Annotated in this window: 47 protein-coding genes (2 of these 47 cut by a window edge); 16 read left to right on the top strand and 31 right to left on the bottom strand. The window is 53.7% G+C overall.

The window, feature by feature from the left end; genetic code table 11:
- Positions 1 to 718, bottom strand: partial view of a bifunctional 23S rRNA (guanine(2069)-N(7))-methyltransferase RlmK/23S rRNA (guanine(2445)-N(2))-methyltransferase RlmL gene (gene rlmKL, locus AAHF05_RS07445; protein ID WP_028019220.1) — the 5' portion only. 1,391 nt of this gene lie to the left of the window's left edge; the window shows 718 of its 2,109 coding nt (coding positions 1-718); it begins with the start codon at positions 716 to 718; its stop codon lies off the left edge, out of view.
- Positions 719 to 816: 98 nt separating this feature from the next.
- Between rlmKL and AAHF05_RS07440 the strand changes: the two genes are divergently transcribed.
- Positions 817 to 1,926: a YcbX family protein gene (locus AAHF05_RS07440; protein ID WP_129324410.1), complete on the top strand. Its 1,110-nt coding sequence runs from the start codon at positions 817 to 819 to the stop codon at positions 1,924 to 1,926.
- Here AAHF05_RS07440 and zapC read toward each other — a convergent pair.
- Both zapC and pyrD read right to left on the bottom strand, forming a co-directional pair.
- Positions 1,923 to 2,465: a cell division protein ZapC gene (gene zapC / locus AAHF05_RS07435; protein ID WP_028019222.1), complete on the bottom strand. Its 543-nt coding sequence runs from the start codon at positions 2,463 to 2,465 to the stop codon at positions 1,923 to 1,925. The two genes, AAHF05_RS07440 and zapC, sit on opposite strands and share 4 nt — an antisense overlap.
- A 165-nt stretch (positions 2,466 to 2,630) precedes the next feature.
- Positions 2,631 to 3,641 carry a quinone-dependent dihydroorotate dehydrogenase gene (pyrD, locus tag AAHF05_RS07430; protein ID WP_129324409.1) on the bottom strand — a complete coding sequence of 337 codons (1,011 nt, stop codon included), beginning with the start codon at positions 3,639 to 3,641 and terminating at the stop codon, positions 2,631 to 2,633.
- 248 nt (positions 3,642 to 3,889) lie between these two features.
- Here pyrD and ssuE point away from each other — a divergent pair, with 248 nt between their 5' ends.
- The 5 genes from ssuE to ssuB are packed head-to-tail and all read left to right on the top strand — an operon-like array spanning position 3,890 to position 8,130.
- A complete protein-coding gene (gene ssuE, locus AAHF05_RS07425; RefSeq protein ID WP_108090335.1) occupies positions 3,890 to 4,465 on the top strand; it encodes an NADPH-dependent FMN reductase in 576 nt (191 codons plus the stop codon).
- 31 nt (positions 4,466 to 4,496) lie between these two features.
- Positions 4,497 to 5,420, top strand: coding sequence for a sulfonate ABC transporter substrate-binding protein (locus tag AAHF05_RS07420; RefSeq protein ID WP_374936467.1), 924 nt, complete (start codon positions 4,497 to 4,499; stop codon positions 5,418 to 5,420).
- Positions 5,417 to 6,562 (top strand): FMNH2-dependent alkanesulfonate monooxygenase, encoded by a 1,146-nt coding sequence (gene ssuD / locus AAHF05_RS07415; RefSeq protein WP_129324407.1) that lies wholly within the window; start codon positions 5,417 to 5,419, stop codon positions 6,560 to 6,562. The genes AAHF05_RS07420 and ssuD overlap by 4 nt, the downstream gene beginning before the upstream one ends.
- Positions 6,563 to 6,571: 9 nt before the next feature.
- Positions 6,572 to 7,363: an aliphatic sulfonate ABC transporter permease SsuC gene (ssuC, locus tag AAHF05_RS07410; protein WP_129324406.1), complete on the top strand. Its 792-nt coding sequence runs from the start codon at positions 6,572 to 6,574 to the stop codon at positions 7,361 to 7,363.
- Positions 7,360 to 8,130, top strand: a complete 771-nt coding sequence (ssuB, locus tag AAHF05_RS07405) for an aliphatic sulfonates ABC transporter ATP-binding protein (RefSeq protein WP_128348094.1) — start codon at positions 7,360 to 7,362, stop codon at positions 8,128 to 8,130. The genes ssuC and ssuB overlap by 4 nt, the downstream gene beginning before the upstream one ends.
- Before the next feature lie 49 nt (positions 8,131 to 8,179).
- On the opposite strand, the gene pepN is transcribed toward ssuB, so the two are convergent.
- Positions 8,180 to 10,792 carry an aminopeptidase N gene (gene pepN / locus AAHF05_RS07400; protein WP_129324405.1) on the bottom strand — a complete coding sequence of 871 codons (2,613 nt, stop codon included), beginning with the start codon at positions 10,790 to 10,792 and terminating at the stop codon, positions 8,180 to 8,182.
- A 254-nt stretch (positions 10,793 to 11,046) separates the two neighbouring features.
- Between pepN and pncB the strand changes: the two genes are divergently transcribed.
- The 4 genes from pncB (at position 11,047) to aspC (ending at position 16,888) form a co-directional block, all read left to right on the top strand.
- On the top strand, positions 11,047 to 12,249 hold the full coding sequence (gene pncB, locus AAHF05_RS07395; RefSeq protein ID WP_049005483.1) for a nicotinate phosphoribosyltransferase: 1,203 nt from the start codon (positions 11,047 to 11,049) through the stop codon (positions 12,247 to 12,249).
- Between the two features lie 166 nt (positions 12,250 to 12,415).
- Positions 12,416 to 13,816: an asparagine--tRNA ligase gene (gene asnS, locus AAHF05_RS07390; RefSeq protein ID WP_028019231.1), complete on the top strand. Its 1,401-nt coding sequence runs from the start codon at positions 12,416 to 12,418 to the stop codon at positions 13,814 to 13,816.
- Positions 13,817 to 14,421: 605 nt separating this feature from the next.
- Entirely contained in the window at positions 14,422 to 15,513 is a 1,092-nt protein-coding gene (locus AAHF05_RS07385) for a porin (RefSeq protein WP_049005481.1), read from the top strand.
- A gap of 184 nt (positions 15,514 to 15,697) precedes the next feature.
- Positions 15,698 to 16,888, top strand: a complete 1,191-nt coding sequence (gene aspC / locus AAHF05_RS07380) for an aspartate transaminase (RefSeq protein ID WP_047346900.1) — start codon at positions 15,698 to 15,700, stop codon at positions 16,886 to 16,888.
- A gap of 48 nt (positions 16,889 to 16,936) precedes the next feature.
- Here the strand turns inward: aspC and AAHF05_RS07375 are convergent, their stop codons facing one another.
- From AAHF05_RS07375 to cmoM, 7 genes are all read right to left on the bottom strand, one after another.
- Complete coding sequence (locus tag AAHF05_RS07375; protein WP_128348090.1) at positions 16,937 to 17,584, bottom strand: MBL fold metallo-hydrolase; 648 nt, start codon at positions 17,582 to 17,584, stop codon at positions 16,937 to 16,939.
- A gap of 20 nt (positions 17,585 to 17,604) precedes the next feature.
- Positions 17,605 to 18,156, bottom strand: coding sequence for a YcbK family protein (locus tag AAHF05_RS07370; protein ID WP_028019233.1), 552 nt, complete (start codon positions 18,154 to 18,156; stop codon positions 17,605 to 17,607).
- 175 nt (positions 18,157 to 18,331) lie between these two features.
- On the bottom strand, positions 18,332 to 20,155 hold the full coding sequence (ldtD, locus tag AAHF05_RS07365) for a L,D-transpeptidase (RefSeq protein WP_129324404.1): 1,824 nt from the start codon (positions 20,153 to 20,155) through the stop codon (positions 18,332 to 18,334).
- Between the two features lie 178 nt (positions 20,156 to 20,333).
- Entirely contained in the window at positions 20,334 to 24,785 is a 4,452-nt protein-coding gene (gene mukB, locus AAHF05_RS07360) for a chromosome partition protein MukB (protein WP_374936448.1), read from the bottom strand.
- Entirely contained in the window at positions 24,785 to 25,489 is a 705-nt protein-coding gene (gene mukE / locus AAHF05_RS07355) for a chromosome partition protein MukE (RefSeq protein WP_028019236.1), read from the bottom strand. The genes mukB and mukE overlap by 1 nt, the downstream gene beginning before the upstream one ends.
- Positions 25,470 to 26,792 (bottom strand): chromosome partition protein MukF, encoded by a 1,323-nt coding sequence (mukF, locus tag AAHF05_RS07350; RefSeq protein WP_028019237.1) that lies wholly within the window; start codon positions 26,790 to 26,792, stop codon positions 25,470 to 25,472. Before mukF ends, mukE begins: the two co-directional genes overlap by 20 nt.
- Positions 26,793 to 26,795: 3 nt before the next feature.
- Complete coding sequence (gene cmoM, locus AAHF05_RS07345; RefSeq protein ID WP_028019238.1) at positions 26,796 to 27,575, bottom strand: tRNA uridine 5-oxyacetic acid(34) methyltransferase CmoM; 780 nt, start codon at positions 27,573 to 27,575, stop codon at positions 26,796 to 26,798.
- 124 nt (positions 27,576 to 27,699) lie between these two features.
- Between cmoM and elyC the strand changes: the two genes are divergently transcribed.
- Complete coding sequence (gene elyC / locus AAHF05_RS07340; protein ID WP_129324402.1) at positions 27,700 to 28,479, top strand: envelope biogenesis factor ElyC; 780 nt, start codon at positions 27,700 to 27,702, stop codon at positions 28,477 to 28,479.
- Here elyC and AAHF05_RS07335 read toward each other — a convergent pair.
- The 7 genes from AAHF05_RS07335 to AAHF05_RS07305 all read right to left on the bottom strand — a co-directional run bounded on the left by AAHF05_RS07335 (position 28,456) and on the right by AAHF05_RS07305 (position 36,761).
- On the bottom strand, positions 28,456 to 29,349 hold the full coding sequence (locus AAHF05_RS07335; RefSeq protein WP_049005477.1) for a YcbJ family phosphotransferase: 894 nt from the start codon (positions 29,347 to 29,349) through the stop codon (positions 28,456 to 28,458). The two genes, elyC and AAHF05_RS07335, sit on opposite strands and share 24 nt — an antisense overlap.
- Positions 29,350 to 29,492: 143 nt before the next feature.
- On the bottom strand, positions 29,493 to 30,239 hold the full coding sequence (gene kdsB / locus AAHF05_RS07330; protein WP_049005476.1) for a 3-deoxy-manno-octulosonate cytidylyltransferase: 747 nt from the start codon (positions 30,237 to 30,239) through the stop codon (positions 29,493 to 29,495).
- The gene (gene ycaR / locus AAHF05_RS07325) at positions 30,236 to 30,418 is read right to left on the bottom strand and encodes a protein YcaR (RefSeq protein ID WP_006174474.1); all 183 of its coding nucleotides are present in this window, start codon (positions 30,416 to 30,418) and stop codon (positions 30,236 to 30,238) included. Before ycaR ends, kdsB begins: the two co-directional genes overlap by 4 nt.
- A 45-nt stretch (positions 30,419 to 30,463) precedes the next feature.
- Positions 30,464 to 31,693 carry a winged helix-turn-helix domain-containing protein gene (locus tag AAHF05_RS07320; RefSeq protein ID WP_129324401.1) on the bottom strand — a complete coding sequence of 410 codons (1,230 nt, stop codon included), beginning with the start codon at positions 31,691 to 31,693 and terminating at the stop codon, positions 30,464 to 30,466.
- Positions 31,694 to 31,737: 44 nt separating this feature from the next.
- The gene (lpxK, locus tag AAHF05_RS07315) at positions 31,738 to 32,715 is read right to left on the bottom strand and encodes a tetraacyldisaccharide 4'-kinase (RefSeq protein WP_028019243.1); all 978 of its coding nucleotides are present in this window, start codon (positions 32,713 to 32,715) and stop codon (positions 31,738 to 31,740) included.
- Positions 32,712 to 34,460 (bottom strand): lipid A ABC transporter ATP-binding protein/permease MsbA, encoded by a 1,749-nt coding sequence (gene msbA, locus AAHF05_RS07310; protein ID WP_028019244.1) that lies wholly within the window; start codon positions 34,458 to 34,460, stop codon positions 32,712 to 32,714. Before msbA ends, lpxK begins: the two co-directional genes overlap by 4 nt.
- Before the next feature lie 36 nt (positions 34,461 to 34,496).
- Positions 34,497 to 36,761 carry a ComEC family protein gene (locus AAHF05_RS07305; protein ID WP_129324400.1) on the bottom strand — a complete coding sequence of 755 codons (2,265 nt, stop codon included), beginning with the start codon at positions 36,759 to 36,761 and terminating at the stop codon, positions 34,497 to 34,499.
- Between AAHF05_RS07305 and AAHF05_RS07300 the strand changes: the two genes are divergently transcribed.
- Positions 36,760 to 37,026 (top strand): hypothetical protein, encoded by a 267-nt coding sequence (locus AAHF05_RS07300; RefSeq protein WP_129324399.1) that lies wholly within the window; start codon positions 36,760 to 36,762, stop codon positions 37,024 to 37,026. The two genes, AAHF05_RS07305 and AAHF05_RS07300, sit on opposite strands and share 2 nt — an antisense overlap.
- On the opposite strand, the gene ihfB is transcribed toward AAHF05_RS07300, so the two are convergent.
- The 6 genes from ihfB to AAHF05_RS07270 form a co-directional block, all read right to left on the bottom strand.
- The gene (gene ihfB, locus AAHF05_RS07295) at positions 36,977 to 37,264 is read right to left on the bottom strand and encodes an integration host factor subunit beta (protein ID WP_008499965.1); all 288 of its coding nucleotides are present in this window, start codon (positions 37,262 to 37,264) and stop codon (positions 36,977 to 36,979) included. The genes AAHF05_RS07300 and ihfB overlap by 50 nt on opposite strands.
- Before the next feature lie 170 nt (positions 37,265 to 37,434).
- Complete coding sequence (gene rpsA, locus AAHF05_RS07290; protein WP_008499966.1) at positions 37,435 to 39,108, bottom strand: 30S ribosomal protein S1; 1,674 nt, start codon at positions 39,106 to 39,108, stop codon at positions 37,435 to 37,437.
- A 111-nt stretch (positions 39,109 to 39,219) separates the two neighbouring features.
- Complete coding sequence (gene cmk / locus AAHF05_RS07285) at positions 39,220 to 39,903, bottom strand: (d)CMP kinase (RefSeq protein WP_013097305.1); 684 nt, start codon at positions 39,901 to 39,903, stop codon at positions 39,220 to 39,222.
- A gap of 185 nt (positions 39,904 to 40,088) precedes the next feature.
- Positions 40,089 to 41,372 carry a 3-phosphoshikimate 1-carboxyvinyltransferase gene (aroA, locus tag AAHF05_RS07280; protein WP_129324398.1) on the bottom strand — a complete coding sequence of 428 codons (1,284 nt, stop codon included), beginning with the start codon at positions 41,370 to 41,372 and terminating at the stop codon, positions 40,089 to 40,091.
- 69 nt (positions 41,373 to 41,441) lie between these two features.
- A complete protein-coding gene (gene serC / locus AAHF05_RS07275) occupies positions 41,442 to 42,530 on the bottom strand; it encodes a 3-phosphoserine/phosphohydroxythreonine transaminase (RefSeq protein WP_129324397.1) in 1,089 nt (362 codons plus the stop codon).
- Positions 42,531 to 42,692: 162 nt separating this feature from the next.
- Entirely contained in the window at positions 42,693 to 43,385 is a 693-nt protein-coding gene (locus AAHF05_RS07270) for a DUF421 domain-containing protein (RefSeq protein ID WP_374936447.1), read from the bottom strand.
- Between the two features lie 126 nt (positions 43,386 to 43,511).
- Between AAHF05_RS07270 and ycaO the strand changes: the two genes are divergently transcribed.
- From ycaO to pflA, 4 genes are all read left to right on the top strand, one after another.
- Positions 43,512 to 45,272, top strand: a complete 1,761-nt coding sequence (gene ycaO / locus AAHF05_RS07265; RefSeq protein ID WP_129324395.1) for a 30S ribosomal protein S12 methylthiotransferase accessory factor YcaO — start codon at positions 43,512 to 43,514, stop codon at positions 45,270 to 45,272.
- A gap of 406 nt (positions 45,273 to 45,678) precedes the next feature.
- Positions 45,679 to 46,536 carry a formate transporter FocA gene (gene focA, locus AAHF05_RS07260; RefSeq protein WP_008499974.1) on the top strand — a complete coding sequence of 286 codons (858 nt, stop codon included), beginning with the start codon at positions 45,679 to 45,681 and terminating at the stop codon, positions 46,534 to 46,536.
- A gap of 51 nt (positions 46,537 to 46,587) precedes the next feature.
- On the top strand, positions 46,588 to 48,870 hold the full coding sequence (pflB, locus tag AAHF05_RS07255; protein ID WP_127730263.1) for a formate C-acetyltransferase: 2,283 nt from the start codon (positions 46,588 to 46,590) through the stop codon (positions 48,868 to 48,870).
- Positions 48,871 to 49,073: 203 nt separating this feature from the next.
- Positions 49,074 to 49,814 carry a pyruvate formate lyase 1-activating protein gene (pflA, locus tag AAHF05_RS07250; RefSeq protein ID WP_010429226.1) on the top strand — a complete coding sequence of 247 codons (741 nt, stop codon included), beginning with the start codon at positions 49,074 to 49,076 and terminating at the stop codon, positions 49,812 to 49,814.
- 35 nt (positions 49,815 to 49,849) lie between these two features.
- Here pflA and AAHF05_RS07245 read toward each other — a convergent pair whose 3' ends face one another.
- The 7 genes from AAHF05_RS07245 to rarA all read right to left on the bottom strand — a co-directional run.
- On the bottom strand, positions 49,850 to 50,371 hold the full coding sequence (locus AAHF05_RS07245; RefSeq protein WP_129325309.1) for an anti-virulence regulator CigR family protein: 522 nt from the start codon (positions 50,369 to 50,371) through the stop codon (positions 49,850 to 49,852).
- 123 nt (positions 50,372 to 50,494) lie between these two features.
- Positions 50,495 to 51,643, bottom strand: a complete 1,149-nt coding sequence (locus AAHF05_RS07240; protein WP_129325307.1) for an MFS transporter — start codon at positions 51,641 to 51,643, stop codon at positions 50,495 to 50,497.
- Between the two features lie 275 nt (positions 51,644 to 51,918).
- Complete coding sequence (locus AAHF05_RS07235) at positions 51,919 to 52,782, bottom strand: dimethyl sulfoxide reductase anchor subunit family protein (RefSeq protein ID WP_129325305.1); 864 nt, start codon at positions 52,780 to 52,782, stop codon at positions 51,919 to 51,921.
- Between the two features lies 1 nt (position 52,783).
- A complete protein-coding gene (locus tag AAHF05_RS07230) occupies positions 52,784 to 53,401 on the bottom strand; it encodes a DMSO/selenate family reductase complex B subunit (protein ID WP_017384545.1) in 618 nt (205 codons plus the stop codon).
- Between the two features lie 10 nt (positions 53,402 to 53,411).
- Positions 53,412 to 55,856: a dimethylsulfoxide reductase subunit A gene (gene dmsA / locus AAHF05_RS07225; protein WP_129325303.1), complete on the bottom strand. Its 2,445-nt coding sequence runs from the start codon at positions 55,854 to 55,856 to the stop codon at positions 53,412 to 53,414.
- 210 nt (positions 55,857 to 56,066) lie between these two features.
- Positions 56,067 to 57,359 (bottom strand): serine--tRNA ligase, encoded by a 1,293-nt coding sequence (serS, locus tag AAHF05_RS07220; RefSeq protein WP_028019255.1) that lies wholly within the window; start codon positions 57,357 to 57,359, stop codon positions 56,067 to 56,069.
- Positions 57,360 to 57,451: 92 nt separating this feature from the next.
- Positions 57,452 to 57,671, bottom strand: the final stretch of a protein-coding gene (gene rarA, locus AAHF05_RS07215; protein WP_129325301.1) for a replication-associated recombination protein RarA. 1,124 nt of this gene lie beyond the right edge of the window; only the last 220 of its 1,344 coding nucleotides appear in the window; its start codon lies beyond the right edge, outside the window — the gene reads right to left on this strand; its stop codon occupies positions 57,452 to 57,454.

The following is a 57,671-nucleotide window of genomic DNA, read 5'->3' as shown; positions in this document are numbered from 1 at the left end:
TGACCTCTTTCCACAGTGCTTCATCGTGCTGTGCCCAGCCCTTGAAGCCCCAGTGACCACGGTGCAGGCCCGGGGCACGGTCGGTGGCCAGCATGGCAGCTTCAATCAGCAATGTACCAGAACCACACATCGGGTCCAGCAGCGGGGTACCCGGCAGCCAGCCGGAGCGCATCACAATGGCTGCAGCAAGGGTTTCTTTGATTGGTGCCATACCGGTACGATCGCGGTAGCCGCGCAGGTGGAGGCCTGCGCCGCTCAGATCCAGAGAGATGCTCGCGGTGTCGCCGTTCAGCCAGACGTTAATACGCAGATCCGGATTTTCGCGATCGACGTTCGGACGTTCCTTATTTTTACGGGTGAAGCAGTCAACAATCGCGTCTTTAACGCGCAGGGCACCGTACTGGCTGTTGCGGATCTCATCATTCACGCCGTTGAAATGCACCGCAAAGGTGGCATTCGGAGTGAAGATCTCTGTCCAGTCGATCATCTGTACGCCGGTATAGAGGTCAAGGTCGCTATAGACCTTGCACTCTTTCATCGGCAGCATGATGCGCGACGCCAGACGGCTCCACATCAGGCTCTGGTAAATAAGCCGCGTGTCGCCCTCAAAATGGACACCACCCTGAACTACCTGGCACTCTTGCGCACCCAGGGCTTCCAGTTCAGTTTTTAACAGCTCTTCCAGCCCACGGGCCGTACTGGCAAACAGAGAATTCATATCGTCACTTTTACTCTTAGAAAATTGTCGCGCATTATAGCTAATATGGCGTGTATGTCATAAAGTTGAAGGCTTATTTTCATTCGAGGGAGTGTGCAGTGGCGACGTTATCCAGGCTTTTTATTCATCCGGTGAAATCCATGCGCGGCATCGGCATTTCTCACGCACTTGCCGACATGAGCGGATTTGCCTTCGATCGTATCTTTATGATCACCGAGCCTGACGGTACGTTCATTACTGCACGCCAGTTCCCGCAGATGGTTCGCTTTATCCCTTCCCCCCTTCATGACGGTTTGCATCTTACCGCGCCGGATGGTTCCAGCGTGGTGATCCGCTTTGCTGATTTTGCGCCTGTGGATGCGCCAACAGAAGTGTGGGGCAATCATTTTACCGCGCGTATTGCCACTGACGAGATTAACAGCTGGCTTAGCGGCTTCTTCTCGCGCGACGTGCAGTTACGCTGGGTAGGACCGTCGCTGACGCGCCGCGTGAAGCGTCACGATGCAGTCCCGCTCTCATTTGCGGATGGGTTTCCTTTCCTGCTGACCAGTGAAGCTTCCCTGCGCGACCTGCAGCGACGCTGTAAAGCCAGCGTTCAGATGGAGCAGTTTCGCCCCAATCTGGTGGTAGCCGGTACCGAAGCCTGGGAAGAAGACACCTGGAAAGTGATTCGCATCGGCAGTGTGATTTTCGATGTCGCGAAGCCATGCAGCCGCTGTATCTTCACCACCGTAAGTCCGGAGAAAGGCCAGAAGCATCCTTCTGGCGAGCCGCTGAAAACCCTGCAATCCTTCCGCACTGCGCAGGATAATGGCGATGTGGATTTTGGCCTGAACCTGATCCCACGTTCCAGCGGCGTAATCCGTGTCGGTGACGAGGTCGAAATTCTTGCACGTGGGCCCGCGAGAGTTTATGGCTCCGGTCAGGAAGACGAGTTTGTCGAGGTTGAGACGCAGGTCAGTTCATCAGTGGATATTCACTGGCAGGGCAACGTCATCCGGGGAAATAATCAGCAGGTTTTACTTGAACAACTGGAACAAGCAGGGATCCGCATACCCTATTCCTGCCGCGCGGGGATCTGTGGCTGCTGTCGAATCAAGCTGGTTGAGGGTGAAGTCAGTGCGCTGAAGAAATCCGCAATTGCCGACGACGGCACAATTCTGTGCTGTAGCTGCATCCCGACAACTTCAGTACAGCTGGAAGCTTAAACGGCCTGTTCCAGGCTGAAAGAATCCACTCGAAGTTGAGGTTTCAGCCTGTCGTTCATGACTTTGATGGCATCCCCAAGCTGCATCGTCCGCCCGGCAATTGTCACGCCGGGTTGGGCCAGCAGACAGAGCGCGGCATTTTCGCCCGGCTCAACCACCAGCAGACTCACCTCTTCGGCGCTATCACTCAGGTTGACGCTGGCCGCGTCGCCCGTCGCGGGTGTCCAGCTCATGCCATGCGGCAGGAAATGCCAGCTTTTTGGCATTTGTGGTTTCAGGAAACGGATAGCCACCAGCGCATTTAATACCAGTTCGGCACGCTGCTCTTTAGAGAGGACCAGATCGCGACATTTTTCTTCAAAGGAGAAATAAAGCGCAGCGTCGTCAACACAGAATCCTGACGGAGAAAAAGCGTCCGGGGTTAACATTCGGCGGGCAAAACGAGAACGAAACAACATACCATTGGCTAAATCGAGCATCATACGGTCATGCTCGTCGCAAAAATACCAGCGCCAGTTATCGTCAGGTTTAATTCGCATGTTTCTCTCCCGTCCCAAACGTCCTGTACTAAAAATGTCCTGCTCGCCGCTTCGTTTTTAACACCATTTAATAAAAGACTATAATGTCTAAATAAGCAACAATGACGGAATATAAAACAACCAGGGCCGGAAATAAAGCCCTGGTTGTCTGATTAAGAGAAAAGATTAGATATGAGTAACGATTTCTTTAATCAGCGGCGGTCCTTTAAAAATAAAGCCGGAATAGATTTGCACCAGTGACGCACCTGCCGCCATCTTCTCGCGTGCAGCAATCACTGAGTCGATACCGCCGACGCCGATAATCGGTAAACGACCGTTTAATTCCGCTGACAATGCACGAATAATTTCGGTGCTTTTTAATTGTACCGGGCGTCCACTTAACCCACCCACTTCGTCACAGTTTTTCATTCCCTGAACCAGGGAGCGATCGAGTGTGGTATTGGTCGCAATCACACCATCAATATTATGGCGAACTAAACTGTCGGCAACCTGGATCAATTCTTCGACAGAAAGATCCGGAGCGATCTTAACCGCGACGGGAACATATTTATGGTGGATCGACTGCAGTTCATTTTGTTTATTTTTAATGGCACTCAGAAGATCGTCCAGCGCTTCACCATATTGCAAAGAGCGCAGACCCGGGGTATTGGGTGAGGAAATATTCACCGCAATATAACCGGCATAGGCGTAGACTTTTTCCATACAAATCAGATAGTCATCTTTACCTTGCTCTACCGGCGTGTCTTTATTTTTGCCGATATTGATACCTAATACGCCATCAAAATGGGCTTTTTTTACATTCTCAACAAGGTGATCAACGCCGAGGTTATTAAAGCCCATGCGGTTGATCAGCCCTTCGGCTTCGACCAGGCGGAACAGTCGAGGCTTGTCATTTCCCGGCTGCGGGCGCGGCGTGACGGTACCGATTTCGATAGATCCAAAGCCCATCGCGCCCAGGGCATCAATGCACTCGCCATTTTTGTCCAGACCTGCCGCAAGACCCAGCGGGTTTTTAAAGGTCAATCCCATGCATTGCACAGGTTTTACCGGCACATTTTGACGCACCAGAGCGACCAGAGGCGTTCCTGTAATACGACGTAATTGCTGGAATGTAAATTCATGAGCGCGCTCAGGGTCGAGCTGGAAAAGGGCTTTACGAACGAAGGGGTAGTACATGAACTCTCCTGGATTCCCGGTGTGCAAACCGGGAGGGGATTATGGGCGATCCGACGCCGAAAGGGAATTGACCTGCGGCAAAAAATCAGCGTAAAACGCAATCGTTTACCTCCCGGCTCATTTCTTATGCACTTTTTCGCATTTAAATTGCAGATAAATCATTTAGTGGAATAACCGCGCAGTGTCACACTCCTGAAAATTGTTATGAATGTTAGATAAAAGCAAACAATTGGTTATAAGGAGAACGTATGCGCGTCATTACTCTGGCCGGAAGTCCACGATTCCCTTCACGCTCCAGCGCCCTGCTGGAATATGCCCGTGAAAAACTTAATGCCCTGGATGTGGAAGTGTGCCACTGGAACCTGCATAACTTCGAACCTGAAGATTTGCTCTATGCCCGTTTTGACAGCCCGGCGCTTCACACCCTGACGGAGCAGCTTAAAGGCGCTGATGGGTTAATCGTGGCGACCCCCATTTATAAAGCCTCTTTTTCCGGGGCACTGAAAACCCTGCTTGACCTGCTCCCTGAACGTGCGCTGGATGGCAAAGTGGTGCTGCCTCTGGCAACTGGCGGTACGGTGGCGCATTTACTGGCGGTGGATTATGCCCTGAAGCCGGTGCTGAACGCACTGAAAGCACAGGAGATCCTCCACGGTGTGTTCGCGGACGACTCCCAGATCATCGACTATCAACATAAACCGCACTTTACACCGAATCTGCAAACCCGCCTCGATAACGCCCTGGAAACCTTCTGGCATGCCCTGCATCGCAGGGATATCCAGGCACCTGCTTTTGGTCATCCGCAAGGAGTTGCACATGTTTAAAACCTTAACCCATATTGGACTAGCCGGACTGATGGCGCTGACGTCGCTGGCCCATGCCGGGCAAACGTCACCAGAAAGCTTACGCATTGGCTACCAGAAAGGCAGCGTCAGCATGGTGCTGGCAAAAAGCCACCAGCTTCTGGAAAAACGCTTCCCGGACACAAAATTCTCCTGGGTTGAGTTCCCGGCTGGTCCTCAGATGCTGGAAGCGCTGAACGTGGGCAGTATTGATCTGGGCAGTACAGGCGATATCCCGCCGATATTCGCCCAGGCCGCGGGAGCAGACCTGCTCTATGTAGGTGTTGAACCGCCCAAACCGAAGGCCGAAGTGATTCTGGTACCTGAAAATAGCGACATTAAAAACGTCGCCGACCTTAAAGGGCATAAAGTTGCTTTCCAGAAAGGCTCAAGCTCACACAACCTGCTGCTGCGTGCTCTGCAAGAGGCCGGACTCAAGTTTACCGACATTCAGCCCGTTTACCTGACGCCTGCCGACGCGCGCGCCGCGTTCCAGCAGAAGAACGTTGATGCCTGGGCCATCTGGGATCCGTACTATTCCGCCGCATTACTGCAGGGCGGTGTACGGGTGCTAAAAGATGGCACCACGCTTAAACAGACCGGCTCGTTCTATCTGGCTGCTCGCCCTTATGCGGAAAAGAACGGCGCCTTTGTGCAAGAGGTTCTTGATACCTTTACTCAGGCGGATGCACTGACTCAAAGCCAGCGTCAGGAGAGCATTGCCCTGCTGGCGAAAACCATGGGCTTACCTGAGCCGGTGATCGCGAGCTATCTCAACCACCGTCCACCGACCACCATCACGCCCGTAGACGCGCACGTCGCCGCACTTCAGCAACAAACGGCTGACCTCTTCTATCAAAACCACCTGGTGCCAAAACAGGTCACTATTCGCGAACGTATCTGGCAGCCCGCCGGTAAAGAAGGAACAAAATCATGAGTCTGAATCTTTTCTGGTTTTTACCCACCCATGGTGATGGCCACTATCTTGGTACGGAAGAGGGGTCACGCCCGGTTGACCATGGCTACCTGCAGCAGATTGCACAGGCAGCGGACAGAATTGGTTTCACTGGCGTACTGATCCCGACCGGACGCTCGTGTGAAGATGCCTGGCTGGTCGCCGCGTCGATGATCCCGGTCACCCAGCGTCTGAAGTTTCTGGTGGCCTTGCGTCCGAGCGTGGTCTCCCCCACCGTGGCGGCGCGTCAGGCGGCAACCCTGGACAGACTGTCCAACGGCCGCGCCCTGTTTAACCTTGTTACGGGCAGCGATCCGCAGGAGCTGGCGGGCGACGGCGTGTTCCTCGATCACACTGAGCGCTATGAAGCCTCCGCCGAATTCACCCGCGTCTGGCGACGTCTGCTGGAAGGTGAAACCGTGACGTTCGAAGGTAAACATATTCACGTTCGCGACGCGAAACTCTACTTCCCTCCGGTCCAACAGCCACGCCCTCCTCTCTATTTTGGCGGGTCATCGGACGTGGCGCAGGACCTGGCGGCAGAGCAGGTTGATCTCTATCTGACCTGGGGCGAACCGCCAGAGTTGGTGAAAGAAAAAATAGCCCAGGTACGCGCTAAAGCGGCCGCCCATGGCCGTAAGGTACGCTTCGGTATCCGCCTGCATGTGATTGTGCGTGAGACCAACGAAGAAGCCTGGCAGGCGGCCGATCGTCTCATCTCCCATCTGGATGATGCCACCATCGCCAAAGCACAGGCCGCGTTTGCCAAAACCGATTCCGTCGGGCAGCACCGAATGGCGTCCCTGCACAACGGCAAGCGCGAGAACCTGGAGATCAGCCCAAACCTGTGGGCGGGCGTCGGCCTGGTGCGCGGCGGTGCGGGCACGGCGCTGGTCGGCGACGGACCGACCGTAGCCGCCCGTATTAATGAATACGCTGACCTGGGCATCGACAGCTTTATTCTCTCCGGTTATCCGCATCTCGAAGAGGCGTACAAAGTGGGTGAGCTGTTATTCCCGCATCTGGATGTTGCCATCCCGGAAATTCCTCAGCCGCAACCGCTCCAGCTTCAGGGCGAAGCCGTGGCGAACGAATTTATTCCACGAAAAGCCGCACAAAGCTAAGGAGTGACCATGTCTGCCATCTCACAAAAATGGCTCCTGCGCGCCGCCCCGTGGTTTTTGCCCGTCGGTATCGTGGCCGTCTGGCAGCTCGCGTCGTCCACCGGCTGGCTGTCGAGCCGCATTCTGCCCGCACCTATAGGCGTTATCGAAGCGTTCTGGTCGCTGAGCGTCAGCGGAGAGCTGTGGCAACATCTGGCGATCAGCTCCTGGCGCGCCGTGATTGGGTTTTCCATCGGCGGCAGCATCGGCCTGATTCTGGGTTTGATCAGCGGTCTTTCACGCTGGGGCGAGCGGCTGCTGGATACCTCCATTCAGATGCTGCGCAACGTGCCGCATCTGGCGCTGATCCCGCTGGTGATTTTGTGGTTTGGTATTGATGAGAGCGCCAAAATATTTCTCGTCGCGCTGGGCACCCTGTTCCCGATTTACATCAATACCTGGCATGGGATCCGCAATATCGATCGCGGTCTGGTCGAGATGGCACGCAGCTATGGTTTATCGGGTTTCGCCCTCTTTACCCACGTGATTCTGCCGGGTGCTCTGCCCTCCATTATGGTGGGGGTGCGTTTTGCGCTCGGCCTGATGTGGCTAACGTTGATAGTGGCTGAGACCATCTCGGCCAACTCTGGCATCGGTTATCTGGCGATGAACGCTCGCGAATTCCTGCAAACGGACGTGGTGGTAGTCGCGATCATCCTTTATGCCCTGCTCGGCAAACTCGCCGATGTCAGCGCCCAGTGGCTGGAACGCAGCTGGCTGCGCTGGAACCCGGCCTATTCCCTTCAGGAGTCGAAAGCATGAATACAGCACGACTGAACCAGGGGACGCCGTTACTGCTGAACGGCGTGACCAAACGCTACGGCGAAAACACCATTCTGAATGCGCTGGATCTGCACATTCCTGCCGGACAATTCGTAGCCGTTGTCGGGCGCAGCGGCGGCGGTAAGAGCACGCTGTTGCGCCTGTTAGCCGGACTGGAGGCCCCAAACGGCGGTGAAATTCTTGCCGGTACAACGCCGCTGGCAAAGATTCAGAACGACACCCGCATGATGTTTCAGGATGCGCGCCTGCTGCCATGGAAAACAGTCATTGATAACGTCGGGCTGGGGCTTAAAGGCAACTGGCGAGAGGAGGCCCGCCAGGCGCTTGCCGCCGTAGGGCTGGAAAATCGCGCGGATGAATGGCCTGCGGCGCTGTCAGGTGGGCAGAAGCAGCGCGTAGCACTGGCGCGGGCGTTAATCCATCGTCCGGGCCTGTTGTTGCTTGATGAGCCGCTCGGCGCACTCGACGCCCTGACACGAATCGAAATGCAGGATTTGATTGGATCCCTGTGGCAGAAGCACGGCTTTACGGTGCTACTGGTGACGCATGACGTGTCTGAAGCGGTAGCGATGGCCGATCGTGTGCTGTTAATAGAAGAAGGGAAAATGGGTCTGGATCTGACGGTGGATATTTCGCGCCCTCGCCGCGTAGGTTCGGCAAGACTGGCGGAGCTGGAGGCAGAAGTGCTGGATCGGGTGATGAAGCGCGGGGGCACGGAGTTACAGCGAGCTAAGGCTAATGCCTGATGCCCTCACCCCGACCCTCTCCCGCAGGGAGAGGGAGGGTTATCTTTTATTACGCTAACGCTTTAGCAATCTTCTCGTACAGATCGCCAGACAGGTTTTCCAGTCCTTTCAGCTGCTCAAGCGCGGCACGCATTTTCGCCTGGCGCTTAGCATCGTAGCGCTTCAGACGGATAAGCGGCTCGATCAGACGTGATGCCACCTGCGGGTTACGGCTGTTCAGCTCGGTCAGCATTTCAACCATGAACTCATAACCGCTGCCGTCTTCGGCGTGGAACGCGGCCGGGTTGCTGCTGGCAAACGCGCCAATCAGGGAACGTACGCGGTTCGGGTTGCTCATGGTAAACGAACGGTGCTTCAGCAGGCTGCGTACTTTGCTGAGCGCGTCTTGCGCCGGGCTGGTCGCCTGCAGGATGAACCATTTGTCCATCACCAGGCCATCCTGATGCCACTTGTCGTCATACTCCTGCATCAGCGCATCACGGCACGGCAGTTCGGCGGCGACGCTTGCAGCCAGGGCAGCCAGCGCGTCAGTCATGTTATCCGCTTCATGATACTGCTTGCTTACCAGCGTGTTCGCCAACTCAGCCTCACCAAACGCCAGATAGCGCAGGCAGGTATTACGCAGAGAACGTTTACCGATGTCCGCGTGCTCTACGCGATAAGTATCAAGTTTATTGGCGTTATAAATCGCCAGGAACTCATCGGCCAGTTCTGCAGCCAGCGTACGGGTCAACGCTTCACGCACCGCGACGATGGCAATTGGGTCGATGATGTCAAACAACTCGGCGATTTCAGTCGCTGACGGCAGGGTCAGAATTTCAGCGGCCAGCGCCGGGTCAATCTTCTCATCCAGCAGGATCGCGCGGAATGCGTCAGCCACATGGGCAGGCAGCGACAGCGGCTGGCCCTGCTGATGACGGTTTACGTTGAGCTTAATGTAGGTCGCCAGCAGACTTTGCGCGGCATCCCAACGGGAGAAGTCGTTGCGCGCGTGACGCATCAGGAACGTCAACTGCTGATCGCTCCATTTATACTCCAGTTTCACTGGTGCAGAGAACTCACACAGCAGCGCAGGGACCGGCTGGAAGTAAACGTTGTCGAAGATGAAGGTCTGCTCTGCCTGGGTCACATTCAGCACGTGGTGTACCGGGTGGCCGCCCTTCTGGAGAGGAATGACTTTGCCTTCGTTATCATACAGTTCAATGCTGAACGGAATGTGAAGCGGATGTTTCTCTTCCTGCTCCGCTGTCGGCGGCGTGCGCTGGCTGATGGTCAGGGTGTACTGCTCGGTTTCCGGGTTGTAATCGTCTTTGACGGTGACAATCGGCGTACCGGCCTGGCTGTACCAGAGGCGGAAGTGAGAGAGATCCACATTGGAAGCATCTTCCATCGCCTGCACAAAATCGTCGCAAGTGGCCGCGCTGCCGTCATGACGCTCGAAGTAGAGCTGCATGCCTTTCTGGAAGTTCTCTTCACCCAGCAGAGTGTGGATCATGCGGATAATTTCAGAACCTTTTTCATACACCGTCAGGGTGTAGAAGTTGTTCATCTCAATGACTTTATCCGGGCGGATCGGGTGCGCCATTGGGCTGGCATCTTCCGCAAACTGCAGGCCGCGCATAGTACGCACGTTGTTGATGCGGTTAACCGCACGAGAACCCAGATCGGAGCTGAACTCCTGGTCACGGAAGACGGTCAATCCCTCTTTCAGACTCAACTGGAACCAGTCGCGGCAGGTGACGCGGTTACCCGTCCAGTTGTGGAAATATTCGTGACCGATAACGCGTTCGATATCGAGATAATCTTTATCGGTAGCGGTATCGGTGCGCGCCAGCACGTATTTGGAGTTAAAGATGTTAAGACCCTTATTCTCCATCGCGCCCATGTTGAAGAAATCGACAGCCACGATCATATAGATGTCGAGATCATATTCGAGACCAAAGCGCTCTTCGTCCCACTTCATGGAGTTGATAAGCGACGTCATCGCCCACGGTGCACGGTCCAGGTTGCCACGGTCAACAAACAGCTCTAGTGCCACTTCGCGGCCGGAGCGTGTTTTAAAGGTATCGCGCAACACGTCGAAATCACCCGCCACCAGCGCAAACAGATAGCATGGTTTCGGGAACGGATCCTGCCATTGCACCCAGTGACGGCCGTTCTCCAGTTCGCCTTCGCCCACACGGTTACCGTTGGAGAGCAGGAATGGGTAGAGCGTTTTATCGGCGATAATTTTCGTTGTGAAGCGTGCCAGCACATCCGGGCGATCGAGATACCAGGTGATGTGACGGAAACCTTCCGCTTCACACTGAGTGCACAGCGCCACACCAGACTGGTAAAGTCCTTCCAGCGCCGTGTTGGCGGCAGGGCTGATTTCATTCACGATGCGCAGCGTAAAGTGTTCCGGCAGGTTGTCGATCACCAGCTGGTTGTTTTCTTCTTTATAGTCAGACCAGGCTTCATCATTAATATGCAGGGAGACCAGCGTCAGGTCTTCACCATCAAGACGCAGTGGCACAGCAGTCGCACTGTGGCGCGTCACCTGGCTTACCGCCGTCACAACGGTTTTAGTGGCATCCAGGTCAAAAGTCAGATCGATATCGCTAATCAGGTATTCCGGCGCACGGTAGTCGTGGCGGTATTTGGCTTGTGGCTGTTGTGTCATAGAAAACCTTATGCATCGTTTGTCGAGTAACGTTTCAATATATTCCTGTTGTGTAAAACGCGCTACGCAGAATGTTCATCTTTTCAGGTACAAAACCCTTTTTTGCTACATTTATATAACACGGGGCACAAAATGCCCTCGACCATAAAACGCGCTTATGTTGTGATCGGGGTTCAATAAATCACTAAACAAGGTATACTCCGGAGTTGTTTATTGTACTAAACGCTCCTGTGAGAGGATGCTACTGCGCACCTATGACTCAATTCGTTTCTCCTGTTCTGCATACGTTGCTGGATACTGACGCGTATAAACTGCATATGCAGCAAGCCGTTTTCCACCATTACTATGACGTTCATGTCGCGGCCGAATTCCGCTGCCGTGGCGACGACTTGCTCGGTATCTACGCAGACGCTATTCGTGAACAGGTCGATGCTATGCAGCATCTGACGTTGCAGGACGATGAATATCAGTGGCTTTCTGGCCTGCCTTTCTTCAAAGCTGACTACCTGAACTGGCTGCGCGACTTCCGCTATAAGCCAGAGCAGGTCACTGTACTTAACGATAATGGTAAGCTGGATATTCGTCTCGAAGGCCCGTGGCGTGAAGTGATCATGTGGGAAGTGCCGCTTCTGGCGGTGATCAGTGAACTGGCCCACCGCTACCGCTCGCCGGAAACCGGTGTTGAACAGGCGGTCGCAGCGCTGGAAACCAAGCTCGCGGGCTTCACCACGCTGACCGAAGGGCTGGATATGTCCCGCTTCCGCCTGATGGACTTTGGCACCCGTCGCCGTTTCTCTCGCGACGTTCAGGAGGCCATCGTTAAGCGTCTGCAGCAGGAACCGTGGTTTGTGGGCACCAGCAACTACGATCTGGCCCGTCGCCTTAATCTCACGCCTATGGGCACCCAGGCGCATGAATGGTTCCAGGCGCATCAGCAGATAAGTCCAGACCTGGCGAACAGCCAGCGCGCGGCGCTGGCTGCATGGCTAGAGGAGTACCCAAATCAACTGGGGATCGCCCTCACCGACTGTATTACGATGGATGCCTTCCTGCGCGATTTTGGTCCCGAGTTCGCTGAGCGTTACCAGGGGTTACGCCATGATTCCGGTGATCCGGTTGAATGGGGTGAGAAAGCCATTGCCCACTATGAAAAGCTGGGTATTGATCCAATGAGCAAGGTTCTGGTCTTCTCTGATAATCTTGACCTGCCGAAAGCGGTTGAGCTCTATCGCCAGTTCAACACCCGGGTTAACCTGAGCTTCGGGATTGGTACCCGTTTGACCTGTGACATCCCTCAGGTTAAACCACTGAACATCGTCATAAAATTGGTGGAATGTAACGGCAAGCCGGTGGCGAAGCTCTCCGATAGCCCGGGTAAAACTATCTGCCATGACAAAGCGTTTGTCCGCGCATTGCGCAAAGCGTTCGATCTCCCACAGATTAAAAAAGCCAGCTAAACGCTTACGGGAGCCTTCATGGCTCCCCTCACCTTATTTATTTCTCAATTCTTCTCTTTTGACTGCGAAATTTACTTGTCTGATGGCAGATGGCAGGTAACATAGATATCCCCCCATAAGGGTGGACAAGTGTCTATTTTTTCCGACTATTAACAGAGAGAATATTATGAGCGTTGTGCCTGTAGCCGACGTACTCCAGGGCCGTGTCGCCGTTGACCAGGAAGTCACCGTGCGCGGATGGGTGCGTACCCGCCGAGATTCTAAAGCTGGCATCTCCTTCCTTGCCGTCTATGACGGTTCCTGCTTTGATCCTGTACAGGCCGTCATTAATAATTCTCTGCCCAATTACAATGATGACGTTCTGCATCTGACGACGGGTTGTTCCGTTATCGTTACCGGCGTGGTTGTGGCATCACCAGGCCAGGGCCAGAGTTTCGAAATTCAGGCTTCTGCCATTGAAGTCACCGGCTGGGTTGAAGATCCGGATACCTATCCGATGGCGGCTAAACGTCACAGCATTGAGTATCTGCGCGAAGTCGCTCACCTGCGTCCGCGTACCAACCTGATTGGTGCAGTGGCGCGTGTGCGTCATACGCTGGCCCAGGCGCTGCATCGCTTCTTCGACGAACAAGGTTATTTCTGGGTGTCTACCCCGCTAATTACTGCTTCTGATACAGAAGGTGCAGGTGAAATGTTCCGTGTCTCGACGCTGGACATGGAAAACCTGCCGCGTACGCCAGAAGGTAAAGTGGACTATGACAAAGACTTCTTCGGCAAAGAGGCTTTCCTGACCGTATCCGGTCAGCTCAACGGCGAAACGTACGCCTGCGCGCTGTCTAAAATCTACACCTTTGGCCCTACCTTCCGTGCCGAAAACTCCAACACCAGCCGTCACCTGGCAGAATTCTGGATGCTGGAGCCTGAAGTGGCGTTCGCCAACCTGGACGATGTTGCCGGCCTGGCGGAAGCGATGCTGAAGTATGTCTTCAAAGCGGTGCTGGAAGAGCGTCCTGACGACATGAAATTCTTCGCCGAGCGCGTAGACAGCGATGCTGTAGCACGTCTGGAGCGTTTCGTTTCCGCTGACTTTGCACAGGTGGATTACACCGACGCGGTAGCGATCCTTGAGAAATGCGGTGAGACGTTCGAGAACCCGGTTTACTGGGGCGTTGACCTGGCGTCTGAGCATGAACGCTATCTGGCCGAGAAACATTTCAAAGCACCGGTTGTCGTGAAAAACTACCCGAAAGACATTAAGGCCTTCTATATGCGCCTTAACGAAGACGGTAAAACCGTTGCAGCGATGGACGTACTGGCGCCGGGCATTGGTGAAATCATCGGCGGTTCTCAGCGTGAAGAGCGTCTCGACGTGCTGGACGCGCGTATGGAAGAGATGGGGCTCAACCCAGCGGACTACAGCTGGTATCGCGATCTGCGCCGTTACGGTACCGTACCGCACGCCGGTTTTGGTCTGGGCTTCGAGCGTCTGATCGCCTACGTGACCGGTGTTCAGAACGTACGTGATGTTATTCCGTTCCCTCGCACACCACGTAACGCCAGCTTCTAATCCACAAAAACGTCAATGGCCAGCGAATGCTGGCCATTATTTTATTCTGCATTGTCAGTTTACGTCAGCGTAAAGTCAGCATTTTTAAACCATCACCCCGTCACAACCGCTACCTGTTACGTATTGTTTCCGTGAAATATCCAGCCACAAAAAACAAACTCCATTCTTATTGCGATTATTACATCCTCAAGCAATAGCACAAATTTCAACCATTTTTTTAGCCATCCAGATGTCTTTTTTGCATCATAAGAAAAAACAAGTCGTTTAGCCTCTGTTTATATGAATTGCCTTTATCCAAATTAATCATAAGGAATTCATATATATAGGATAAACACTGCCGCTTAATTCGCCAGGGAGTTCTGAAGTTTGAGGTGGTTCACAAAGTTCCGAAAAATACACATTTAGTTACACATATTTTCTTTAGGTTACTTAATCTTGAGAATTGTAGCACTTTCAGGCTAGCGAAACGCTTCGGTGAATGGAAAGATGCCTGTCAGATACATAAAGACACCAAACTCTCATCAATAGTTCCGGAAATATTTATTGACAGAATTTATTGACGGCAGTGGCGAGTGTCATAAAAAAACCAATGAGGGTAATAAATAATGATGAAGCGCAATATTCTGGCAGTGGTTATCCCTGCTCTGCTGGTAGCTGGTGCAGCTAACGCTGCAGAAATCTATAACAAGAATTCGAACAAGCTGGACTTCTACGGTAAAGCTGTAGGCGAACACCAGTGGACGACTAACGGTGAATCTAATAACAACGATACCACCTATGCCCGTATCGGTTTCAAAGGTGAAACCCAGGTTAACGACCAACTGACCGGTTACGGCCAGTGGGAATACAACATGGACGCATCCTCTCAGGAAGGTGCTCAGGGTACCAAAACCCGTCTGGCTTTCGCGGGTCTGAAAGCAGGTGAATACGGTTCATTCGATTACGGCCGTAACTACGGCGTGTTCTATGATGCGCTGGCTTCAACCGATATGCTGGTTATCTGGGGTGGCGACTCACTGGCCGCAACAGATAACTTCATGACTGGCCGTAGCACTGGTCTGGCTACCTACCGTAACTCCAACTTCTTCGGTCTGGTTGATGGTCTGGCACTGGGCCTGCAGTACCAGGGTAAAAACGAAAACGGTCACACCACTTCTCGCCAGAACGGCGATGGCGGTAGCTACTCTCTGGGCTATGATTTCGCAGAAGGTTTCAACGTAACTGCGGCATACACTAACTCTGACCGTTCCACTAAGCAGTCTGCTGACGGTAAAGGTGAACGTGCTGAAGGTTGGGCAACGTCTCTGAAATATGATGCGAACAACGTATACGCATCTGTTATGTACGGCGAATCCCGTAACATGACTCGCGAAAACGATGACCAATTCGCGAACAAATCGCAAAACTTCGAAGCTGTGGTTCAATACCAGTTCGACTTTGGTCTGCGTCCTTCCCTGGGCTATGTACAGTCTAAGGGTAAAGACCTGACCGCCCGTACTGCTAACGGTTCTACCTTCGCTGGTGGCGATGCTGATCTGCTTAAATACATCGAAGTGGGTACCTGGTACTACTTCAACAAGAACATGAACGTTTACGCTGCGTACAAGTTCAACCTGCTGGATGATAATAAATACACCCGTGCAACAGGTCTGTCTACTGACGACCAGGCTGGTGTAGGTATCGTTTACCAGTTCTAATCAGTACACCACTTTGTTATATGCTTAATGAACAGGGCTTCGGCCCTGTTTTTTTATGCCTGACAGAAAATAATGGCGACTTTTGAAAAGCCGCACGCTTTTCGTCGCAAACGGTTGGCATTTTGTAAATCTACCGTTAACCTGATAGCGGATTTCACTTCTGTAATCACAATGGAACTTCGTCATGTTTGAGAACATTACCGCCGCTCCTGCCGACCCTATTCTGGGCCTGGCCGATCTGTTTCGTGCCGACGACCGCCCTGGCAAAATCAACCTGGGTATTGGTGTATATAAAGATGAAACCGGCAAAACTCCGGTACTGACCAGCGTTAAGAAAGCTGAGCAGTATCTGCTGGAAAACGAAACCACCAAAAACTACCTCGGTATTGATGGTATCCCTGAATTTGGTCGCTGCACCCAGGAGCTGCTGTTCGGTAAAGGTAGCGCAATTGTGAGTGACAAACGTGCCCGTACAGCACAGACCCCTGGCGGTACCGGTGCGCTGCGCGTGGCGGCGGATTTCCTTGCGAAAAACACCTCTGTTAAGCGTGTATGGGTAAGCAACCCAAGCTGGCCGAACCACAAGAGCGTCTTTAACTCTGCGGGTCTGGAAGTGCGTGAATACGCTTACTACGACGCAGCAAACCACTCTCTCGACTTTGACGGTCTGCTGGCGAGCCTGAGCGAAGCACAGGCAGGTGACGTGGTGCTGTTCCACGGTTGCTGCCATAACCCAACCGGTATCGATCCGACGCTTGAGCAGTGGGAACATCTGGCGAAGTTGTCCGTAGAGAAAGGCTGGCTGCCGCTGTTTGACTTTGCCTACCAGGGCTTCGCCCGTGGTCTGGAAGAAGATGCAGAAGGCCTGCGCGCGTTCGCAGCCGTGCATCAGGAACTGATTGTCGCAAGCTCTTATTCCAAGAACTTCGGTCTGTACAATGAGCGTGTAGGTGCTTGTACGCTGGTCGCGGCAAACGAAGAGACCGTCGATCGTGCGTTCAGCCAGATGAAATCGGTTATCCGTGCTAACTACTCTAACCCTCCGGCACACGGTGCGTCTGTTGTTGCCACTATCCTGAGCAACGATGCGCTGCGCGCCATCTGGGAACAAGAGCTGAACGATATGCGCCAGCGTATTCAGCGCATGCGCCTGCTGTTTGTGAACACCCTGGCTGAGAAAGGCGCGGACCGCGACTTCAGCTTTATCATCAAACAGAACGGCATGTTCTCTTTCAGCGGCCTGACCAAAGAGCAGGTTCTGCGTCTGCGTGAAGAGTTCGGTGTGTACGCCGTGGCGTCTGGCCGCGTGAACGTAGCAGGCATGACGCCTGACAACATGGCGCCACTGTGCGAAGCGATTGTCGCCGTACTGTAATTTGCGCCCATAAAAAAGCCTGCGTTATGCAGGCTTTTTTTATTCGTGTTACCAGACAGGCATTTCATCCTGAAGGAACGGGTTATGGAGCCGTTCATAGCCCAGCGTCGACATCGGACCGTGTCCAGGGATAAACGTCACGTCATCACCCAGCGGCAATAACTTCTGTTTTATCGACTGAATCAGTTGCCCGTGGTCACCACGCGGAAAATCGCTGCGTCCTACGCCACCTTTGAAAATCACATCGCCGGAAATCAGCAGACGAGACTGGTCATCAAAGAAGACGATATGGCCTGGCGTATGCCCAGGACAATGCAACACCTGTAAAGTCACATTCCCTACGTTAACGCGCTCTCCCTCGTTCAGCCAGCGATCGGGCGTCAGAGGTTGACACTCATCAAGGCCAAACATGCGGCTTTGGGCTGGCAAACCCTGCAGCCAGAACTCATCTTCTTTTTCCGGACCGATCACCGGCACACCATAGTGCTGTGCCAGTTCCGCCGCTGCGCCGACATGGTCAAGGTGACCATGCGTCAGTAATATCTGCATCAGCGTCACACCGCTATCTGCAATTTCCTGTTTGATCTTCTCAGCGTCGCCGCCGGGATCGACAAGCGCGGCCAGTTTGGTTTGTTCACACCAGATTAATGAACAATTCTGGGAGAACGCCGTAACCGGAATAATACGATAGTTCATACTGCTCCTGTGTTTCGTTATTACCAGTGCCGAACTGGACCGGTATCAATATGCACAAAGTTGCTGCTGGGGTAATATCCTACACCACCTGCACGCATAGATAACGCAGCTTTGCGAATATTGGCTAACGAAACGCCTTCAATGTGGAAATCCATTGCCTGTCCCCTGGTGTGGTAGCTTTTTTTGGCTACCCCACGGCTATGGGCGCGCAGTTCATTATTAGTATCAATTGAGCGATAACCAGAAATAAGCTGCACCGGCTTGCTGGTACCCAGCAGGCCCTGAAGGCGGAAAAGCTGATCAAACAGTCCTGGATCGATGGCTTTTATTTTATTTGCGCGGTAATCACGGAAAAAGTGGTTAAGTCTTGCTAATTCATCCTGAATATAGCCTCTGCCATCGAAGAATTCCGCTTTTAGCGACTCACCGGTATGGAGATTGTTGAGCGTTAAAACTCGCGGACGAGGTGTCGAGAGGGTGGCAAATGCTGGCGTCGGCAAGATGGCCGCTGCGCCGAGCGCAACACCACCTAACGCCAGCAGTTTGCGGCGATTAGCGTCAAATTTGTCCATGATAATCAGGTCTACAGGTCAATGTTTATCGTAATATGCTTAGCGCACGAAGGGCACCTTAACTGGCAAAACCGGGTACGTCAAGGCGCCCAACCCCAGTGAATACGCGGCTTACAGCGATATTGCCCCTTATTCACCATAACTTACGACAATCATTTCTCCCGAACTACTTCATTTACCTGATTAATTGTTCAGCTTTTGGCAAAATTTGTGCGCCGGATCGCGCGATGAGATCATAATTGTAAATATCTGTACGATACTGAGTACGCCCGTCTTCGCCAACAAACGCGGTCAGATAGTAAAGATTGACCGGAATATTGTGTCGAATATTAACGTACCGCGTATCCCCCTGTTTCAGGGCGTCAGAAATACGCGTATCGTTCCAGCCCGCATCCTGCAACAGCATATTGGCAAGCTCTGAGGCTTTGTTCACGCGCACACAGCCAGAACTCAGGGCGCGAGTATCTTTCTGGAACAGGTTGTGGTTCGGCGTATCGTGCAGATAGATAGCTTCTGAACTCGGCATATTGAATTTGTAGCGTCCCAACGAGTTATGCGCCCCTGGAGCTTGCTGGAAGCGGAACGGTAAATTAGACGCCGTAATCGTCGACCAGTCGACCATATATGGATCGATGGCCTCCTTGCTGTTCCATCCCCGCATAACCGTGTAGCCATGACGTTCCAGATAACCCGGATCGTTCCAGACTTTAGGCAGAATATCTTTGCGCGCCAGGGTCGGCGGTACGTTCCACGGTGGGTTAACCACCACGTTATTCAGCGCACTGCTCATCATCGGTGTTTTACGATCGGGACGTCCGACAATCACGCGCGACGCCAGTACTTCACTACCGTTCTGGTAATAGACCAGCGAATACGCAGGAATGTTAACCATGATCCCGGTAGAGAGCGTTCCCGGCAGTAAGCGCAAACGCTGGATATTCAGCGCCAGCACCCCTGCCCGCTGCGCAGGTGATACGTTCAGCCAGTCACGCGTCGTCTGGCCGATGACGCCATCGGCCCCCAGCCCCTGAGCGGCCTGGAATTGTTTAACTGCCGCAACCAGTTCGCGATCGTAAGCCGCCGGTTTGTCGCTCACGACCACCGCTTTCTTCTCTTTCACAGAGGCTGATGGACTGACCACGACGTTTTGCGGATCATCACCAGGCAGTGCAATCTTTGGCCCGCCGCCCAGAATACCGGAACGCTTTAGGATCTCACGCAGGGCAGGAACATCGCTGCTCCACTGCCCCGGACGCAGTGTCGCACTGCCACGCATTTGCGGCCATGGACGCGAATCCCCCACCAGTTCAAGAAGCGACTGGTGCAGGGTGGCATATTGCGGATGCGCTGGCGCAAGACTGGCTATAAAGCGGGGTAGATCGCCATTATCGAGGGCCAACTGCCACTGATTAATCACCGACAGCGCCGGCGTTGCCAGCTTATACGGCTTGTCGCTGTACAACCAGCGGTTGCCATTGACCGGAATACCTGCCACAAACTGCAGGTAGCCCATCATCGCATCAGAAAGCACCACGTCCCGCGCTTGCCCGGTGACGGCAGGATCGGTTAACAGCTCAACCCACGCTGTAAACTGAGGCTGGAACCCGGCAATCGCCACTTCCGCAAGCTGTTGCTGAAAGGCGCGTACTGCGTCACGGTTGTCCCACATCGGTTTCATATCGCGGGCAGCATAGAGCAGAGTGAGCTGATTGATATAGACAGGTGTGTACCCTGAAGGCAGCCCAGCGTGTAGCTGCTGACGGAGAGAGTCGACGTCAATGCCTTCGGGCAACGGCTTAATACCGGCCATAATAGCCGTTGCAGGTGACTGTTCCAGCGGTTGAGACAACGACGTTGGCTGTGCGCCTGTCGTTGCGGAGCTGTCAGTCGGCACAATTTCAGGCTCATCGGCCTGAGCGGTTAACAGCGGAGCAAACATCACTGCCAGGCATAAGCTGAGCGCAGACAGCTGACGACCACATTTTTTCTTTAGCAACATCCCTTGCCCCCTGTTTTCACGACATGCCCATCACGGTGGGGCTTTCTTCTATTATAGGTAGACGGCAAATCAGTTGCCTTACCTTATGTAAAGAAGTTTAAAGATAACGCAGCCCTAAGCACAAGTTAAGTTTAAAAAAAAAGCGGCGCCAATGCGCCGCTCCTGATCAGGAGACGCTTCAGGAAGCGTCCGCCGTGGTTTCCGGTAATGACTCTGGCGGCTGAGGGGCAAAACCACGCAGCCCAACAACGTGAACGTGTTCGCTGTTCTGGAACACCTTACGCACCAGCTTATAGGTGGTCCCTTTTTCAGGACTGATGTTTTCCGGTGCCGCAATGATGAGCTGCATATCAAGACGCTCGCAAAGCTCAAACAGCGTAGCAATAGAGCGGGCATCAAGACGAGCCGCTTCATCCAGGAACAGCAGTCGACATGGGGAGATGTCTTTGCCGCGCAGGCGGCGTGCTTCATCTTCCCAGCTCTGTACCACCATCACCAGAATGGACATCCCGGTACCAATTGCTTCACCCGTAGAGAGCGCCCCCGATTCCGCACGCAGCCAGCCGTCGGAACCACGGTTAACCTCAACTTCCATTTCCAGATAGTTACGGTAATCCAGCAGCTCTTCACCGATGGTTTGCGGCGTGCGTTGCCCCATATCAATCTGCGGGTTCAGACGCTGATACAGCTTCGCCAGGGCTTCAGAGAAGGTCAGACGGTTGCTATTGAACAGATCCTGATGCTGTTCGTGCTGCTCTGAGAGCACTTCCAGCAGCGTCGAGTGGGCTTCACGCACATTGACGTTAAGACGCACGCTGTTCACCTGGCCAAACGACACGCTCTGCAGGCCCTGGTTCAACTGACGAATACGGTTCTGCTCGCGCTGAATGGTTTTGCGGATGATATTCGCCACGCTGCGAGAGCTGATCGCCAGCTTCTGCTCACGGGAGGTCAGTTCTTCCGTCAGACGACCCAGCTCAATTTCCATCTGTTCGATGGCTTCGACCGGATCGTCGGTACGAATGATATCCTGACGAATACGTTCACGCAGGTGCTGATAAACGGCCACAAAGAACTGAATTTTACGCTCAGGACGTTTCGGATCCTCTGACATGCGCAGTACATCGCGCAGGTGCTCGTTGTCCGCGACCGCCAGACGCAGCGCACCCAACGCCTTATCCGACATAGAGCGCAGTTCATCGGCAGAGAGATACGCCAGCTCGCGACGGTGCAGACGGCGCTCAACGTTGTTGTCTTTCACCATCCGCATTACCGCGCACCAGCCCGCTTTCGCGGTCACGACCTGCTCGCGCATTTCATGGTAGTCGCGTTCCAGTTTACGCAGGCGACGCGTCAGGTTATCCATTTCTGCTTCGCAGAAGGTCAGCGCTTTTTCCAGCTGATTGCGGCGTGCGCGGTTATTACTGAGCTGTGAATGCAGTTCGTCACGGCGTATACGCGCCCGCTCTTCTGCCCCGCTGTCGGCACGAACGCCAATGTCCTGAAGCTCTTTCTGCAGGTCGTTTAACAGCTCTTTCTTGGTGTCGAAGGAGCTTTTCAGCGAGGCCAGCACCTGGTTGTACTGGTTCAGCTGTGCCGAGTGGCTACGCATCGCTTCGCGAGCACGCGTACGTTCCGCTTCAGCCAGCTCAAGACGCTGACGCAGCTTTTCATTCAGGTCGCTGTTGCCGCTCAGCATTTCAGCCGAATCGGAGTAGCCGAAATGTGCACGACGCTGCACGACTTCCGTCAGGGCAAATGCCTGCTGACGCGCTTCGCGCTGCACCTGTTGCGACCAGGCATAGTCTTCTTTTAACTGCTCAAACTGTTCCGGGTCACTCTGCAGAACAGAGACAACCGACTCCAGCTTCGCCAGTTGATTACCATGCTGCTGAATGAAACGCGCAGCTTCCTGGGCTTCATCCAGACGTTCCTGGATCTCATCCACACGGTCGGCCAGGGTTTCATCCGCCAGCAGATTCAGGCGTGGCAAAATGCGGTTAAGAGCAGCAACGCCCTCTTTCGCCTGTTCGAACTGAACACGGCTCTGCTGGTTGTCATTTTCATGACTGGCAATGGCTCGTTCCAGTTCACCACGACGGGTATTGAGCTTACGGATTTCCGCTTCCGGGTCAGCATCAAACGCCACGCCCAGGTGGCTGCCGATAAAGCGGCTAAATGCCTGGTGCAGGCGCTGGGTTTTCTGCACGTCAAACGACAACGTCGCAAAACGTTCAGACAACGTTTCTCGCTCGGCGTGCAAACTTTCAATGCGGCTTTCACGTGCAGCGCGGCCAAACAGAGGCAGCTCAGGGAAGCGGGAATAACGCCACTGACGGTCAGCGATTTTCACCACCACCGCTTTTTCCAGCTCGTCGACACTGAATACGCTGTCATCGAACGACTGCGGATCCCCTTCGATCAGGTAGAGATCTTCCGGGCAATCTTCCAGACCAGCAAGCTGCTCGGAAACCAGCGACAAATCCGGCACCACAATCGCGTTACGCGATGGGCCATAAAGTGCTGAGAAGTACGGGGCATCGTCCAGTCCGACATCGTCATAAATTTCGGACAACAGCACACCGCCGAAACGTTCAGCCAGGGTATTCAGACGCGGATCTTCCGCACCACCCGGCTGGCTTAAACGTTCAATCTCTTCATCAACGTCACGCTTACGCGCGCCCACTTCATCACGCTCAACAATGGCCTCGCGCTCGCGCTCCAGCAGTTGCTGCAGGTATTCGGTCACTTCCTGGCTGGATGTAAACTCTTCGCCGCACTGCTCGCTGAGCAGGTTCAGGCTGCTTTGCGCCGCCAGCCAGACGGGCGCACGCTGCAACAGAGTTTGAGAACGAGACTGAAGCTGCTCCATCTCCTGACGCAGGGTCATACGCTGTTCGCTGGCGCTGGAGACGGTGTCGGAGAGTGCGGCGATACGCGCTTCCAGCTCCTGATGCAGAGCCTCTAGGTCGTCGATATCGTAATTTTTACCCTGACGCTTGCAGAACTCCGCCAGCAGACGCTCCGCTTCCTGTTGCTCGCGCAAGCGCTGTTCCAGCTCGTTCAGACGCATACGCAGTGGCTGCATCTGCTCGGCCAGATGTCGCTGGTTCACGCCGTCGCGCAGCAATTCGCGGGCGATGTCCCATGCTTCATTGCGCGCAAGCGGACCGTTAATCGCCACCACCAACTGATAAGCTTGTTCAAACTGGCTGTGTGCCGTTTGCGCGACGCTCATTTTCTGTTCGAGAGAGAGCAGCTTCTCGGTTGCTTCCTGCTCTTTAGCCTGGAAGGTATCCAGCCACTCATCAGCGCTTTCTGGTGTCAGATCAGGCAGGTGGCACAGCTCTTTTGCACGCTGTAACGCCTGCAATGCCTGGGTGTATTGAATTGCACGCGTCTGCTGCACATCCAGCGCCTGCTGATAATCAGCAAGCTGGCTTTTCAGCTCATCGACTTCCAGTTCGGCGGCTTCAGCGCGGGCTTCATTCTCTTCCTGCATGTCGGCAGCTTCAGCCACCACTTCATTCTGTTCTTCGAGACGAATTTGCAGCTCATCGAGATCCGCTTCGTAGCGTTCGATTTTCTCCTGCTGGCGCAGTGCGGTCTGCACCAGATTCAGGTGATCGCTGGCAGCCTGGTAATCCGCTTCCAGATCGCCCTCAGCACCGGTGTGCTCGCCCAGCTCGCGCGCCATTTCGACGTGCTTGTACTGCTCGGCCACCAGCTGTTTACGGGAGGTAAACAGCTCGCGACGGTACTCTAATGCGTGATCGAGATGCACGCGGCGCTCGTTGGCGTGACGCATGTAGTCCGCAGCCACGTAGTTAGTAGCTTCGCTGATCAGGTGTTTAAACAGGTCGCGGTCAGACTGGGTAACGCGAATCGCTTCCAGCGTCATGCGGTTTTCACGCAGTGCGGCTTCCATATCCTGGAAGGCCTTACGCACGCCGCTGTTTTCCGGCAGCAGGTAGTCTCGCAGCGAGCGGGTAATGGCGCTGGAGATACCACCGTAAAGCGACGCTTCGATCAGACGATAGTATTTGCTACGGTCTGATGCCGTGCGCAGACGACGCGCCACCACGCCCAGATCGAACATCAGCGAGTGGTAGTCGGTAATGGAGTTGAACTGCTTGAACTGCACGCCTTCGATGGCTTCGAGCTTGTCTTTCAGCTCCTGCAGCGTCAGCACGCGCGCCTGGCGCTCGTTCAGGGTTTCCGTTAGCAGCGCCGTCGGCTGCATAGATGTTGGCAGCCCCTGGATCGCAAACGGTTTGATATCCACTTTACGGTCGCGACCCGCGACCTGCTGCAGGCGTACGCCCACCACCACACGCTGATGACGGGAGTTAATGACGTCCAGCACCGAATAGCAGACGCCAGCCTTCAGCTTACCGTGCAGACCTTTATCACGGGAGCCGCTTGTTGCCCCCGCCTCGGTGGTGTTACGGAAGTGCAGCAGCGTCAGATCGGGAATCAGCGCCGTAACAAACGCAGCCATAGTGGTGGATTTACCCGCACCGTTACCGCCGGAGAGCGTCGTGACCAGCTCATCCAGATCGAACGTTCGGGCGAAGAAGCCGTTCCAGTTAATCAGCGTTAGTGAGCGAAATTTACCGCGTTCAATCATTACTCTTCCTCCCCGCTATCCGGCAGATTCTCTTCATGCTCATCATTGAGCTGCAAATGGTTTTCCACCGGCATCGCTTCACCATCGCGGATCATGCGAAGCTGCGCCTCACGCGCGTCATCGCCCGTACGCACATCGGCGCCGAAGCGGAAGACAGATTCCGTGATGCGGAATTTGCTGCTGTCGTGGCCCATAAACCAGACCATACCCAGACGACGCAGACGGTTCAGGGAAGAACGAACCTTTTCCTGTAATTTCTGACGATCGAGATCCGAACCCGTGGAGCGGTTGTTCACCAGCTTAAGCAGCTTGCTCTCATCTGCCAGCGTCAACAGCTCGTCGTAAAGTTCCTGCTGGGTGAAGATCCCTTCATTCGCCAGACGTTCCGGGCTGAGATAGAGATAGCAAAGAATTTTGCCGACCATCATATCCAGCTCGGAGAGCACGGAGCGCGGAATCAGCGTCGTGGAGCGTGGACGCAGGTAGAAAAACCCTTCCGGTGCGCGGATAAGCTCCACGTTATAGCGTGCATAAAACTCTTCCAGGTACTCCTGGAAGTCCATCAAAAAGGCGTGATTATCCAGCTCGTCTAAGCCAATGTGACGACCGGCACGCAGCTGGCTGTCCAGCGCCGGAAATAACGGATTCGCCAGCGCCTGTGCCAGCTTAACTGGCATCACTTGTTCAATATTTGTCAATGACATGCGCCTGTACCTTGGCTCCGTAATCGTTAATTGGCTGCCACTTCGGCGGCAGTCCGGTGAAATCTGCTTGTGCGACACCCAGGCGCACCGCCTGGTCTACCACAATGCGTGCAACATCGAAGTGGCGTGCACGAGGATATTGCGCCAGATAGTCGCGCACCACGAGACCAAGATCCAGCGGCACTTGTCTGGTTTTGTAGACAGCGAGCTGTTCTTCGATCATGGCCGCAAGTTGCTCACGAATTTCGTTGAATTCTTCGTATTCCAGATCCGGTGGCAGTTCACCGGTCACCTCTTCGTCACGCAGCGCCATCTCTTCGTCGCGCATATCCAGCAGACGATCGGCATTGGCGTAGGTCAGCGCCCACGGCGCATCGAAATAGGTTTGCACAGACTGACGCAGACGCTGGGCAAAGACGCGGTTTTTATCCATATCAATCGCGGTACGGATAAATTTATGCACATGGCGGTCGTAGCCGATCCACAGGTCGATCGACTGCTGTCCCCAGCTAATAATGCGATCGAGTTTACTCTGCAAATCAAAGACCAGACGGTCGACAAAATGCAGATCGTCATGTGCCATGGTCGCATCCTGAATGCGTAGCAGGTTGGCCTGGAGCTTATCCCCTGCGGCCTCCAGCGTATCCTGCAGTTCACGCAGCGTGCCGGAGGTTTCCGACAGCAACAGTTCGCAGCTGGAGATAGCCGCGCGCCAGTCTTTGTTCAGCAACTGCGCAATATCGTCTTTCACCTGCTGCTGCTGTTCGTCCATCAGACGCTGAGTCAGATCGATACTGTCGAAAATCTCCGCTACCGAGTATTTCAGCGGTGCGTAAACATTGCGGTGCCAGTGGAATTCGTCACCGTTTTCATCCGCAGCATCGGCGGCACGCTTAAGTTCACCCGCAACAATCGAGAGCTGCATGGAAAGACGCAGCGTGGAAAATTCACGCTGGCGAATGTAGTAATCGGTGATGCCGATGCCCAGTGGCGTCAGGCGATAGATGGCGTTTCCTTCCGCCTGCTCGCTGGTAAAGCGGTTCAGCAGACGTTGACGCACCATATCGTTGATTGCGTTGTTGGCACGCACGCTAATGGTTTCGCTGGTTTGCTCAAACGCATCACTGACATGGCGGAACGCATCCACCAGTTCACCCTCGCTCATTTCACCATCCAACCGTTCGCCGTTCAGCGTGGCAACCGCCAGCAGGAAAGAGAGTCTGTCTACCGGCAGCGAGATGGAGAAATCGTTTTTCCTGGCCCAGGCAACCAGTTCGGGGACTGTCTGGGAAAATTCACTCATAGGTTATCCTTGCATCTGCGGCTTGTGCGCGGTGACGTGAATATAGCGGCCAAGGCTGATAAAAGGCTCCTGACGGCAATACCGCGTTTCTAATTCTGTTAAGGTGTCAAAACAGTCACGCTGTTTGTGTTTTTCACGCAGATAATCATGAAACACCCTGACGCCCGTCTTCCCAACGATCTGCCAGCCAATCTCTTCCAGCCAGCCGTACACCTGCTGTGGATCGCGCGGATAGTCCGGGGAAAGCGTGCGCTTTTTCTTTTTCGGCATCCCGACCTGAACATAGTCGAAATTACCTGCAACCATGTTATGCATCAGGAAGCCGTTAGCATTGTAGAACATCAGCGACAGCGTGCCGCCCGGGCGTAACATCGACCACAGGGTTTGTAACACACTTTGCGGATCGGCAACCCACTCCAGCACCGCATGAAACAATATCAGATCAACCTGGGTTTCCAAATGCTGTGAGATATCCTGAGCGGCGCATTGTATAAAATGCATGTTGTCGCTCACACCTTTCTCTTCTGCTGCACGCGTCGCACGGGCGACCATTTCAGCAGAAAGATCGCAAAGCGTGACGTGATGACCGCGCTCGGCCATTTTTATCGCCGTCTGCCCTTCACCGCCTCCGGCGTCCAGCACCCGCAACGTTTGACCGCCAAAGGTGGCAAGAATGTTGTCCAGATCCTGCCAGAGGATCGTCTGACGTAACTGCCCTTTCGTGGTGCCATAAATGTTGCGCGAAAACTTTTCCGCGATGTCATCAAAATTGCGATCCCGCATTGGGAGAGTTCCACTCGCTAACTGCAAAACCGCTATTTTGTCACACCCGCGCGGAGAATGAACCTCTCTGGTGTAATATCACGGGTAATCACCTGCTATATGGTCAAAAAAGGAACCAAAAAGGATGCTTTTTACCCTTAAGAAATACATTGGAGGGATGATGCTTCCCCTTCCTCTGTTGCTCATCATCATCGCGCTGGGGCTGGCGCTGGTGTGGTTCAGTCGCTTTCAGAGAAGCGGCAAAACGCTTATCACGCTTGGCTGGTTTGTCTTGCTGCTGTTGAGCCTGCAGCCGATCGCGGATGGCCTGTTACGCCCAATCGAAAATAAGTACCCGACATGGCAGGGAAATCAGAAAGTAGCGTACATCGTGGTGCTGGGCGGCGGATATACCTGGGACCCTGACTGGGCACCCAGCTCAAACCTGATCAACAATAGCTTGCCAAGGTTAAACGAAGGTATTCGCCTGTGGCTTGCTAACCCGGGATCAAAAATGATCTTCACCGGCGCGGCGGCCAAAACGAACCCGGTAAGTACGGCTGAAGCAGGTGCCAGAGTCGCGGAATCACTCGGCGTGCCACGATCCGCTATCATCACTCTGGACAACCCAAAAGATACCGAAGAAGAGGCGGCTGCAGTGAAGCAGGCGATTGGCGATGTCCCATTCTTACTGGTGACCTCCGCCTCACACCTGCCACGAGCGATGATTTTCTTTGAAAAACAAGGTCTGCACCCGCTTCCCGCACCGGCAAACCAGATGGCCATTGATGCCCCGCTCAACCCATGGGAACGGGCAATCCCGTCCCCGGCGTGGCTGATGCATAGCGATCGCGTCGGCTATGAGACGCTCGGTCGCCTCTGGCAGTGGCTGAAAGGTTCCTCAGGCGAGCCAGGGCAAGAGTGATTTTGTCGCCAGATCGAAGTTTGCGCGATTAAAACGCCCGGTATTGACCAATTGCGCGACTTCGTCCCAAAGCAGATAAAGCCAGCGTCGCCAGAGAAACGCTTCTGCAACGGGCGCGCGTTGAAGGTAGTGCCAAAGTAAACCTTCCGCCGCCCCGCTGTCGCTGAGCCTGAATAACTCATATTCGCGCGGAGCCCAGAGCATGATCCCCGGCCCGACCATCGCCAGAAGCTGATCGCTGCGGGAATCTTTCAGCATGCTGCGCAGGGTAAAATTACCGTGGATCAGCACGCAGTTATCATTAAAGCCTTCAAACAGCGCCGGTAAGCACTCGCGGGTGCGAAACAGAATACGTTTGTCCTGCATAGTTAAACCGGTGTTATTGAACTGGTTAAGCGTCCCCCACAGCACTTCAACCCGCTGGCGATACCACAGCGGCCACAGGTTTTCCTGGGTACTGTCGACCGGACCGACAAGACCACGGCTATCCTGACGGTGCCAGGCCAGCAGCGCCTCGACTATCTGGTCCTTCAGCTGTTCCCAGCGTTCCGGCGTGCGTGCCGGTGCTTCAACAGGCACGCCACGCAAACGCTCTATCAGCAGTACGTCCGGGCCGGGGTGTTCCTCATGGGTCATCACGCCGTACACCGTTGGCATACGCACGGTCCCCTCCCGCGCCAGCATCGACATTTTCCACGCAAGCTGCCTGGCAACCCCCGGCGAGGTAAAACTTCTGGCCATCAGTGGCATTGGGTTGCCCTGACTGTCATACAACGACCAGAGCGCGGTATCGGCCTTTTCACTCACGCACTCAACCCGGCTTAACTTCTCGCCCAGCAGATGGCTAAGTTCGGCACGCAGCTGTTCCATATGAGATTACCCCCATCAAGACTACTGCTTTTATAATGAGCGCGCAGAATGAAGATGTCACCCGGAAGAGATCAATTATGGAAAAGAAAGGGAAAAAATAGCAGGGAGAGAACATCCCCCCGAAAGGAGGGATGAAGGCAATATTAACGCAGTTCGGCGCGAACGCGCTCAAGATCTTCCGGTGTATCAACGCCCGTTCCAGGCACTTCCATGGCAACAGCAACGTGGATTTTTTCACCGTACCAGAGCACACGAAGCTGCTCCAGCATTTCAATATGTTCCAACGGGCTGGGTGCCCAGGTGACATATCGACGAATAAAGCCGGCGCGATAGCCGTAAATCCCCAGATGGCGCAGGAATGAATCACCGATAGTCTCTTTAGAGAGCGCAAAGCGATCGCGATCCCACGGAATCGTGGCGCGGGAGAAATAGAGCGCATAACCTTCGGCATCCATCACCACCTTCACCGCATTCGGGTTGAATGCTTCTTCAGCGTGGTGAATGGGTACTGCGAGTGTGGCCATACCGACCTGACGTTGTGCCAGGTTTTCCGCCACCTGACGGATAATAACCGCCGGGATCATCGGCTCGTCGCCCTGGACGTTAACGATGACCGTATCGTCACTAAAACCGCATTTTTCAACCACTTCCGCCAGACGTTCAGTGCCGGACTGGTGATCGGCACGGGTCATGCACACCTCTCCGCCGACTGCCTCCACCGCGCGGGCGACGTCCGGATGATCGGTAGCAACGATAACGCGATCGGCACCCGATTCACGTGCACGCTCCAGGACATGCACAATCATCGGCTTGCCGTTGATATCCACCAGTGGTTTACCCGGCAGTCGCGTTGACGCATAACGCGCAGGAATAATGACAACAAAACTCATGGCTTGCTCTCTTCTGCCACCAGGGAGCGGGCTTCGTTTTCCAGCAAAACCGGAATGCCGTCACGCAGCGGGAAAGCCAGGCTGTCCAGCTTGCAAATCAGCTCTTGTTTGTCCTGGCTATAGTAGAGTTTGCCGTTGCACACCGGGCAGGCAATAATTTCAAGTAAACGGTGATCCATAGTTCCTCCGTATGGGTAATCATTAAAGCTTACCACATTCCCTTTTCAGAGAGTGCCTGTTTCCCAGCCACTTCGGCAGGTTGTAAACAGTCCGTCAGGTACCCGCCCCATCGTCACGTTGCTGGCCCCCTGCCAGCGAGCAAAATCGCTTATAGCGGACGCTAACCCTTTTTCCAGACTCGCTGACACTCTGATACCCTCTTCCAGATAGAGTGCGATGACCTCAAGCGTGTCGGTTTTACGGTGCATTTTGGCGTCCATGCGCCCGACAAGTTGCCCCTTGTGCAGCAGAGGCAGAACAAAGTAGCCATACTGGCGCTTCGGTGCTGGAGTGTAGCACTCCAGTCGGTAAGTAAAACCGAACAGTTGCTCGGCTCTTTTTCTGTCCCAAACCACCGGATCGAAAGGAGACAGCACCGCGCTATGTGTTGCCTGAAGTTTTCCTTCCTGAGCCTGAGGCAGAAGCGGAAGTAGCTCCGAATGCAGCCACATTTCTCCCAGTGTTTCCACTGTGACGGGAACGACTCGCTGTTCGCGCTGCCATATTTCCAGCAATGGTTTCAGCGCGGGCTGACGCAGGCGGTAATAATCTGCCAGCCACTGTGGGCGGAAAATACCCAGACTGCGGGCACTGTTTTCCAGCATGACATCCTCAGCCGCTTCCTGAGTCAATAAGTCACGCTCATCGTCCCAGTGAGGCATCACACGATGGGTCAGGTCGTATACACGCTGAAAATTACGCCGTTCAATCACCATGACCTGGCCTGACGTAAACAGTCCTTCGAGATGGCGTTTGTGCGGCTTCCATTCCCACCAGCCACTCGTACCTTTTCGCGGATGCTCAAAATCGGCAGAACGTACAGGTCCGTTTTCCTGAATGTGGCGGATGAGTTGCTCAATCTCAGTTGCATGTTCCAGCATCCACTCTTGCCGGTACTTCCAGCCCATCTTCTCCGGAGCAAGCATCCGGTGACGAACCAGGGCAAAATCACTGCGAGGCAGGAAACAGGCTTCGTGCGCCCAGTACTCCATTAACTCCCCTTTGCTGAGAGCCTCATCCAGCCATTGCGAGGGATAATTCCCCAGACGGCTAAACAGCACCAGATAAGGGCTACGGGCCACGATGTTAATGGTGTCGATTTGAAGTAGCGACATGCGCTGAACGGTAGAGAGGATATCGGCAGATTGCGCGCGGCGACGGGGTTTTTTGAGTAACCCCTGCGCAGCAAGGTGCAAATTACGTGCGGCTGAAAGCGAGAGTTGCGGTAAAGACATGCGTTTTCCTGTCAGTCAAAGCGCCACCAGAACCGCGTAAGCCTTCACTTCACCAACGCGATCAGTTCCTTGAGTAATTGTTCCGGTTGCTCGCCGCTGAGTTCAGCGTCAACCGGCAGGTACCACCAGTTTTCTTTTGCAAAGGCACGGCATTTCACCGCATCTTTTTCGGTCATGATCAGCGTCTGTCCCGGCATAGTCAGGGCATCGACCTGCTGTTCCACCAGCGCCTGGTGGTCCGCCAGCGGCACACATTTTTCAAGCTGTGCGCCACACTGTTCCAGCGTCGTGAAGAAACGTGGAGGATGGCCAATACCGGCCATCGCCACCAGGGCGGGAAGTTGTGCAACTTCCCGGCGTTCCCCGGTCTGCAAATTCACCGCCAGACCAGGATGGAGATGCATAGGGATTTCACCCGTTTTTGCCACACCGCCATTCACAATGACCGCATCTACGGATTTCAGACGTGAAGCGCGTTCGCGCATCGGCCCGGCCGGCAGCCACCAGCCATTGCCAAAACGACGAACGCCATCAATAACCACAATCTCTTTGTCACGCGCCAGAGCATAATGCTGCAGACCATCATCAGTGATGATGATTTGTACCGCATGTTCTGCAAGCAGTGCCTGCACGGCGTCGCTGCGCACCGGAGAAACCGCAACCGGAGTGCCGGTACGCTGGTAAATTAAAACCGGTTCATCACCCGCTTCAGCAGTCGATGTTTCATCCGTCAGCAGCAGTGGGTAATGCGTTGCCTTGCCGCCATACCCGCGCGACACTACGCCGGGGCGTATACCGCGTTTTTGCAACTGTTCCACCAGCCAGATAACGACTGGCGTTTTACCGTTGCCACCGGCGGTGAGGTTACCGACAACCACTACCGGAACCGGCGCGCGCCATGCGCGTTTGAGCCCCAGACGATAAAGAAGACGAATGACGCCGCTCACCAGGCCGTACAGCCAGGAGAGCGGCAGAAGCAGTAGCCACAGCGGCGATTCACCGGACCAGATGCGTGCAATCATGCGCCAAACTGCATCTTATGAAGCTGGGCGTAAACACCACGGTGCTCCAGCAAATCAGTATGACTTCCGCGTTCAACAATGATGCCATCTTCAACCACGACGATTTCATCAGCCTGCTCGATAGTCGACAGACGGTGTGCAATCACCAGCGATGTACGGTTCTTTTGCAGTTCATCCAGGGCTGACTGAATCGCGCGTTCCGATTCCGTATCCAGCGCCGAGGTCGCTTCATCAAGGATCAGAATTGGGCTATCGCGCAGCAGCGCACGCGCAATGGCGATACGTTGACGCTGCCCACCGGAGAGGAGCACCCCGTTCTCACCGATTATGGTATCCAGTCCGTTATCCATCTTGTTGATAAAGTCCATTGCGTACGCCATACGCGCGGCGTTTTCAATCTGCTCGCGGCTGTATTCATCAGTGCGAGCATAAGCAATGTTGTTTGCAACAGTATCGTTGAACAGATGCACGTTCTGTGAGACCAGCGCAACCTGGTTACGCAGCGACTGCAGGGTGTACTCTCGCAGGTCATGGCCATCCAACAGAATCTCACCTTCGTTAATATCATAGAAACGGGTGATCAGGCTGGCAATGGTCGATTTACCTGAACCGGAACGACCAACCAGTGCAACGGTTTTCCCCGCCGGAATGGTCAGGTTGATGTTGCGCAGGGCCGGAGTTTCACGGCCAGGATAGGCGAAAGTGACATTGCGGAATTCGACATCGCCACGGGCGCGCTCAATCACGCGTGTACCTTCATCTTTCTCCTGCTCGGAATCCAGAATGCTGAAGAGAGTCTGACAAGCAGCCATCCCACGCTGGAACTGGGCATTGACGTTTGTCAGCGATTTCAGTGGACGCATCAGAGCAATCATCGAGGAGAAGACCACGGTGATAGTACCCGCCGTCAGCGTCTCCATCACGCTAGGGAAGCTTGCCGCATACAGAACGAATGCCAGTGCCAGAGAGGCAATCAGCTGAATAACAGGGTCAGAGATTGAAGAGGCCGACACCATTTTCATCCCCTGCAGGCGCATTTTGTTGCTGACTTTGTCAAAGCGGTGGGTTTCGACTTCCTGACCACCGAAAATCAACACCTCTTTATGTCCTTTCAGCATCTGTTCTGCACTGGTCGTCACCTGCCCCATGGTGTTCTGCATATTCTTACTGATATTGCGGAAACGTTTTGAGACGACGCGAATCGCAATAGAAACCACCGGTGCCAGAACGATAAGGATGATCGACAGCTGCCAGCTGTAATAGAACATCATCGCGAACAGGCCGATAATCGACGCGCCCTCACGCACAACGGTAATCAGTGCGCTTGATGACGAGGAGGCAACCTGTTCTGAGTCGTAGGTAATGCGAGACAGCAGCGTCCCGGTCGACTGTTTATCAAAGAATGAGACCGGCATGCCCATCATGTGACTGAACAGACGGCGACGCATAGTCATAACCACTTTCCCTGATACCCAGGAAATACAGTAGCTGGAGATATAGCTGGTGATGCCGCGTAAGATCATCAGTCCGATAACCACCAGAGGCATCCATAGCAACACTGAGCGATCCGTTTTACCAAAACCGTCGTCCAGTAACGGTTTGAGAAGCGATAGCATAAAAGTATCGCTGGCTGCGTTGAGGATTAACGCTACACCCGCCACGATCAAGCCTGGTTTAAAGGGCGCAATCATCGGCCAGAGTCGGCGGAAGGTTTGCCACGTGGAGAGATCTTTGTCGTTATGCATTCAAAAAACCAGCATTTGTTGAAATAGCCGCATATTCTACCCGTTATCTACGGGCGCGCCAAACCACTGATGATACCAACGTGGTAAAAATTGCTCTCGCAAGCGCAGGATTTGCCAGCGATGTTGCGAAAATGTCACCGATATTTGTCCAGAATGGGGGGTATCGTGCCAGATATATCCCTCTTTTCGATAACGTCGAACCACTTTCGCCGACGGAAATCGCCATGCGTTATAGCGTGCCGCCGAATCCAGGGCAATTTGCCCTTCTACCCGTTGAACCAGTGGCAATGAAGAAGACGTCTTACTGCCATGATGGGGTACCTGTATGAGTGTAGACGTCACATTACGCCAGTAATGGCTAAGCATTGCCTGTTCCGCTTGCGCTTCAATGTCCCCTGTCAGCAGAACACTCTGCTCGCCGTCGTCAATTTTTACCACACAGGAGTGGTTGTTTCCTTGAGCAGGATAATTTTCAGGTGGCCAATGGACGGCGAAGGTCAACCCCTGCCAAATCCATCTCTGCCCACGAAAACAGGGATGATGCCCTGCCTGGCGTAATGGACTTCTTATCCACAAATCAGGCCATGTTTTTTGCAGCGATACCAGCCCTCCCGCATGGTCAAGATGCTCGTGACTGAGAATTACGCCTTCTGGTCGCAGGTGATGCCAGCGGAGCCACGGAATAATTAACCGCTGCGCACTATCGCCACCTGGCCAGGCGAGCCCGGTATCATAGAGAATCGCTTTTCCCTGTCTTTCAATAACCATTGCCAGGCCCTGCCCCACATCCAGCATATGTAACGTCCAGCTATCGCTTTTTGCCGTTCGCCAGAGGGGAAATGTGAGTATGACACTTCCAGCCAGGCAAACGGCAGGAACACTGTTCCAGGCACGAAACCGCCAGCCAACAATGATAAGCCAGGGGAGTAATGTGAGGGACTGCCAGCGTTGATCCACATTTTGCCAGCCATCAGGCAGGCGCATCAGCAGCCACAACAATACCGCCAGAGACTTATCGGCTACAAACCAGATGGTACTTTCCAGGGCCGTCAGTGGAAGCAGATGAAGCAGCATACCGAGCAGGATCAGCGGGACAGAGACCAATGTCACCAGGGGAACGGCAAAGAGATTCGCAACCAGGGAAGAGATGCTGAAGCCATGGAAAATCAGGACCTGCAAAGGCATGAGCAACAGCAGCATTCCTATCTGAAGATAAAGCAGATTCAGTAGCGGCCGCATCCAGCGAGCCCGGTGTCCGTGAGGAAGAGGCAACCACTGAAACCAGAAAATCAGTGCGGCAACCGCAAAGGCTGACAAGAGCAGACTCTGTGAAAGCACAGCTAATGGATCGATTAGCAGGATCGCCGCAACACAGCAAAACCAGATCTCCCAGGGGGACCATTGACGGGCGGCGATCCGCAACGCCGCCAGCATAGTAATGGCGGTAACCGTTCGCAATGCCGGGGGTTGCAGACCAGTAAGCCAGGCGTAGAAGGCAGCAAAAACCACCCCAGCCAGCAGAGGCATCTGCCAGCGGATCCAGTGGCAGGGTAATAAAAACTGGAACCCACGTGCGAGTAGCCAGGCGATGGATGCTGCCATCGCAATATGCAGTCCTGAAATTGCCATCAGATGGAGTGTGCCGGTTTCCCGCATCAGGTCTTTTATTTCCTGGGGTACGTCCAGACGTTCTCCCATCCCCAACCCAAGGATAACCGCCCCCCATTGATAAGAAGAAAGCCGGTTTTGCAGTGACATCAGGTATTGAGCACGCAGGCTACAGCGTCCATCGACGAGTTCCGCATGGGTGAAGCGCCCACTCAGTGTTTGATGTTGGGCAAACGCGCTTCGCTGAAGATCGTAGCCCCCGTCATTTAATTCTCCATGTACAGGCCTAAGTCTGAGCGTCATGGCCCAGCGCTGGCCGGCACAAACCTTTTGCGGCAGTGCATTGCCATACAATGTTACGCCAGCCGATGTCCACCCGCGTTGGCCATCGACGCTGATAATCTTTCCCTGATGCATTGTTGAACCATCAGTGGCGGTGATCTCTACCTCAGCATGTACAGCATCTGACGTTAAATGTTGCATCGGCCAGACGCTCTCTTGAGCGGCAAGAATTCCCCATACGCAAAATAATAAACCGATCCCCACATATTTCAGTCGTACGCGCCGCTGCGCGGCCAGCCCTATTCCGCCAACAATCATTATCCACACGAAATAGCGTGGTGGCAGTTCAGGTAACCAGAGTAACGGAGTTATCGCCAGAATGGCACAGACGCTAATAGCGGGAATTCTCATGACTACCTCCCTGTCTCAGGAAAGGCAGTATGCCGGCAGGCAGGGTGAGCCGTCAGTTGAGAAAAATGCGTTTTACAGCAAGCGCTGTATTGATTTTATTGGTTTGCAGAAAACGAAATGGAAAATGCGCGGTTTCTTCAGAATTGAATCGATAAAGACAAAAAAAGCACCCGCAGGTGCTTTCTTTCGAACCCAGTTTAACCCGATGGCTAAACTCAGTTACCGTAAATATTGGCGCGGTCGCGCAGTTCTTTACCCGGCTTAAAGTGCGGAACGTACTTACCTTCCAGCTCGACTTTATCACCCGTTTTCGGGTTACGCCCGGTGCGTGGAGCACGATAGTGCAGAGAAAAACTACCGAAACCGCGGATTTCAATGCGCTCGCCCTGGGCAAGAGTGGAGGCCATATGCTCCAGCATCTCTTTTACGGCATCTTCCACTGCCTTGGCAGGGATATGCGGTTGCTGACTGGCAAGTCTTTCAATCAATTCTGACTTGGTCATGATTCCTCCGGTTCCTTTCAAACCAATTAGCTGAACAGCTCATTAAACAAGGGCGGCCGTAGCCGCCCTTTGTTATTGATTACAGGACGAATCCTGCAATCTGTCAAGTTTGCTCCTCATCCTTCACGCTGTAAATGCATTACAGCTCAAATGATGCTGAGAACTTGATATTACTCGCCTTTAGCTGCTTTGAAAGCTTCAGCCATTGCGTTGTTAGAGAAGTTTGCATCTTCCTGTTTGTTAACAGTTGCGATTGCATCTTTCTCATCAGCTTCGTCTTTAGCACGAACAGACAGGCTGATTGCACGGTTCTTACGGTCAACACCGGTGAACTTAGCTTCAACGTCGTCGCCTACGTTCAGAACCAGAGTGGCATCTTCAACGCGGTCACGGGAAGCTTCAGAAGCGCGCAGGTAACCTTCAACGCCGTCAGCCAGTTCTACGGTTGCGCCTTTAGCGTCAACTGCAGTCACTTTACCGTTTACGATTGCGCCTTTCTTGTTCAGTGCAACCCAGTTGTTGAACGGATCTTCTGCGAGCTGTTTAACGCCCAGGGAGATACGCTCACGCTCTGCGTCAACCTGCAGAACAACCGCAGCGATTTCGTCGCCTTTTTTGTATTCACGTACTGCTTCTTCGCCTGCAACGTTCCAGGAGATGTCAGACAGGTGAACCAGGCCATCGATGCCGCCGTCCAGGCCGATGAAGATACCGAAGTCAGTGATAGACTTGATTTTACCTTCAACACGGTCACCCTTGTTGTGGGTTTCCGCGAACTGCTGCCATGGGTTGTTTTTGCACTGTTTCAGGCCCAGGGAGATACGACGACGTTCTTCGTCGATATCCAGAACCATTACTTCCACTACATCACCAACGTTAACAACTTTGGATGGGTGGATGTTTTTGTTGGTCCAGTCCATTTCGGAAACGTGCACCAGACCTTCAACGCCTTCTTCGATTTCAACGAAGCAGCCGTAGTCAGTCAGGTTGGTAACGCGACCAGTCAGTTTAGTACCTTCTGGGTAACGCTTAGCGATAGCTACCCATGGATCTTCGCCCAGCTGTTTCAGGCCGAGGGATACACGAGTACGCTCGCGGTCGAACTTCAGCACTTTAACAGTGATTTCGTCGCCCACGTTCACGATTTCGCTTGGGTGCTTAACGCGTTTCCACGCCATGTCGGTGATGTGCAGCAGGCCATCAACGCCGCCCAGGTCAACGAATGCGCCGTAGTCAGTGAGGTTCTTAACGATACCTTTGACTTCCATGCCTTCCTGCAGGTTTTCCAGCAGCTGATCGCGTTCTGCGCTGTTTTCGGACTCGATAACAGCACGACGGGAAACAACAACGTTGTTACGCTTCTGGTCCAGCTTGATTACTTTGAACTCAAGCTCTTTGCCTTCCAGGTGCAGGGTGTCACGGACTGGACGAACGTCTACCAGAGAACCTGGCAGGAACGCACGAATACCATTCAGCTCAACAGTGAAGCCGCCTTTAACTTTGCCGTTGATAACACCGACCACAGTTTCAGCTTCTTCGTAAGCTTTTTCCAGCGTGATCCATGCTTCGTGACGTTTCGCTTTCTCACGAGAAAGCAGGGTTTCACCGAAGCCGTCTTCTACTGCGTCCAGAGCAACGTCAACTTCGTCACCAACCTGAATTTCCAGCTCGCCCTGGGCGTTTTTGAACTGCTCTGCCGGAATGGCGGACTCAGATTTCAGACCGGCGTCAACCAGTACTACGTCTTTGTCGATAGCAACAACAACACCGCGAACGATGGAACCCGGACGGGTTTCGATTTCTTTTAAGGATTCTTCAAACAGTTGAGCAAAAGATTCAGTCATGTTTAATCTTCAGGTTAATATTAACGTCCACCTGGCTCCGTGCCGGATGGGGTTGTTTCACATACCCGCCGTCAATCCATTGCAGCGGGGGTACTGCTAAATCGGTCGCGATTACGCGAGTGCCAGTTTTTGGCGCGCATATTGTAGCGCTTTTTCAATCACTTGCTCAATAGTTAAACTGGTTGAATCCAGAACTAATGCATCTTCTGCAGGAACAAGTGGGGCGACGGCGCGGTTACGATCGCGGTCATCACGCTCTTTTATCTCGGATAAAAGGCGATCAAAGTTAACACTAAACCCCTTCTCCTGCAACTGAAGCATGCGGCGTTGAGCGCGTTCTTCAGAAGAGGCGTCAAGGAAAATTTTCACTGGCGCATCAGGGAATACCACGGTTCCCATATCGCGTCCGTCGGCGATCAGACCCGGGGCTTCACGGAAAGCGCGCTGACGGCGTAACAACGCCTCGCGAACGCGCGGGAATGCTGCAACCTGAGAGGCCGCATTCGCGACTTCCTGAGTACGAATTTCGCCACTTACGTCTTCCCCTTCCAGGATGACTTCCAGGTTGCCATCGGTCGAGACAAAACGCACATCCAGATGCGCAGCCAGCGGGACCAGCGCTTCTTCAGACGCAACATCCACATGGTGATGCAGCGCTGCCAGAGCCAGCACGCGATAGATTGCTCCCGAATCTAAAAGATGCCATTGCAATGCTTCCGCCATCGCTTTGCACAGAGTACCTTTCCCTGCGCCACTCGGACCATCAATGGTGATTACCGGGGCAACTGCCGTCATCTTTTTCTCCTTAAATAAGGCATACCGTTTACATGAACGCCGCGCATTATACGCGCCAACGTGCGCAACTGTTACCTTTGCGTGCAAATTACGGAATGATTGAAGCAGAGTGTAGAAGAAATGAACGGAAGTGTTCGTCAGGAAACGTAAGGAAATGCCGCATCAGATGATGCGGCAAAACATCATCAGGCCAGCGTGCTAATGCGCGCCAGTTGCTCAAAGTAGTCAGGGAAGGTTTTCGCCGTACATTTCGGATCAAGAATGGTAACCGGCGTGTCGGACAGCGCCACCAGCGAGAAACACATCGCCATACGGTGATCGTTGTAGGTCCCTATTTCTGCAAACTGCAGTTTGGCGGGTGGTGTGACGCGAATGTAATCTTCGCCCTCTTCCACTTCAGCCCCCACTTTACGCAGTTCGGTTGCCATCGCGAACAGGCGGTCGGTCTCTTTCACGCGCCAGTTATAGATGTTACGCAGCGTCGTGGTGCCTTTCGCAAACAGGGCTGCCGTTGCAATGGTCATCGCCGCATCCGGGATATGGTTCATATCCATATCAATAGCCTTCAGCTCGCCATGGGTACAGGAGATAAAGTCATCGCCCCAGGTCACAACCGCGCCCATTTTCTCAAGTACATCAGCAAAACGGATATCGCCCTGCACGCTGTTTCGGCCAATACCGGTCACTTTTACCGTGCCGCCTTTAATCGCACCCGCGGCCAGGAAGTAGGACGCGGATGACGCATCCCCTTCAACCAGGTAGTTGCCCGGCGACTGGTACTGCTGTGCCCCGCGCACCACGAAGCGCTGATAAGACTGGTTTTCCACCTCAACGCCGAAGGTCTTCATCAGGTGCAGCGTGATATCAATATACGGTTTGGAGACCAGCTCACCTTTAATTGTGATAACCGTGTCCTGCGGCGCCAGCGGCGCGGCCATCAGCAGTGCCGTCAGGAACTGGCTGGAGACGCTGCCGTCAACCTCAACGTGACCGCCGGTAAAACCTCCGCGCAGACGCAGCGGTGGGTAGTTTTCCTGCTCCAGATACGCAATCTGCGCGCCGCCCTGGCGAAGCGCATCCACCAGATGACCAATCGGGCGCTCTTTCATGCGCGGCTCGCCGGTCAGCACAATATTGTTGCTGCCCAGACACAGGGCTGCCGCCAGAGGACGCATTGCGGTACCTGCGTTGCCCAGAAACAGTTCCAGCTCTTCACCCGCGCGCAGTGCACCGCCGTTGCCGGTCACTTCGCAACGCGTGCGGTCGTCAGACAACGTGTATTGAACTCCCAACGCTTTCAGCGCATTGAGCATGTGGCGTACGTCATCGCTATCCAGCAGGTTTGTGAGGACAGTGGTGCCGTTTGCCAGAGCTGCCAGCAGCAGAGCGCGGTTCGAGACACTTTTTGAACCAGGCAGATTGATGGTGCCATCTACCCGCGCGATAGGTTGTAACGTCAGGGATTCCATGAAAACTAAACTCTCAAATCAACATAATAAAAACCCCGCAGCAGGGCTACGGGGGTGAAAACAGCGTAATTAACCGTGGCGACGTTCAAAGTCGATCATGAAATCGGTCAGAGCTTTAACGCCTTCCAGCGGCATCGCGTTATAGATGGAGGCGCGCATACCGCCAACAACACGGTGTCCCTTCAGCGCATGCAGGCCGGCCGCGAAGGACTCTTCCAGGAAGACTTTATCCAGGTTGCTGTCTGCCAGCTGGAACGGCACGTTCATGCGCGAACGATTGGTTTTCGCGACATCGTTACGGTAGAAATCGCTCTTGTCGATGACGCCATACAGCAGTTCAGCTTTCTGCTGGTTAACTTTGTCCATCTGCGCCACACCGCCGTTTTGCTTCAGCCATTTGAACACCAGACCGGAGAGGTACCACGCAAACGTTGGTGGAGTGTTGAACATAGAATCGTTATCGTTCAGCACGGTGTAATCGAGAATCGACGGACAAGATTTATGCGCTTTCCCCAGCAGGTCTTCACGCACGACGACGATAGTCAAACCGGCCGGACCAATATTTTTCTGCGCGCCCGCATAGATAACACCGTAGCGGCTGACATCAATTGGCGCAGACAGAATGGTGGAGGAGAAATCCGCGGCAACCACGACATCGCTGCCGAAGTCTGGCGTCTCGTCGATGGCAATCCCGTCAATGGTTTCGTTCGGGCAGTAGTGCAGATACGCTGCATTATCAGAAAGCTGCCATTCGCTCATTGGCTTAACGGCACGCAGACCGTCAACGGTCACTTTGGCGTCGATAACATTTGGCGTGCAGTATTTATGCGCTTCTTTAACGGCACTTGCCGCCCAGTAACCCGCGTCAACATAGTCAGCCGTCGTTTTGTTACCGAGGATATTCAGCGGTACACCTGCAAACTGACCGCGTCCGCCGCCGTGACAGAACAATACTTTGTAGTTCGAGGGAATATTCAGCAGATCGCGAAAATCCTTTTCTGCCTCTTCCGCCACCTGAATAAACTCTTTACCCCGGTGGCTGATTTCCATCACCGACGTACCGAGACCGTTCCAGTCACAAAGTTCCTGTTGGGCCTGTTTAAGCACGTCTGCCGGTAACATTGCCGGACCTGAACTGAAATTAAAGACTTGAGCCATTTCCCCTCACCACGCTAAAAGCCATAAGTTATAACTGTGGATATCGGTTTTATCATTCAGTGACACGCGCCGCAATGTCTAAAACTTATGGCCGGCGAAATGTGTCCCGCGTCACACAAAACAATCTACCGCCTCGCCAGGACAAAACCGACAAAATGGCTGTCAGGTAAGCCGTTTGGCCCGGCTAACCTTTGACCATTCCGGATTTGCGCAGCGGGGGCATAATTGACGATCGCCCGGCTGCATCGCAACCACGTGGCTGCATCGTATGCAAGCATAGTCGCCAGCTTCAGGAACCGTTCTGAAACGTTCGATCAGCATGTCCGGTAAAATACAGAGACCGGGCTTGACGTCCTCGTCAGAATAGTAATAAACGCTGATCTGCCCGTTGGTTTCCATTATTGCCAGACGTACCTGCCCGAGCTGTTCCACGCTATTCAGGCGTAGCTCCATAAAGAATTCAAACTCGGTCATGTTGGCACTTTTTACATTTTCCCAGGCCAGCTGGCCGTCCTCGACGATAACAATCGGCTTCCCTTCAAGCAGGTCTTCCAGCTTTTCGCTTTTCGACATCAGCCACATGACAAGACGGTAAATAAGCGCCAGTGAGACAAAGACAATAAACACCGGCACCATTGGCACATCATCATAGAAGGCAACGTCACCCGCCGCGGATCCCAGCGTCAGGATAATCAATATCTCAAAGAGCGACATCTGCCGGACGCCACGACGGCCCGTAATCTTGAGAAACAGAAAGACCAGGACGAAGGTATACAGACTGCGCAGAGCGACTTCGCCTAAAAACTCGGGAGGGACTTTATCAAACGCCATCCGATGGAGATCGAAAGCTTTCATTTTTCTATGCCTTACAGTAGGTTACTGGCTATAAGCATAGCTCAGGCATTTATTTTCGCCGAAAATAGCACCTGTCACGCAAAACCCGTATCATTGCGCGCTTTACGTACGATAAAAGTGAACGCCATGACTCAAACATTTATCCCCGGCAAAGACGCCGCCCTGGAAGATTCCATCGCTCGCTTCCAGCAGAAACTGACCGACCTGGGCTTTAACATCGAAGAAGCCTCCTGGCTCAATCCGGTGCCTCATGTCTGGTCCGTGCATATTCGCGATAAAGACTGTGCCCTGTGCTTTACCAACGGTAAAGGTGCAACAAAAAAAGCGGCACTGGCCTCTGCGCTGGGTGAGTATTTTGAGCGTCTGTCCACCAACTATTTCTTCGCTGACTTCTGGCTGGGCGAAACCATTGCTAACGGCCCGTTTGTTCACTATCCAAACGAAAAATGGTTCCCACTGACCGAAGATGACGAACTGCCGGAAGGGATCCTCGACGCGCGCCTGCGTGCCTTCTACGATCCGGAAAACGAACTGACCGCCAGCATGCTGATCGATCTGCAGTCCGGCAACGACGAGCGCGGTATCTGCGCCCTGCCGTTTACCCGTCAGTCTGATGAGCAAACCGTCTATATTCCGATGAACATCGTCGGCAACCTGTATGTCTCCAACGGTATGTCCGCCGGTAACACCCGCAATGAAGCGCGCGTGCAGGGTCTTTCCGAAGTCTTCGAACGTCACATCAAAAACCGCATTATTGCCGAATCTATCAGCCTGCCTGAAATTCCGGCAGACGTGCTGGCGCGCTACCCGGGCGTGGTGGAATCCATCGCCAAACTGGAAGCAGAAGGTTTCCCAATCTTTGCGTATGACGGCTCGCTGGGCGGTAAATACCCGGTTATCTGCGTCGTGCTGTTTAACCCGACCAACGGCACCTGTTTCGCCTCCTTCGGCGCGCACCCTGACTTCGGCGTGGCGCTGGAACGTACCGTCACCGAACTGCTGCAGGGCCGTAGTCTGAAAGATCTCGACGTGTTCACCCCGCCAACGTTTGACGATGAAGAAGTGGCCGAGCATACCAACCTCGAAACCCACTTCATCGACTCCAGCGGTTTGATCTCCTGGGATATGTTTAAGCAGGACGCAGACTATCCGTTCGTGGACTGGAGCTTTGCCGGTACCACTGAAGAAGAGTTCGCCACGCTGATGGCGATCTTCGACGCGGAAGATCAGGAAGTCTATATTGCCGACTACGAACACCTTGGCGTCTACGCCTGCCGTATTCTGGTGCCAGGTATGTCCGACATCTACCCGGCTGAAGATCTGTGGCTGGCGAATAACAGCATGGGCGCGCATCTGCGCGAGACGCTGCTGGCTCTGCCGGGCAGCGAATGGGAGAAAGAAGATTATCTGAACCTGATCGCCCAACTGGACGAAGAAGGTCACGATGACTTCACCCGCGTACGCGAACTCCTGGGTCTGGCTACCGGTAAAGACAACGGCTGGTATACCCTGCGCATCGGTGAGCTGAAAGCCATGCTGGCCCTGGCGGGTGGCGATTTGGATCAGGCCTTGGCCTGGACCGAGTGGACCATGGAATTCAACCAGTCGGTCTTCTCTGCCGAGCGCACCAACTATTACCGCTGCCTGCAAACGCTGTTGTTGCTTGCACAGGAAGACGATCGCGAGCCGCTGCAATATCTGAATGCCTTCGTACGGATGTACGGTGCTGAGGCGGTAGAAGCGGCCAGTGCGGCCCTGAGTGGCGAAGAGCCGTTCTATGGTCTTCAGGTTGTTGATAGCGATCTGAAAGCCTTCCCGGCGCACCAGTCGCTGCTGAACGCCTATGAAAAACTGCAGAAAGCAAAAGCCGCTTACTGGTCAAAATAAGCGCACATAACATTAGCAGCAGTAGGCGTATTCAATCGTCTGGGCTATATTACGGGGCAATTTCATTGCCCCGTTTTTTATTTTCTTCGGCAATGATTGTTGATTGTAATAATAAAGTTAAACATGGGTAAATATAATAATATTAACCCGGGCTTTACTGTTACTTTTTATGGTAAATACTCCATATTAATTAACTGTTTTAGAGGTGGCCGAACGAAAAAATTCAACTCTTTTCATAATTTTTAAAATTTATTTTTATACGGATAATCAAATACTTACTCCGCATTTGTTGTAAAACCATACACACTGCGGGCCTATAAGCCAGGCGAGATATGATCTATATCAATTTCTCTTCTATAATGCTTTGTTAGTATCTCGTCGCCGACTTAATAAAGAGAGAGTTAGTGTGAAAGCTGACAACCCTTTTGATCTTTTACTCCCTGCTGCGATGGCCAAAGTTGCCGAAGAAGCAGGTGTCTATAAAGCAACGAAACACCCGATGAAGACGTTCTATCTGGCGATCACGGCTGGTGTGTTCATCTCTATCGCTTTCGTCTTCTACATCACTGCCACCACCGGTACTGCTGGAATGCCTTTCGGCATGGCTAAACTGATTGGCGGTATTTGCTTCTCACTGGGTCTGATTCTTTGCGTTATCTGCGGTGCCGACCTCTTCACCTCAACGGTGCTGATTGTCGTAGCGAAAGCCAGCGGAAGAATTACCTGGGGTCAGCTGGCGCGTAACTGGCTTAACGTCTACGTGGGTAACCTGGTTGGCTGTCTGCTCTTTGTTTTGTTGATGTGGCTTTCTGGCGAGTACATGACCGCCAACGGTGGCTGGGGGCTCAACGTCCTGCAAACTGCCGACCACAAAATGCACCACACATTTATCGAAGCCGTTGCTCTCGGCATCCTCGCTAACCTGATGGTCTGCCTGGCTGTATGGATGAGCTACTCGGGTCGCAGCCTGATGGACAAAGCCTTAATTATGGTTCTGCCAGTTGCGATGTTTGTTGCCAGCGGCTTTGAGCACAGTATCGCGAATATGTTCATGATCCCAATGGGTATTGTCATCCGCGACTTTGCAAGCCCGGAGTTCTGGACCGCAGTTGGTTCATCCCCGGAAAGTTTCTCTCACCTGACTATTATGAATTTCATTACTGATAACCTGATCCCTGTCACTATCGGGAACATTATCGGTGGGGGTCTGTTAGTTGGGTTGACATACTGGGTCATTTACCTGCGTGGCGACGATCATCATTGATGGTTTTCTCAGGCAGTAAATAAAAAATCCACTTAAGAAGGTAGGTGTTACATGTCCGAGCTTAATGAAAAGTTAGCCACAGCCTGGGAAGGTTTTGCGAAAGGTGACTGGCAGAATGAAGTAAACGTACGTGACTTCATTCAGAAAAACTATACCCCGTATGAAGGTGACGAATCCTTCCTGGCTGGCGCAACTGACGCGACCACCAAGCTGTGGGACAGCGTAATGGAAGGCGTTAAACTGGAAAACCGCACTCACGCGCCAGTTGATTTCGACACCTCCGTTGCTTCCACCATCACTTCTCACGATGCTGGCTATATCAACAAAGCCCTTGAGAAAATCGTTGGTCTGCAGACTGAAGCACCACTGAAACGCGCAATCATCCCGTTCGGTGGTATTAAAATGGTTGAAGGTTCCTGCAAAGCGTATAACCGCGAGCTGGACCCAATGCTGAAAAAAATCTTCACCGAATACCGCAAAACCCACAACCAGGGCGTATTCGATGTTTACACCAAAGACATTCTGAACTGCCGTAAATCTGGCGTTCTGACTGGTCTGCCAGATGCGTATGGCCGTGGTCGTATCATCGGTGACTACCGTCGCGTTGCACTGTACGGTATCGACTTCCTGATGAAAGACAAGTACGCGCAGTTCGTTTCCCTGCAGTCTGACCTGGAAAACGGCGTGAACCTGGAAGCGACTATCCGTCTGCGTGAAGAAATTGCTGAACAGCACCGCGCGCTGGGTCAGATCAAAGAGATGGCGGCTAAATACGGCTGCGATATCTCTGGTCCTGCTACCAACGCACAGGAAGCTATCCAGTGGACCTACTTCGGCTACCTGGCCGCAGTTAAGTCTCAGAACGGTGCAGCGATGTCCTTCGGTCGCGTATCCACCTTCCTGGATGCTTACATCGAACGTGACCTGAAAGCAGGCAAAATCACCGAGCAAGACGCTCAGGAAATGATTGACCACCTGGTCATGAAACTGCGTATGGTTCGCTTCCTGCGTACCCCAGAATACGATGAGCTGTTCTCCGGTGACCCAATCTGGGCAACTGAATCTATCGGCGGTATGGGCGTTGATGGCCGTACTCTGGTAACCAAAAACAGCTTCCGCTTCCTGAACACCCTGTACACCATGGGTCCTTCTCCGGAGCCGAACATCACCGTTCTGTGGTCTGAAAAACTGCCTCTGAACTTCAAGAAATTCGCCGCTAAAGTGTCTATCGACACCTCTTCTCTGCAGTACGAGAACGATGACCTGATGCGTCCGGACTTCAACAACGACGATTACGCTATCGCTTGCTGCGTAAGCCCAATGGTTGTTGGTAAACAAATGCAGTTCTTCGGTGCGCGTGCAAACCTGGCGAAAACCATGCTGTACGCAATCAACGGCGGCGTTGATGAAAAACTGAAAATGCAGGTTGGTCCTAAGTCTGAGCCGATCAAAGGCGACGTCCTGAACTTCGACGAAGTCATGGACCGCATGGATCACTTCATGGACTGGCTGGCTAAACAGTACGTCACTGCACTGAACGTTATCCACTACATGCACGACAAGTACAGCTACGAAGCCTCTCTGATGGCGCTGCACGACCGTGACGTTATCCGCACCATGGCGTGTGGTATCGCAGGTCTGTCCGTTGCTGCTGACTCCCTGTCTGCAATCAAATACGCGAAAGTTAAACCAATTCGTGACGAAGACGGCCTGGCTGTAGACTTCGAAATCGAAGGCGAATACCCGCAGTTCGGTAACAACGATTCACGCGTTGATGACATGGCGGTTGACCTGGTAGAACGTTTCATGAAGAAAATTCAGAAACTGACTACTTACCGTAACGCTATCCCGACTCAGTCTGTTCTGACCATCACCTCTAACGTTGTGTATGGTAAGAAAACCGGTAACACCCCAGACGGTCGTCGTGCTGGCGCGCCATTCGGCCCAGGTGCTAACCCAATGCACGGTCGTGACCAGAAAGGTGCTGTTGCCTCTCTGACCTCCGTTGCTAAACTGCCGTTTGCTTACGCTAAAGATGGTATCTCTTACACCTTCTCTATCGTTCCAAATGCGCTGGGTAAAGACGACGAAGTGCGTAAAACTAACCTCGCGGGTCTGATGGATGGTTACTTCCACCACGAAGCGTCCATCGAAGGTGGTCAGCACCTGAACGTGAACGTGATGAACCGTGAAATGCTGCTCGACGCGATGGAACACCCTGAGAAATATCCTCAGCTGACCATCCGTGTATCCGGCTACGCAGTACGTTTTAACTCCCTGACTAAAGAACAGCAGCAGGACGTTATCACCCGTACTTTCACTCAGTCCATGTAAGTGGAATTGACTGAAATCACGCGTTAAAAAGCGTACAATAAAGGCTCCACGCAAGTGGGGCCTTTTTAGCACTCTCTCCACCTCAGTCTCTTTTGTCCGCTATCTATACTTAATGGATAACAGCCAAAACAGACTTAACACAGCCGGTTTTGAGCTGTGCATACACAGGCCCCGGACGGGCCGATGCTGGAGATATCACCGCAATGTCAATTATTGGTCGCATTCACTCCTTTGAATCCTGTGGCACTGTCGATGGCCCAGGTATCCGCTTTATCACCTTTTTCCAGGGCTGCCTGATGCGCTGCCTGTATTGCCATAACCGCGACACGTGGGATACGCACGGCGGCAAAGAAGTGACCGTTGAAGATTTAATGAAAGAGGTGGTGACCTACCGTCACTTTATGAACGCGTCTGGCGGCGGTGTAACCGCATCCGGCGGTGAAGCCATTCTTCAGGCAGAGTTTGTTCGTGACTGGTTCCGTGCCTGCCGCAAAGAAGGCATTCATACCTGCCTGGACACTAACGGCTTTGTACGCCGCTACGATCCCGTTATTGACGAACTCCTGGAGGTGACCGATCTGGTCATGCTCGATCTCAAACAGATGAACGATGAGATCCACCAGAACTTGGTGGGCGTCTCCAACCACCGCACGCTGGAGTTTGCCAAATACATTGCCGATAAAGGCATCAAAACCTGGATCCGCTACGTGGTTGTGCCAGGCTGGTCAGATGACGACGACTCCGCGCACCGCCTGGGGGAATTCACCCGCGACATGGGCAACGTCGAGAAAATCGAGCTTCTGCCCTATCACGAGCTGGGTAAACACAAATGGGTGGCCATGGGTGAAGAGTACAAGCTCGATGGCGTGAAGCCGCCGAAGAAAGAGACGATGGAACGCGTCAAAGGCATTCTTGAGCAGTACGGCCATAAGGTGATGTATTAAAGATAAGCCCGGTGAAAACCGGGCTTTTTTATATTCTATTTAAAGACGCCGTTAATCACGGACGTCACAATGGCTGTACTCAGCGCAATTAAGACCAGATCGTCACCCACTACCCGCCACTCATAGCCTGGATAGGAAGGAAGCTGGCCCAGCATAGAGGCCGGCACGGTTTTCTTCGCAATACCCGGAGGCAACGGCTTGCCGCGCGCCAGGTTTTTCGCGATACCCGGAGGCAGAGACTTATAGCCCGTTAGGCCATAATTCAGCGCCAGATGGCGGGCATGATCGAAACTCACGCGAGCATCAACATCGTTACCGACATCTTTACTGCTTTTAACGCTCTTATCCGATTTTCCAGGGTTATCCTGACCGTTATTTTTCTTATTGCCATGGTTACCAGAATTTCCGTTACCATGACTGCCGCTATTACCCTGTCCGCCGCCGTTTCCGTGACCATTGCCATTCCCGTTTCCAGGATTAGCCATGACCGGAGCCGTTGCAAACGTTAAAGACAACACTACGGCAAGTGCGGTAGCGGAAAAACGACGAATAGACATGATTGCTGCCTTATAGTGGTAGGACTCACATGAATTATCGCCTGGCGCAATAAACAAACAATAAGTAAAACTCTTAGTTGTGACTGGGACAAAAAAGCCTGTCATCGACAGGCTTTTATTTAATCAGGCATGTGCCACAGGCGTAGGATGTTCGCCCACTTTGCGCAGCAGCATTAAGAGATAAATAAACGATACGCTGGAGATCATGATAAACAATAAATTATCAGAGTAATTCTGCATCAGCATCGCGGTAAACGTTGGCCCTAATAAACTGCCGATGGTATAGCTCAGTAACAGCGCCTGGTTCATTGCCACCAGCTGGTGATGTTCTACTTTCTCACAGGCCCAGGCCATCGCGACCGGATAGAGCGTAAAGCCGGCGGCCCCGAGAATAAACAGTGCAGGCGCCATCGCGGCGTTGCTGAGCATGGCTAGACATCCCAGGATCACCACGAAGACCTGAACACGCAGTACCAGCAGACGACCGAAACGGTCCGCCAGTCGGCCAATCGGCCATTGCCCGACGATCCCTGCACTCACCATGACCGCCATCCAGAAACCGATCCCGGAGTCGCTGACGCCCTGATGATTTAGATAGAGCGGCATCAGGCCATAGAGTGAGCCCAGTACAATCCCCGAGATAATGCAGCCGTTAACGCCCAGCCGCGCCTGACGGAGTCTCAGCATCGGCCAGACGTGGGTTGCTTCCTGGTGTTCGCTGTTCTGGTTCACAATGCGCGTAAAGAGCAGCGGCAGGATCGCGGCCAGCACCATACCCGTTACCCACGGCAGAACGCTCATCAGGTCGGTTGGCAGCTTGCTTACCATCAGTTGTCCCAGCACGGTGCCGACGTAATAAACCATCATGTAGGCAGCCAGCAGGCGACCGCGGTTGCGGGAGGTGCCGCTGCACATCAGCGCACTTTCAACGACCACCCAAATCATCGCGCAGCCAACACCGGCGATAAAGCGCCATGCCATCCAGCTCCAGAAGCCGACCATCAGGCCCAACCCCGCACACCCGGCAGCGAAAATCAGCGAGGCCAGATAATAGCTGCGGTTAAAGCCAAAGCGCTTGATCAGGCTCCCGGTCACCAGCGTACCCAGCAGGTTCCCGGTAAAAAAGGACGAGCTGACCATACCTACCTGCCAGGTCGGTAAGTTTTCATGGGCGAGCCACAGCGGGACGAGCGTATTTAACACTGCGATCGCCAGGGTCAACAGAAGCAGGCCACAGAGCAACAGCAGCACTGGCCGGGTATAGGTGGTCATGGGTTAAAAACCGTGAGGAAGTTCAGATTTCGTGCGCATCATGCCACTGGCAAAAACAAAGTCAATCCACTGATTTAGCCGCCTCGCACAATATGTTCCCTGTCGATTTAAAAAACTTATCCTGCTAATGCCACGCCTGCTATAGATATTAATTATGTCTCTGTTTTCATTTATTAATGGGCAAAATTAAAACAACACGACAGTCGAAAAATTTCATGATCGAAAAAAGAAAAAGCCGGGCACTCAGGCCCGGCTTGATATAACCAAATACAACATTAACTGGCGATAGCCATACCTACAGTCATATGCAACCCGTAGAACACGCCGCGACCAATCAGTTCACCCGCCAGTACCAGCACAAAAGCCAGTGACAACAACGGCAGCGCAGGCTGATAGCCTTTGAGCTGAGGAGCAATCCAGAATACCAGCGCAGCGACCAGCAGGACGATACGCCAGGCCATCAGCGCACCGTAGTCCGGCACCAGGGCAGAGGCCTGCTGGATAGAGCTGTGAATGGTTGCCAGTTCAGAACCCTGCATCAGGGCGACCATCGCACTCACTACCAGCGCCAGAAGCGAAACAGCGGGCAGCAAACGCATAGCCCATCCGTCGACACCCGCCACGCGCAGCAGCAGGTAGCCCAACAGCGGCCCGCCGATAAACATCGTCAGGAAGAAACTCATCGGCGTCCAGACGCTGTACCAGGTGGGAACGGTATCAATGGTGTTGTACACGCGCACCATCATCCATACGAATACCACGCCCAGCACCATGGTCACGATCAGCCACAGGCTGCGCATACCCGCAGGCAATTTTTTCAGCGCTGCCAGCAGCCATCCCAGCCCACCGACGGCGAAGAAAATCGCCCCGCTGGCAATCTCATTACTGAGTGATGAGGCCCCCACGCGGTTCAGGGAGTTAAACGCGCGCATCGGTGAACCGAGGTGCAGCGTTGAGGCAATAAAACCAATCCCCATCAGTACCCACAGACCAAACATACTCAACACGAGACGCTGCTGCTGTTCAGCACTGAGGTTGCCCTTTAACAGCGCCAGGGCGAGCACGATAAACCCGCCTGCAACACATTGCCCAAAGACCGTGAAGATCATCAGCGGCCATTCATGCCATCCACTTCCCATCTCACACCTCCTTCGGATTAGCCAGGTAGCCGGTGGTGTCACCTGTTGGACGGCTGTTGGCGTTAGGTTTAATCACAATGCTCGGCTTCGTGAAGTGCGCAGACGGCAGCGGTGCCACTGCGGCAAGCTGACCGTGTTTTTTACGCAGTTCTTCAATTGGGCCAAAGTCCAGCGCGCGCAGCGGACAGGACTCGACGCAAATCGGTTTTTTGCCGTCCGCCACGCGTGAGTGGCAGCCGTCGCACTTGGTCATATGACCTTTGGCGGCGTTGTACTGCGGCGCGCCGTACGGACAAGCCATATGGCAGTAACGGCAACCAATGCAGACATCTTCATCCACGACGACGAAACCGTCATCGCGCTTGTGCATCGCTCCACTCGGACAGACCTTCGTACAGGCCGGATCTTCACAGTGGTTGCAGGCAATCGACAGGTAGTAGGCGAAAACGTTTTGATGCCAGACGCCGTTATCTTCCTGCCAGTCACCCCCGGCGTATTCGTAGATACGGCGGAAGCTGACGTCCGGGGTCAGATCTTTGTAATCTTTACAGGCCAGCTCGCAGGTTTTGCACCCGGTGCAACGGCTGGAATCAATAAAAAATCCATACTGGGTTGTCATCGGTTACTCCTTAAACCTTTTCAACCTGAACAAGGTTTGTGTGAGATGGGTTACCTTTCGCCAGTGGCGATGGGCGCTGTGTAGTCAGTACGTTAATACTGCCTGCCTGGTCGATGCGGTTGGCATCCGGGTTATACCAGGCCCCTTCCCCCAGCGCGACAACGCCAGGCATCATGCGCGGTGTAACCTTGGCTTCGATATGTACCTCACCACGCCCGTTGAAAATGCGTACGCGATCGCCATTGTTGATGCCACGCGCTTTGGCATCCATCGGGTTGATCCACATCTCCTGACGGCAGGCGGCTTTCAGTACGTCGACGTTACCGTACGTGGAGTGAACTCGCGCTTTGTAGTGGAAACCGGTCAGCTGCAGCGGGAATTTCGCCGTCAGCGGATCGTTGTAGTTCTCAAAACCTGGCGTGTAGATCGGCAGCGGATCGATAACGTCCCCTTCCGGCAGCTCCCAGGTCGACGCGATTTTTGCCAGCTCTTCGGAGTAGATTTCGATTTTGCCCGACGCCGTGGTCAGCGGGTTCGCCTGCGGATCTTCACGGAACGCTTTGTACGCCACGTGGTGCCCTTCCGGATCGCGCTGTTTGTACATACCCTGCTTGCGGAAGGTATCGAAATCCGGCAGGTCAGGGACCGCCTTACGGGAAAGTTCATGCAGATGACGCATCCACCCTTCCTGAGTACGCCCCTCAGTAAACTGCTGCTCAACGCCAAGACGTTTCGCCAGCTCAGAGGTCATCTCATAGATGGTTTTGCACTCAAAGCGAGGTTTGATGGCCTGATCGGTGAAGATCACATAGGACATGTTGCCGCAGGAGGCGTCCAGCGCGAAATCCATCTGCTCAGATGCAGTACAGTCCGGCAGCAGGATATCGGCATATTTTGCCGAGGAGGTCATGTGGCAGTCGATGACCACTATCATCTCGCACTTCTTGTCATCCTGCAGGATTTCGTGGGTACGGTTAATTTCAGAATGCTGGTTGATCAGACAGTTGCCGGCATAGTTCCAGATCATCTTGATCGGCACATCCAGCTTGTCCTTGCCGCGCACACCGTCGCGCAAAGCGGTCATTTCCGGACCACGCTCGATCGCATCGGTCCACATAAACATCGAGATGCTGGTCTGAACCGGGTTATCCAGCGTCGGCATACGTTCAAACGGTACTTCATACGAGCCTTCACGCGCGCCGGTGTTACCGCCTTGAATACCAACGTTGCCGGTCAGGATGGAGAGCATAGAGATGGCGCGGGTCGCGATTTCACCGTTTGCATGACGTTGCGGGCCCCAGCCCTGGCTGATATAGGCCGGTTTGGCTGAGCCAATCTCACGAGCCAGTTGGACGATGCGTTCGACCGGAATACCGGTGATGGTGGACGCCCACTCTGGCGTTTTCGCCACGCCATCGCTGCCCTGGCCAAGAATGTACGCTTTGTAATGCCCGTTTGCCGGCGCGCTGGCTGGCAGGGTTTTCTCGTCGTAACCAACGCAATATTTATCCAGGAAAGGCTGATCGACGAGGTTTTCGGTGATCATCACCCACGCCAGCGCTGAGACCAGCGCCGCATCGGTACCCGGACGGATTGGGATCCACTCATCTTCTCGCCCGGCACCGGTATCTGTATAGCGCGGATCGATGATGATCATGCGGGCATTGGACTTAGCGCGAGCCTGTTCGAGGTAATATGTCACCCCGCCACCGCTCATGCGGGTTTCACCCGGGTTGTTACCGAACAGCACAACCAGTTTGCTGTTTTCGATATCAGACGGGCTGTTACCGTCTGCCCAGCCACCGTAGGTGTAGTTCAGGCCGGCGGCAATCTGCGCCGACGAGTAGTCGCCGTAATGATTGAGATATCCGCCGCAGCAGTTCATCAGGCGCGCCACCAGTGTTTTACCCGGTGGCCAGGAACGGGTCATGGTGCCACCGAGCGTTCCAGTACCGTAGTTCAGGTAGATGGATTCGTTGCCATACTCTTTGATCAAACGCTGCATGTTGGTGACGATGATATCGTAGGCTTCATCCCAGCTAATGCGCTCGAACTTCCCTTCCCCACGTTTGCCGACGCGCTTCATGGGGTACTTCAGACGGTCCGGATTATACACACGACGACGCATGGAACGGCCACGCAGACAAGCGCGTACCTGATGTAATCCTTCGTAGTTATCGTCCCCGGTATTGTCGGTTTCAACATATTTAATTTCGCCATCCACCACATGCATACGCAGTGGACAACGACTACCACAGTTTACGGTACAGGCGCTCCACACCACTTTTTCCGGAGCTGTCGCCGGGGACAATGCATCTGCCGCCGACGCCAGCCGGGTAAAAGGAAGCGTGAGGGCGCTACTGGCCATAGCCAGGCCGCCTATTGCCGTGGTTTTCATCAACCCACGGCGAGTGACCTCAGCTGCCATTAATGCTTCAGGCGCGTTGATTTTCATAGAGACTCACTTGGTTGCTCACAAAGAAAAGAGAGGCGGCACATACCGCTATATAGTTTTATATATAACGAAACTCTTCGTTATCAGTCTTTTATGCTAACTTTCATTCGGAGGAGTATTACTACTTTAGAGGGAGGGGGTATTGCGTAGTATCAATTCAGAGGCATAAAAAAAGCGCCCGAAGGCGCTTTTTTGTTGTGAGGCAAAGAATTAGCCGATGTACTGCTGGCCTTTCATGTATGGGCGCAGTACTTCAGGGATCTCGATACGACCATCTGCCTGCTGATAGTTTTCCAGCACGGCAACCAGCGTACGGCCGACAGCCAGACCAGAGCCGTTCAGGGTATGAACCAGACGGGTTTTCTTGTCAGTTTTGCTGCGGCAACGTGCCTGCATGCGACGCGCCTGGAAATCCCAGACGTTAGAGCAGGAGGAGATCTCACGGTAGGTGTTCTGCGCAGGCACCCACACTTCCAGATCGAAGGTTTTGCAGGCGCCAAAGCCCATATCACCGGTGCACAGGGCCATACGACGGTACGGAAGACCCAGCAGCTCCAGCACTTTCTCAGCGTGGCCGGTCATCTCTTCCAGCGCGTCCATGGATTCTTCAGGACGGACGATCTGCACCATCTCAACTTTGTCGAACTGGTGCATACGAATCAGACCGCGCGTGTCGCGACCGTAAGATCCTGCTTCAGAACGGAAGCACGGAGAGTGTGCCGTCAGCTTAATTGGCAGGTCGTCTTCGTCGATGATCTCATCGCGCACGAGGTTAGTCAGCGGCACTTCAGCGGTTGGGATCAGCGCGTAGTTGCTGCTGTCCGCTTCCTCGTCCAGCGGACGGGTATGGAACAAATCGCCGGCAAATTTCGGCAGCTGGCCCGTACCGTACAGCGTATCGTGGTTGACCAGATACGGTACGTAGGTTTCGCTGTAGCCGTGCTGCTCAGTGTGCAAGTCCAGCATGAACTGCGCAAGCGCGCGGTGCAGATGGGCAATCTGGCCTTTCATCACCACGAAGCGAGAACCGGTCAGCTTAACCGCTGCCGCAAAGTCCAGGCCCGCGTGCATTTCGCCCAGCGTCACGTGATCGCGCACTTCGAAGTCGAACTCGCGAGGCGTACCCCAACGTTTCACTTCAACGTTGTCGTTTTCATCTTTGCCGACAGGCACGCTGTCGTCAGGAATATTCGGGATAGCCAGGGCAATATCACGAATTTCGGTCTGAAGAACATCCAGCTCAGCTTTCGCCTGATCCAGCTCTTCACCCAGTTTGTTCACTTCCAGGCGTAATGGCTCAATATCTTCCCCGCGCGCTTTCGCCTGGCCAATGGATTTCGATCGAGAGTTACGCTCTGCCTGCAGATTTTCAGTTTGTACCTGCAGAACTTTACGACGCTCTTCAAGAGCGCGCAGCTTATCTACATCCAGCTTAAAGCCCCGGCGTGCCAGTTTTTCAGCGACTGCGTCTGGCTCGTTACGCAGCAGATTGGGATCGAGCATGCTTATCCTGTGCTTATCGAATTAAAATAGGAAAATGTGACCACAGCCTGCGGTCACAGGGATACATTGCCAACATTACCGCAACGATAGCGCTAACGGTAGCGTTTTATAGGGCTATTTTGATCCTGTCCGGCGAGCCAGGTGAGCTTTTCACCAATCTTGCCTTCAAGACCTCTGTTTGTGGGGTGATAATAGCGCGTTTGTGCCATCTCTTGCGGGAAATATTCCTCTCCGGCAGCGTAGGCGTTGGGTTCATCATGGGCGTAACGGTACTCCTGACCATACCCCATCTCTTTCATCAGTTTGGTCGGT

The organism is Enterobacter adelaidei (assembly GCF_041937165.1).
Taxonomy (GTDB): domain Bacteria; phylum Pseudomonadota; class Gammaproteobacteria; order Enterobacterales; family Enterobacteriaceae; genus Enterobacter; species Enterobacter adelaidei.
Note: the sequence above shows the minus strand (reverse complement) of the source record. Positions and strands in the feature narration are given on the sequence as shown.

Excerpts from the sequence above, each read along its gene's own strand:
- pflA (WP_010429226.1), top strand. The coding sequence starts at position 49,074 with ATGTCAATTATTGGTCGCATTCACTCCTTTGAATCCTGTGGCACTGTC.
- ssuB (WP_128348094.1), top strand. The coding sequence starts at position 7,360 with ATGAATACAGCACGACTGAACCAGGGGACGCCGTTACTGCTGAACGGC.
- AAHF05_RS07320 (WP_129324401.1), bottom strand. The coding sequence starts at position 31,693 with ATGTCTTTACCGCAACTCTCGCTTTCAGCCGCACGTAATTTGCACCTT.
- pepN (WP_129324405.1), bottom strand. The coding sequence starts at position 10,792 with ATGACACAACAGCCACAAGCCAAATACCGCCACGACTACCGTGCGCCG.
- zapC (WP_028019222.1), bottom strand. The coding sequence starts at position 2,465 with ATGCGAATTAAACCTGACGATAACTGGCGCTGGTATTTTTGCGACGAG.
- AAHF05_RS07300 (WP_129324399.1), top strand. The coding sequence starts at position 36,760 with ATGACTACCTCCCTGTCTCAGGAAAGGCAGTATGCCGGCAGGCAGGGT.
- ldtD (WP_129324404.1), bottom strand. The coding sequence starts at position 20,155 with ATGTTGCTAAAGAAAAAATGTGGTCGTCAGCTGTCTGCGCTCAGCTTA.
- AAHF05_RS07230 (WP_017384545.1), bottom strand. The coding sequence starts at position 53,401 with ATGACAACCCAGTATGGATTTTTTATTGATTCCAGCCGTTGCACCGGG.
- msbA (WP_028019244.1), bottom strand. The coding sequence starts at position 34,460 with ATGCATAACGACAAAGATCTCTCCACGTGGCAAACCTTCCGCCGACTC.
- cmoM (WP_028019238.1), bottom strand. The coding sequence starts at position 27,575 with ATGCGGGATCGCAATTTTGATGACATCGCGGAAAAGTTTTCGCGCAAC.
- lpxK (WP_028019243.1), bottom strand. The coding sequence starts at position 32,715 with ATGATTGCACGCATCTGGTCCGGTGAATCGCCGCTGTGGCTACTGCTT.
- elyC (WP_129324402.1), top strand. The coding sequence starts at position 27,700 with ATGCTTTTTACCCTTAAGAAATACATTGGAGGGATGATGCTTCCCCTT.
- AAHF05_RS07240 (WP_129325307.1), bottom strand. The coding sequence starts at position 51,643 with ATGACCACCTATACCCGGCCAGTGCTGCTGTTGCTCTGTGGCCTGCTT.
- ihfB (WP_008499965.1), bottom strand. The coding sequence starts at position 37,264 with ATGACCAAGTCAGAATTGATTGAAAGACTTGCCAGTCAGCAACCGCAT.
- ssuC (WP_129324406.1), top strand. The coding sequence starts at position 6,572 with ATGTCTGCCATCTCACAAAAATGGCTCCTGCGCGCCGCCCCGTGGTTT.
- AAHF05_RS07270 (WP_374936447.1), bottom strand. The coding sequence starts at position 43,385 with ATGAAAGCTTTCGATCTCCATCGGATGGCGTTTGATAAAGTCCCTCCC.
- pncB (WP_049005483.1), top strand. The coding sequence starts at position 11,047 with ATGACTCAATTCGTTTCTCCTGTTCTGCATACGTTGCTGGATACTGAC.
- ssuD (WP_129324407.1), top strand. The coding sequence starts at position 5,417 with ATGAGTCTGAATCTTTTCTGGTTTTTACCCACCCATGGTGATGGCCAC.
- mukE (WP_028019236.1), bottom strand. The coding sequence starts at position 25,489 with ATGTCATTGACAAATATTGAACAAGTGATGCCAGTTAAGCTGGCACAG.
- dmsA (WP_129325303.1), bottom strand. The coding sequence starts at position 55,856 with ATGAAAATCAACGCGCCTGAAGCATTAATGGCAGCTGAGGTCACTCGC.
- AAHF05_RS07375 (WP_128348090.1), bottom strand. The coding sequence starts at position 17,584 with ATGAACTATCGTATTATTCCGGTTACGGCGTTCTCCCAGAATTGTTCA.
- AAHF05_RS07385 (WP_049005481.1), top strand. The coding sequence starts at position 14,422 with ATGATGAAGCGCAATATTCTGGCAGTGGTTATCCCTGCTCTGCTGGTA.
- rpsA (WP_008499966.1), bottom strand. The coding sequence starts at position 39,108 with ATGACTGAATCTTTTGCTCAACTGTTTGAAGAATCCTTAAAAGAAATC.
- ycaO (WP_129324395.1), top strand. The coding sequence starts at position 43,512 with ATGACTCAAACATTTATCCCCGGCAAAGACGCCGCCCTGGAAGATTCC.
- pyrD (WP_129324409.1), bottom strand. The coding sequence starts at position 3,641 with ATGTACTACCCCTTCGTTCGTAAAGCCCTTTTCCAGCTCGACCCTGAG.
- AAHF05_RS07335 (WP_049005477.1), bottom strand. The coding sequence starts at position 29,349 with ATGGAACAGCTGCGTGCCGAACTTAGCCATCTGCTGGGCGAGAAGTTA.
- asnS (WP_028019231.1), top strand. The coding sequence starts at position 12,416 with ATGAGCGTTGTGCCTGTAGCCGACGTACTCCAGGGCCGTGTCGCCGTT.
- serC (WP_129324397.1), bottom strand. The coding sequence starts at position 42,530 with ATGGCTCAAGTCTTTAATTTCAGTTCAGGTCCGGCAATGTTACCGGCA.
- serS (WP_028019255.1), bottom strand. The coding sequence starts at position 57,359 with ATGCTCGATCCCAATCTGCTGCGTAACGAGCCAGACGCAGTCGCTGAA.
- aspC (WP_047346900.1), top strand. The coding sequence starts at position 15,698 with ATGTTTGAGAACATTACCGCCGCTCCTGCCGACCCTATTCTGGGCCTG.
- ycaR (WP_006174474.1), bottom strand. The coding sequence starts at position 30,418 with ATGGATCACCGTTTACTTGAAATTATTGCCTGCCCGGTGTGCAACGGC.
- pflB (WP_127730263.1), top strand. The coding sequence starts at position 46,588 with ATGTCCGAGCTTAATGAAAAGTTAGCCACAGCCTGGGAAGGTTTTGCG.
- AAHF05_RS07305 (WP_129324400.1), bottom strand. The coding sequence starts at position 36,761 with ATGAGAATTCCCGCTATTAGCGTCTGTGCCATTCTGGCGATAACTCCG.
- cmk (WP_013097305.1), bottom strand. The coding sequence starts at position 39,903 with ATGACGGCAGTTGCCCCGGTAATCACCATTGATGGTCCGAGTGGCGCA.
- ssuE (WP_108090335.1), top strand. The coding sequence starts at position 3,890 with ATGCGCGTCATTACTCTGGCCGGAAGTCCACGATTCCCTTCACGCTCC.
- mukB (WP_374936448.1), bottom strand. The coding sequence starts at position 24,785 with ATGATTGAACGCGGTAAATTTCGCTCACTAACGCTGATTAACTGGAAC.
- AAHF05_RS07370 (WP_028019233.1), bottom strand. The coding sequence starts at position 18,156 with ATGGACAAATTTGACGCTAATCGCCGCAAACTGCTGGCGTTAGGTGGT.
- AAHF05_RS07420 (WP_374936467.1), top strand. The coding sequence starts at position 4,497 with ATGGCGCTGACGTCGCTGGCCCATGCCGGGCAAACGTCACCAGAAAGC.
- AAHF05_RS07235 (WP_129325305.1), bottom strand. The coding sequence starts at position 52,782 with ATGGGAAGTGGATGGCATGAATGGCCGCTGATGATCTTCACGGTCTTT.
- kdsB (WP_049005476.1), bottom strand. The coding sequence starts at position 30,239 with ATGAGTTTTGTTGTCATTATTCCTGCGCGTTATGCGTCAACGCGACTG.
- AAHF05_RS07245 (WP_129325309.1), bottom strand. The coding sequence starts at position 50,371 with ATGTCTATTCGTCGTTTTTCCGCTACCGCACTTGCCGTAGTGTTGTCT.
- aroA (WP_129324398.1), bottom strand. The coding sequence starts at position 41,372 with ATGGAATCCCTGACGTTACAACCTATCGCGCGGGTAGATGGCACCATC.
- mukF (WP_028019237.1), bottom strand. The coding sequence starts at position 26,792 with ATGAGTGAATTTTCCCAGACAGTCCCCGAACTGGTTGCCTGGGCCAGG.